This is a genomic window from Clostridioides sp. LIBA-6822 (assembly GCF_056688955.1).
This window is the reverse complement of record NZ_CP196995.1, coordinates 904,731-962,401: the sequence shown is the minus strand read 5'-3', so window position 1 is coordinate 962,401 and position 57,671 is coordinate 904,731. Positions and strand designations below refer to the sequence as shown.

Below are 57,671 nucleotides of genomic sequence, written 5' to 3'. Positions count from 1 at the left end.
ATTTTTTTATTTTTTATTCATTTTAATTTCATTTGCAATTTATTTTTTTGCCTTTTCATATCTTGTAATCTATTATATTACTTTAAATCATTTATTGCACTATATTTTTTCTTTTTTGTGAAAACTTCTTAAAAATGAAAGTTATTATGTTTTTCTTGCATTTTAATTTAATTTTTAAATAGATTTATTTTCAAAAAACCTTTAAAAATAAACCTCTAAAATTCCTCCTAAAATTTAATTTAATCTACATTTTATTTTAAGGTATCTTCATATATTTCTAAACTATATAAATAATAATCAAAAAAATTACTAAAAATACTTATAAATATGATATTATTAATTGATTAATAAAAAAAGAAAATTTTTCATGAAAGGTAAGATAATAATGGATTTTAAAAGCTTAGGGATTAGTGAAAATACAATAAATATTCTAGGAAAATCAGGAATAATAACACCTACACCTATACAAAACGAAAGTATCAAATTGATAAAAGAAGGAAAAGATGTAATAGCAGAAGCTCAAACTGGTACAGGAAAAACACTTGCTTTTTTGCTTCCGATATTTGAAAACATATCATTAGATATAAATGATATACAAGTGCTTATACTTTCTCCTACAAGAGAACTAGCTATTCAAATAACAGAAGAAGCAATAAAACTTAAAGAGTCTAAAGATGTAAATATCCTAGCTGCCTACGGAGGAAAGGATATTGGTTCTCAAATAAAGAAATTAAAAGGAAATATTCATATGATTATAGCTACACCAGGTAGACTTTTAGACCATCTAAATAGAAAAACGATTGACCTTAGTAAGTTAAAAACTTTTGTTTTAGATGAAGCAGACCAAATGTTACTTATGGGATTTAAAAATGAAGTTGAAGCTATTTTAAAAGAAACTTCAAACAAAAAGCAAACATTATGTTTTTCTGCAACTATGAATTCTCAAGTAAAAAAATTAGCTTATAGATATACAAAAAATCCAGTTATAGTTTCTATCCAAAAAGAAGAAATTACTCTTAATAATATAAAACAAGAAGTAGTGGAAACTACAGATAGAAAAAAATTGGATGCCCTGTGTAAAGTTTTAGATGAAGATAATCCTTTTATGGCTATAATATTTTGTAGAACTAAAAGAAGAGTTGACAATCTTGAAGAAGCTCTCGCTATAAGAGGATACAATTGTCAAAAACTGCATAGTGATATTGCTCAGTCAAAACGAGAAAGAATAATGAAATCATTTAGAAATTTAGATATACAATACTTGATAGCTACAGATGTGGCTTCTCGTGGTCTTGATATATCTGGAGTAAGTCATATATATAATTACGACTTACCAGAAACATCTGAAGACTATATTCATCGTATTGGTAGAACTGGTAGAGCTGGTGAGGAAGGCTATACATGTGCTTTTATTGACCCTAAAAATGAACGAATGTTAAGTGAAATAGAGACAGCTATTGAATCTAAAATTAGTAGAAGAATTATAGAATTGTAATTTATAAACTAATTAAAATTCCAATAGTATATAAACACTATAATCTACAGAAAGTAGGTATTACCTTTTCTTTATTATAATACTATTTTACATTGAATAAAAAAGCTGTAACCTTTATGATTACAGCTTTTCCTGTCTGTTCTTAGTTTTATATTACCTGTTTCAAAGTTGTTTAATATTAAGCTTTGCAAATAATCTCAATAAATATATTATGTTCATTATATCTGCCAAATTTTAATTTATCAATTTATTTTTTAACCCTATTTTATCATATCTAAATAGTAATATACTCTATTTTTATTTGACTATATTTTCTTCTTATTAATTAAATTATCTCTTTTATTTAAAGTACTACTCATTTTATAAATTTTCAATATTTTCGTTTAATTCGGCTGGCCATTTAGCCTCTGGATGTTCCTTTGCAAATTTCTTATTCTTATAATGCCCTAATGTAAGGAAAGGAATTACTATAGTAAATAGACCAAGATAACCACAATATCCATATCCATATTTAACGATATTACTTAATCCTGTAAGTGATATAAGCATTGACACTACCATTATTGCACACGCCGTAAATACCCTTCTTTTCATTTTTGAGGAAAGGAAAGAAAGAGCTTTATGGTCTTCAAATCTATTTACAAGACCAAATATAGTAGTTACTCCTGTAGACATCAAACAAAGGAATAATGCCACATTATAAATTATATATATAGTATGATTTCCAGATTGACCTGCTACATAAAGAGTAGGAAGTGTTGTTTGCCCAGCAGCAATAATTTCTTTATACCAACCCATTAACATAGTTACAGCAAGCCCTAATGCAACTGCATTCATAATAAATGAAATTACCATTGCCTTAGTAGCCTCTTTTGAATTCTTAAGAAGTGGTCTTGAACATCCTGCAAGTGTAGGTATAACAACTGATTGAAATCCTGCATAAATAAAAGTATTTAGTATTGGCTTAATATAGCCAGGTGTAAAGCTCGTTCTATTTGATAATATTCCAGTTATTTCTGGCACCTTAGCTTTTATACCTACTATAAAAATAGTAAGTGTGCATACTAATATAGCTATGGTCATTGCTGTAGCAGCTTTAGATACAAGCATAGCTCCAAATATAGTAAATACAAGAAGTACAATCCCAATAATAAATACAGCTATAAAGTAATTCACCCCTATACTTTGGAATACTGCTGCTGCACCCGCTATTACAGCACTTACAGCTATTAAAACCATAAGATAATAATATATTTCCCATATTATTTCAAGTTTTGGATATGGACTCCAAAGCTCACAAAATAAATCCTTATAATTCCTACAATCATTATTATTATACATTATAATAACTTCTCTCATGGTAGCAGTAAGTATAATCATTGCTAAAACTGCCATGAATGGTGCTGTCCATCCATACTGCACATAATACTGAGTTTCTTGGTTACCGGTTGCAAATCCCCCTCCTGCATGCGAACTAAAAAGAACGCTTGCAACTCCAAAAATAGCTAGCATAGAGCCAGTTACTTTTGCTTTCTTTACATTTTTTTGCATGAAACCATCCTCCCCTAAAAATGATAATGAAAGTTTATATTTTAACACTTTCTTGATAAAACAATAACATTTTTGTTTGTTAAATTCAACCAGCTATTTTTAATAAAATTATATTTTTAACTCCTTTTTCCTTATATATTAAATATTTTAAACATATTCATTTTATTTTTTAGCTTTTTTTAAATCTATTTTGTTTTTTACTTTTATGAAATTTCTTTCTTAATGTTAAATTTTATACAAAATATTGTTTATTATTAAATAATTATTATTAAATAATTATTTAATAATACTTATAATATATGAATTTTGCTATAGTATCATATTTATTGGAATTATTAAGCCTAATAATAATCAATGTAATTTTTTTAACAGTGCATGTATAAATAAATAAACTTGCTTTATTTATTCTATCATTATTAATACATGATAAAATTGTTTATTAATGAAAATATTTTCTCGTTAAAAATAATTTTTTTATAATATTTCATGTAATACTACATTAATTTTTTTTAAAATAAATATAATAAAAAGGAGTTATCTCAAAATTGATTTTTTTCTAATCAAATTTTAACTTAAACTCCTTTTAAATATCATCTCAAATCTTATACACTTATAGTCAGCCCTACTCCAACTTCATTTACACTTAGTATTTCATTCATCTTAGCTTTTACCTTAAAAGAAACACAATGACAAGGGTACAACATTCTTATTCTTTCTTTATCTAAATATTTGATTGTGCTATCTAGTCTATTATCCAATTCAAAAAGATGAAAACCACCTAATATACCAATAATTCTGTCATCTTCACATACCTTTTTAGCATACTCCACTATATTACAAATTCCACTATGAGAACATCCTGTAATAATAAAAAGCCCTTTATCCGTTTTACAAGCTATGGCAGAATCATCTAAAACATAATCATCTTCCCATAAGTCTCCTGCTTTATATTTGCCCATTTTAGCTCTTTTTTCAAAATTATGTATAGAAGGTATTTCACCTAAAAATATACAGTTCTCACTTATATTAAAAGGTTTCTCTTGAGGATTATACATGAAAATTTGTTTAATTTCATCAACAGAAAACGGAGCACCTATATTCTCCTCGCCTTCTTTTTTAGTTATAAAACAATTAGGATGTGCGACAAGTTCAACCTTAGACAAATCATATTTATTTTTCAGATACTTTACACCTTTTGTATGGTCATTATGTCCATGAGAAAAAGCAATATGAGTTAAATTGCTTAAATCTATATCTAGTTTTTCGGCATTTGATATAAATATATCTGAATATCCCGCATCAAATAAAATCCTATTTCCATCAATTTCAATATAATAGCTTACTGCTGGTTCTCCAACAAAGTACCTATCAATATATGTATTATTATCAGCGAGAACTTGTATCTTTAACCTTTCCATGATAATCACTCCTTAAATTATTATTTAGTTTAATAGTACGATATTATAAAATATTTTACAATTTAATATCTTTAATTTTCACAATAAAAGGAGAACTTTACAAAGTAAAATTCTCCTTTCATAAACTGTCTTCACTATTTATTTTTACAAATATTTATCAATAAATAGCCCCAAACTTAAAATCTATACATGTTGTATATTTGTATAATTTGATATTTCAGAGTTAACTGTATACAAATCATCAATACTTAAATCATGTATATCCTTATGACCAGAAACTCTAGCAAAAGTCTTAAGTTCTTCTAAACTCACATTTAAGAAGTTTGCCACTCTGTTAGCACTATTTTCTATATGTAATCTTTTTCTTAATCCCTCATCTTGAGTAGCTACCCCCACAGGGCACTTACCAGAACCACATATACGATACTGTTGACATGCCGCTGCCATAAGAGCAGAACTTGCAATGGCAATTGCATCAGCTCCCATAGCTATTGCCTTAGCAAAATCAGTAGATATACGAAGTCCACCTGTTATAACTAAGTCTATATCTAATTCATGTGTATCTATATATTTTCTAGCACGGTGAAGAGCAAATATTGTTGGGATTGAAGTTGCATCTTTAAGCAATTTTGGACTTGCTCCAGTAGCTCCACCACGACCATCAATAGTCACAAAATCAGGCTTAGCATAAGCTATAAATTCCATATCTTTTTCAATATGTCCTGCTGAAATTTTAACACCAATTGGGCGACCTTCTGAAACTTCTCTAAGCTCATCTACAAGTTTCTTTAAATCTTCTTTAGACTGTATTTCTTCAAAACAAGATGGACTTATTACATCTTGACCTACAGGCTTATTTCTCACCTTTGCTATTTCTTCAGTAACTTTTTCACCAGGAAGATGGCCTCCCATACCAGGTTTTGTACCTTGACCAATTTTTATCTCTATGGCATCAGAATTTCTAAGGTTTTCTTCAGTAACACTGTACTTGTTTGGTACATATTCAAAAATATACTTGTATGAAGCTTCTTTTTCTTCTGGCAGTATACCACCTTCTCCACTACACATAGCTGTCTTATTTTTAGCTGCACCCTTTGCTAAAGCTATTTTTAACTCTTTAGATAAAGCTCCAAATGACATGTGAGAAATATAAACTGGATTTTCTATAACCATAGGTTTTTTTGCTCTTTTTCCTATTATTGTTGTTGTATTTACTTCATCATGTTCATTTAAAGGTAATGGATTTAATTGAGCACCCATAATTAAAATATCATCCCAAGAAATTACTGGAAGTTTAGTTCTCATAGGTTCTATTATAGACTTTCCTGTAACAGCCATTTCGTGAATTATATCCATATGTTTCTCAACTTCATCATCTCTTCTTAAATATGTATTTAGGTAATTTAAATCACCTGCTTTTTCACTAGTTACTTTAGCTTCCTCATTGCTTTCATCTTCTGCTTCCTTTTCATCTTCCTCATAGTAAACAGTACTTATTTTTCCAAAATAACTGCGACCTTTTGTACATACAGGGCATTCCCAGTCTTCACTTAATTCATCCCATGTTTTATCATTTTTAGATTCATCGTAAATATATCCACAAACACTACATTTATAAATTGACATATTATTTTCTCCTTATGTTATATTGACATTAAATATAATTAAAACTTGAATTTATATAAATTTATAGGAGGCTATTTGTATAAAATACATTTATAGCCTCCTCTTTAATTCACTTTATTTAAATATTACAGTTCAGCCTTCCATAATCCATGTAAATTACAGTAAGCATATGCAGAAATTACTTTATCATCATCATTCAAAGCAAATTTAACTACAGGTTCTCCATCTACTGCTAGACATTTACGTTGACCACCTTGCTCAGTCATAAGATATACCCATGCTATATGATGCTCTTTAGTCATCGGATGAGCAACACTACTTATTTTAACAGTAACAATATTTCCTTCTACTTCAATAACAGGTACATGTTTTTCAACTGCTGCATCTGTTGTATTAGGAACAAGTTCCTTCATAGGCTTTCCACAACAGAAAACAGGTACACCACTATTTTGTATCATTCCTATAAGGTTTCCACAAGTCTCACATATAAAAAATTTTTGTTCACTACACATAAACTCACCTCATTAATTATTTTTTAGAATTTGAAAGCTTAGCCTACTTGACTACACTTTTCACAGTTATTACAAATCCCTTTAAAACTTATGTTATAAGATGTTATTTTTATGTCTGTTTCATCTGCTATTGATTCTTTTAAATTATTAAGAACTTCAGATTCTAAGTCGTACACCTCTCCACATACTTCACATATTATATGATAGTGATTATCCATTCTACCATCAAATCTATCTGGATTTCCTGGAATACTAACCTTTCTTATAAAGCCATGTTCTGTTAGCTGGGCTAAATTTCTATACACAGTTCCTAAGCTTAAATTTGGATTATCTTTTTTTAAATTTTCATATAGATAATCCGCAGTAGGGTGAACCGGATTATTTAATATTTCATTTAAAATCAGTTCTCTTTGTTTAGAAAATTTCATAGTTAACATTCCTTTTTAATTATAATAATTTTTAATAGTTTTCAGCTTTTATATTGAAGTATGCCTTTGGATGATCACATACTGGGCATTTTTCTGGTGCTTCAGTACCTACATACACATGACCACAGTTTTGACATTGCCAAACAACCTCTTCTTCTCTTTTAAAGATTTTTCCTTCATTTAAGTTTTCTAAAAGTTTTAAGTATCTTTCTTCATGCTCTTTTTCTATTTTTCCAACAGCTTCAAATAAATAAGCTATCTTATCAAATCCTTCTTCTTTAGCTTCTTTAGCAAATTTTGCATACATGTCAGTCCATTCATAGTTTTCACCTGCTGCTGCATCTTTTAAATTTTCCTCTGTTGAAGGCATTCCATCGTGTAAAAGTTTAAACCATAACTTAGCATGTTCTTTTTCATTGTTAGCAGTTTCCTCAAATATAGCAGCTATTTGATTATAGCCTTCTTTTTTAGCTTTTGAAGCATAGTATGTATATTTGTTTCTTGCTTCTGATTCTCCTGCAAATCCTGCCATTAAATTTTTTTCTGTTTTAGTTCCTTTTAAGTTCATAATTAATTCCTCCCTTTTCAATAATAGTAATGATTACTATTTCTATATTTATATAATATATCAATTTCCACTTTTTGTCAACTATATATAATATTCTTTTTTTTATTTAAATATTCTTATTTTCAGATATTTTATTTAAAGCATGTATTTTAGAATATACTTAATATAATATATAAACACACATGACAGTCTCCTCTCTTGCTACTATACCTATCGCAAGTATTAAAATAATCGTGATTTAATAAATACAAAAAGAAACGACAGATTGAAAAATCAAAACTGTCGCTTCTTGGACACATGGATATATATACTGTATGACAGATTTTTTCTTTGTCACCATCTGTCAGCTTAAGTAAAAGAAATACCATTTATGTTATTTGTGAGAATTCTTTTTATGTTTTGTCCCTTTTTTCTTAGATACGGTCATAACTTTATCGTAATTGGGCGTAAATGCAAGTAGAATAGCTGTCAGAATTAGAATTACTGCCAAAGTTATAACGCCAATAAGAGGCTGATAAATAGTACTAGTACCATTGTCATATCCAATGAGACCAAGACCTGCCGTAATCGGATAAAAGTCTGTGAGATTTCTTCCTGCAACAAACACACCACAGAATCCATACACAAATGCAATCCCTACGCCTGTCATAAAGGCATTTTGTTTACGGCTAAAATAAACAATAATCGGCAAAACAGCAATATAACAACACAGATTAACAACTAAAATCTGAGCTAAGGATTTTACGACAAGTGTAATGGATATATCTATATTGCAAAATATTAATCCAAAAATAACTGTGCATAAGAAGCTGAAAAGACTTAGCAATACAGTAAGACTTCCAGCCATAATTAATTTTCCCACTAATAATTTGCGTAATGAAACGGGGGCAGTCAAGATGTTCTTTAAGGTTTGGTCTGTATATTCGCGGTTAATAAGATAGCCTCCAATGAGCGTAATTCCAAATGGAAAAGTAAGGCTGAAATTGTTCCAGATGACCCCATTTGCAAAACTCTCATACGTTAGAGGGTCGCTTCCGTTGGAACTAACAATTTGAAAAACCGCCAGTAATACCGAAAACAGAACAGCAACAACACCAACCCATAGAATATTGTATCGCTTTATTTTTTGAAATTCCGTAGTAATTATATCAATCATAGATACCTCCTAATTCTCTTGCTTCTTATATATCACACAGATTAGCAGAGTTGCCATAATTGCTATTAAGCATAAAATGCCTACACATGCATGGGTTGATAGTAGATATGGCTGTCTAAGTGCTGTATATTCACCAGTTGGATCTCCCCAAGATGCCATCCACCAGCGCATAATAATGGGCGCAGGTAATATGCTTAATAGCGGGTTATTTGGTTCAAAATTAATAAGATTTAAGGATATACCAAAATTGAAAATAGTATATACAAAAGAAAGTATAATGGAAAAAATATAGCTACGATTGAAATATACAATGAGTACTACAACAGGAAGTGCAGTAATAAAAAACATAGCTCCAAAAGTAATGCTCATTCCTAATTTTATAGCAATCCCCTCTACTGTTCCAACAATGAAACCTCCAACGATAGTAGCACCTAACCCGACAACAGAGTAGCAAAGTGATATCATCATAAGCACAGCCAATTTTGCCAGAGCCAGTTTTCCTCTTGGCACTGGCACTGTTGCGAGATTTTTTAATACGTCGTTATCTCTTTCTGTGAAAAATAGTTGACTGGCAACAATACTCAATACAATTGGTAGTAACAAAAAATATCCAAAATTGATAACTAATTTGAACAATTGCTCAAATGGCAAGTTGTCCTTTGCAATCAAGACAGTTGCAGGAATTGGGAATAAGCAAGCACCTAAAATAGAAGTCAAGATAAATTTTAATCGCTTGATTTTTGAAAATTCACATAAAATTAGATCAAGCAATTCCTTCACCCCCTGTTACTTTTTTAAAGTAATCTTCAAGAGTATCCTCACACAAATGAGATTCAGATACATCAATGTTGTTTTGAATAAAAGCACGATTTATTGATGCAACCGAAACATCTGTATCATAAAGCATAATATTGTGATTATCTGCTACTTTGAAATTTTTCATGTTAAGTTGAATTTCCAAAAGCCTTGCTGCCTGTGCTGCATCAGATACAGCAAAATGTATGTATTTATTGTTTTTTTCTTCCAGTTGGGCAATACTTTCTTCCTCCAACAAAATGCCATGGTCAATAATGCCTATGTCATCTGCCAACAAGGAAATTTCAGAAAGAATGTGACTGGATATCAAAATGGTTTTACCTCGTTCTGTGCAGAGGTCACGAATAAACTTTCTTACTTCTGCAATACCAATAGGGTCAAGTCCATTGATAGGCTCATCCAAAATCAGCAGTTCTGGGTCATGCATAATGGCGAGAGCAATCGCCAGCCTCTGTTTCATACCAAGAGAATATTGAGAAAATAACTTTTTATCATTGTTAGGTAAACCGACTACTTCCAGTGCTGATTCCACTGCATTTTTTTTTGGTATCCCCCTAAGCCTTGCAAAGATTTTGAGATTTTCTGTCCCTGTAAGATTAGGATAAAAACCTGGTGATTCAATCAAACATCCAATTCGAGGAAGAAGTTTCTTTTCGTTCTTCTGAATATCTTGACCAAAGATTTTAATTTCGCCAGTGGTTGGTTTTGTTAGACCTAACAGCATTTTCATAGTGGTCGTTTTACCAGCACCGTTTCTTCCCAGCAAGCCGTAAATGCGACCTTTCTGAACGTGAATATTCAAATTAGAAACACTCTTTTGAGTGCCATACTGTTTAGTTAGATTTTTTGTTTCAACAATTAAATTATTCATAGATAATAAAAGCCTCCTTTGTTTATCAAAGTAATCATACCACTTCAATCTTGCATTAACCTTACAACAACCTTGTATTAACCTTGCAACTTTAGAACTTACAAAAAATCCCCATGTGGACACATGCCACATGGGGAAAAATAACGTTATATTAATGGTAGTCTCACTGTAAATACGGTGTACTTTCCAATTTCGCTTTCTACTGAAATCTTACCACTCATTCGCTCCACCATCTGACTGACGATAGATAAGCCAAGACCACTGCCTTTTTCTGAACGACCCTTGTCACACTTGTACAGTCTCTCAAAAATGTGATGTAAATTTTCTTTGGCAATCCCAACACCATTATCCTCAACACAGAATAATACCATTTTGGAATCCTCACTCATGGTAATCTTGATTTGACTAGCCTGACTGTGATCAAGAACATTCTGAACCAGATTATTCACCACACGTGAATATCCATCTGAATCAAGATTTACCATGAGTTGCTTTTCTGGGATATCAATTTCAAAATCCAGTTTCTTTTCATAGAATATGGGAATCCAGTCTTTCAGAATATTCCGTGACAGCTCTGCAATTTCCATAGATTCTATTGATAGTGTAAATTCATCAGAGTTCAACCGGAACCAGTCAAAAAGAACATCAATATAATCCTTGAGGTCGTAAGCTCTGCGCCGAGCAATTTCAATATATTCCTCACGTTCATTCCCGATGACGATGCCACTGTGTGCGGCATCCAGATAGCCAATCAAAGTTGTTAATGGTGTACGAACATCATGAGATAGGCTGGTCATGAGTTGCTTACTAGCTTTATCCGCCTTTTTCAGAGAAATCAGCTTATTTTCATAGTCGTATACAATCTCATTAAACTGATAAACCAATGGAGCCATAACATCACGTGGCTTAACTAGTACCTTGCGATTTTCATTTCCACTTTGTACATCAGCAAGTGTTTCTTCTATATCTTTTAGTCTACGCCTAATATTCCCAAGCTTGGAAAAAGCGAATATAGAAAGTAGAAGTAGACCAATTGACAACAAGAGCAATAGGAAAATTATCGTTTGCGAATCCATTTTCATACCTCCATGTTGAATTGATACCCAATACCTTTTACTGTTTGTAAATATACGGGTGATGACGGGTCTAGTTCAATTTTTTTTCGCAGACGACTTATAATAGCCATGATATTGCTGTCATCATAGACATATGGTTCACCCCACACTGCTTCATAAATCTGCTGTTTCGTCAAAATCTTCCCCTGATGCCTTGCACAGAAAAGAAGTACACCAAACTCCTTCGGTGGAAGCAACATAGGTTCTCCATTGGTAATTACTGTATGCTGGTCAAGATTAATCAACAAGCCTTTAAAAGAGAGTTGCTGTGGTTCTTCATTCTTTGGATTAAAACGGGTATAGCGTCGGATTAAAGACAGGACACGAGCAGTAAATTCGGCAATCTCAAATGGCTTGGTCAGATAGTCATCTGCACCAGCTCGCAAGCCATGCACTTTACTGTAATTATCGCTTTTTGATGTCAGCATTAAGATGGGAATACTGCTGTATTTTCGTATTTGTTCCATAGTTTCAAAACCATCCATACCTGGCATCATCACATCGAGAACCACTAACTGATAGTCTTGTTTTGAAAGTTCAGTAAGTCCATCTTTCCCAGAATGACAATAGTTAGCTTCAATCTGTTCAATGGAAATACTCTTTTTTAGCAAAATACAAAGATCTTTATCATCATCTATAATTAAAACTTTATTCATATAAATCCCCCTTTCTACATCTATTGGTAGGCTTTTTTATCTCTCTAGGGATTAGCCATACTGTAGCATCTTGATAGCACTTAGGATGCACCCCACAACATGGTATTAATCTATCCATATGAGGAGTTATACCTCATTTTTCACTCACTTATTTAAGTGTAATTCATATTTATACTTCTAACACCCATTAGTATATTTCATCATCTTGAAAAAATCAAGCGTATTATAAGTGTGTTTGAACAAAGCAAACACAATAATCCATCTACTATAAACATATAAAGCACAGACGTATAAATGTCGAAGATATAATGATATAAAAATTCAAAAAGGGAGTTGATCTTAAAATTTGATTAGAAAAAAATCAATCTTGAGACAACTCCCTTAAATAATTCTATTATTCAGATTTAAAGTTTAGTTAATCTTTAGTTTTTTATAAAATTACTAACATATTAAGATATTCTAACTATTTTCATCTAATTCTCCTAAAATCTTATGAATATGAATCATCAAATACAATTCTTCTTGTCTTGGTAATTCTCTAGAGTACTCCTTATATATATAAGCTCCTATTTTTTTTACACATTCATATTCTTCCTTACAATTTTTTTGAACTTGCTCATATATAAAATCTATTTTTTCTTTTGATGGTTCGTTAGCTAGAAATCTTTGTGAAAAAGCCTTTAGATGCATTACAAATCTCCTATAATAAAATGACTCTTTATTATATACAATAGAAAAGTGATAATGAACTATTTGTAAAATAGCATTTACAATTTTAGTACTTCTCTTATTTCTATCACTATAAGGATTATCTTGTTGTGCATTTATAAAATGACCTGCTATATTACCAATTTCCTCTTCTGGTAGCTCTAAGCCAAGAACCTCCTTAAAAGCAGTAATCGCATATCTTCCTATATCATATTCTTTTGGGTTAAACTCCTTAATTTCAAACAAATAGTGATTCTCAATCATTATACCTTCTTTAAAACGTCTCACTGCAAAGGCTATGTGGTCAGTTAAAGCCAAATATATATGGTTCATAAGTTTTAAGTTATATTTTTCTATTCCATATGTGATTATCATTTGAGCTATACCAAAATATTCTGCATCTATTTCTGATGCAAGTTGTATGATACTCTTTTTTATATTTTCATCATGAAGAACAAAAGTTTTTTCTATATCTTCTTTATTTAACTCAGACCCAACCTTATAATTGTGACCAATACCTTTCCCCATCAATATTATTTCTTCGTCATTATCATCCTTTGCAAGTAGCAATGAATTGTTCAATACCTTTGTAATATACATACTAAAACCCTCAATATATGTTTATGTTTATTTTGTTATTCCATTGTTCTCTATAACTTCTTTATACCAATAAAAACTATCTTTCTTTATTCTTTTTAAATCTAAAACTTCATGGTCTGTTCTGTTTATATAAACAAGTCCATAACGTTTATTGAAACCTTGTGAAGAACTTAAAAGGTCTGTAAATGACCATGGACAATATCCTATCATCTCTACACCATCTTCAATAGCTAATTTACATGCATTTATATGACTTCTTAGATAATCTATACGATAGTCATCATGAATTTGTCCTTCTTCTAGTATATCTTTTGCTCCAAGCCCATTTTCTGTTATTATAACAGGTAAGTGGTACCTTTGCCAATATTCGTTTAGAGCTCCTCTAAGACCTGATGGGTCTATTGCTGCTCCATATTCTGAAGCATTTAGATTAGGATTCATCGACATTTTAAATAATCCATACATACTAAAATCAACAGTTCCTTCTCTTAATCCAAATGGATGTTGTGAATCCTCATATAAAGCTTCTGCACAGTTTGTTCTATAGTAATTTACAGCTATAAAATCCATTTTAGATTTTTTAAGTATTTCTTTATCCCCCTCTTCCATATGAGGAATTATATTTCTTTTTTCAAGATAATTCATATAATACCCTGGATATTCTCCATAATGATGCATATCAAGCATATAGTACACTTTGAAGTTATCATTCATTCTAGCGGCATACACATCTTCTGGTTTAGATGTAAGAGGATATGTTACAGATGATGATACAGCTGCTCCAATTTTACTTTCTTCTATCATTTCATGGCATGCATTAACTGCTAAGGCATGTGCTAAACAAAGATTATAATCCATCTGAGCTCGCATCTTATCTATCTTCCATGAGTCTGTTTCATCATATATATTAATTCTCTCCTCCACTCTAACAATTAGATTCTGTTCATTATGTGGTTGCCAATACTTTACTCTATCTCCAAAATACTTAAAACATATTTTAGCAAATCTTTCAAAAGCATAGACAGTCTCTCTACTTTCCCACCCATTATATTTCTCTACTAGTACAAATGGAAGGTCAAAATGGTATAAAGTTACGAATGGCTCAATATCACATTCTATTAATTTATCTATTATCTTGTTATAAAAATCTATACCTTTTTGATTTATCTCTCCTTCACCATCTGGAATTATTCTTGCCCATGAAATTGAAAAACGATAGGTCTTCATCCCTAACTCTTTCATTAGTTCAATATCTTCTTCATAATTATGATAAAAATCCGATGCTATTTTAGTATCTGCTTGTAAATGAGATTTTTTAAAAGAATTGTAGTCAGCTACGGTTTTTCCTTTATTGTCTTCATTCCAAGCTCCTTCTACTTGAAATGCAGAAGATGATGCTCCCCATAAAAAGTTTTTTGGAAATCCTGTATTCATAAATATTTCTCCTTTTACATTAATTATTTTCTTCTTTAATTCATTGCAATAAGTTCACTTTTTGAATATACTTGCCTGATTATTTATTTTTTACTTATTTCTAGTTAAATTAACTTAGTTATTAGCTAATACCAATGAAATTATATTATCATTAGTTGAAACATAACTAGGTTTGCAAGAAATTACTTGTCCAAAATCAAACGTATTATTTACTATAACTGGTGTAGTTACATCATAACCAGCCTTTTTTATTTTATCTATATCGAAGGATATAAGTTTATCACCTTTCTTAACTAAATCTCCTTGATTAACGTGTTTTGTAAAATATTTACCATTTAATTCTACTGTATTAATTCCAACATGTATTAACATCTCTGCTCCATTATCCAGTTTTAATCCTATCGCATGTAATGTTGGAAATAAAGAGGCTACTTCACAGTCAGTAGGTGCTGTTATTACTCCTTTTTTAGGTAATACAGCTATCCCTTCTCCCATAGCTTTTGATGCAAATACATCATCCTTTACTTCTGACAACTCTATACATTCTCCCTCAACAGGTGAAGTTATATCAATAACGCCATCTTTTGTTTCTACTTTTATAACTGAATTTTCTTCTTTAGAAGATTCTTCTAAATCTTCAAACCCTACTAGATAAGTTGAAATAGCTGAACCAAAAAACGCTATAGCACAACCACCTAAATAACTTAAAAAACCTAATGCCCCTGCCTCAGCATATACAGGTATAGTTAAAACACCTTGGTTTGCAAATGCATTACCATAAGCTCCACCCATTCCCATTATGGCACCTCCAATTGCACCACATATTACAGCACATACCATAGGTTTTTTCAATCTAAGATTAGCACCATATATTGCAGGTTCAGTTATACCAAATAGAGCTGTTATAGTTGCAGACATAGAGATTGTTTTTAAACCTTGGTTTTTTGTTTTAAAAAATACCCCTAGAGCAGCTCCTGCTTGTGAAAAGTTAGCAGCTCCTGCAAATGCCAATAAATTTTGTCTTCCTGTCTGAGCTACATCACTTATACCTATTGGTAACAGTGCTCTATGTGCTCCAAATATAACTAAAACACACCATAATCCTCCTACAAATGCTCCACACAATGCAGGGCTTAGTTCATAAATATACTTGTAAGAAAAGTTTATGATATTTCCTATATAGATACCAATTGGTCCAAATAAAAATAATGTTGCAGGTAACATTATAACTAATGATAATGTAGGAACCATTATTATTTTTATTACTTCAGGAATATACTTTTCTAATACTTTTTCAACATATGAAAGAGCCCATATAGCAATAATTATTGGAATAACAGATGATGTATATGTAGCTTTGGTTACCACCAACCCTAAAAATCTAACAGTCTCTTCACCTGCCATCAAAGTCGTAAAAGCTGGATAGCAAAGTGTGGCTCCTAGTACCATTGATATTATTTTATTTGCATTGAACACTTTAGCCGCAGTATATCCTAGTATAATTGGCATAAAGTAGAATATAGAATCAGCCATAGCATTTAAAATGATATAACTTTGAGTTTCTTTTATATCTACCCCATGTTTATTCATATAATACATGGCAAGAACTGATAAAATACCTTTAATCATACCAACACCTGCTATAGCAGGTATTGTAGGTGTAAATATACCAGCTACTGCAGATAATATAGAATTTATTATACCTTGTTTTTCTTCATTTTCATTTTTTTTACTTACTTCATTTGATTGAGGCACCATTTTTATAACCTCATCATACACTTTTTTTACTTTATTACCAATTACAACTTGTATTTGACCCATACTCTCAACAACAGTTATTACTCCTTCAGTTTTGGATAACTTATCTTTATTCACTTTAGAAGAACTTTTAACCTTAAATCTGAGTCTTGTCATACAATGAGTCACTTCATTTATATTCTCTTTTCCTCCTACGTTTAGTAGAATTTCTTGAGCTATATTTTTATAATCCATAAAAAAATCCTCCATTTTCAATTATAGGCTTTTTGTTTTATGGCCATTTAAACAAAAAAAACGAACCAAATAAATAGATTATACCCATAGTACTCTATAGATAATCTATAAAAATTGATTCGATCTTGCCTGCATTACCAGTAACACGTCTACTGTTATAATATTCAAATTTGTTAATTTAATAGTAACACAAGCGTTTTCTTAATTCAACTATAAAATATAATTTTTTAGTAAATAATAATTATATATTTAATTTATTTTTTTCAATAGAAAGTACTTGATTAAAATTTTTAAATGGTATATTATTTGCATTATAAAAATACCATTCGGAGGATAATATGAAAAAAACATCTAATCAAGAACTACTTTTACTTACTATTGTTGCATTTTTCTGGTTTTCGCAATATGTATACATACCTTTCCAAAATCCATATTTAAGTGCCTGTAATGTATCTACAAATATGATTGGCATAATAATAGGTGCCTATGGAGTTTCACAATGTTTGCTAAGACTTCCTGTTGGAGTCTTTGCTGATAATATAAATAAACACAAAATATTTATATTATCAGGAATTTTTTTTGCTGGTTTAGCATCTCTTATAAGAATCTTTTCTCCTGGAGGCAATGGTTTTCTTATAGCTAATATTTTATCTGGAATATCATCATCAACTTGGATTTCTTACATGGTTCATTACACCAACTTTTTTTCTGTAGAACATCAACAAAAAGCTACGAGTATGATAATATTAGTAAACAATCTAGGAATGTTAATTGGATTTGTTATGAGTACTTTATTTTATGAAAGGTTAGGAATGACAACTTTATGTATCATGAGTGTCTTATCTTCAGTTATTGGCACAATTCTAGCTTTAAATATAAAAGAACATAATTTAAATAATATACACAAAAAAACATCAATTAAAAACCATTTATCTATATGTATGGATAAAAGACTTATATTTTTTTCTTTTATGGCATTGATTCAACAAGGTATTCAAATGTCCACAACAATGTCGTTTACTACTCAAATTCTTAAAAATTTAGGCTCTAGCTCTACCCTTATAGGCTTATCTTCCATATTTTACATGCTGTGTGCTGTTGCTTCTTCTGGCTTTGCTTCTACTAAATTTTGCACCAAATATGGACCAAAATTTTGGATTCCTTTAGTATTTCTTTTAATTTCAGCCTATTGCTTTTTAGTTCCAACAATAAAAAATATTACCATAGTATTTAGCTTACAATTGCTACCAGGTATATCTACAGGTATACTTCTTTCTTACCTTACTAGTGAGTCTATGAAAAACGTACCAAAACATCAGAAATCTACTGCAATGGGTTTTTTTCAAGCAATTTATGCTATAGGAATGTCTATATTTCCAATGCTAGTTGGTAAAATATCAGATTATATTTCAATTCAATATGGCTATTTTACCTTAGCTATTATAGCTATAATAGCTTCTATATTATCTTATACATATTATAAAAAAGTAGATTTAACTCTTAACTATGATATAATACAATCATAAAAAAATTATATGTTTAGGAGTTTTTATGAAAAACTTAAATGCCACTGAAAAAATTATTGATTATATTAAATTAAATATTCTAAATGGAACTTTTAAAATTAATAGTAAATTGCCCAGTGAGAGAAAGATTGCTGACCTGTTTAATATAAGCAGAATCCCTGTAAGAAATGCTATAGATATACTTTGTAAAGAAGGAATACTTAGGGCTGTACCTTACTCAAGTCCTGTAGTTGAAGGATTTAAAAAAATTGACCTGTTTGATGATAATGAAGTATATAAAAATCACAATATACAAGAATTTTACGTTGAATCTTTAAGAGCAAGACAACTTATAGAAAGTGAAGCTACAAGATTGGCAATTTTAAATGCTACTACTAAAGAACTTCAAAAAATAAGACATGCTTATTTGAAGTCAGTAGAAGAACTAGATAAGGTTTCTCAAGGTTTTATAGAAGAATGTTATGATGCTGACTTACAATTTCATAAGGAAATAATATTGGCTTCTCATAATCCAATTTTTATAAAATATTATGAGTTAATACCTAAAACAATTTCTTCTAACCAATACTTTGGGTTTAAATATAGAAATTCTCTACAGGATATGATTAGTCATCATAACGAGATAATGATGGCATTTGATAATAAAGACTCTGACTTAGGTTATACAGCAATGTACAATCATTTGGAAGATGTCATTCAGTTATTTCAACATGATTAAACTTCTACTTTATCTTAAATCTATTTATAATAAAAAAATCTCAAATTTAAATAAATTGGGATTTTTTTATTATAAAATACGTAAAAAGGCGTCGCCCTATTCTTAGCACGACACCCACGATTAATTTAAGTCTATTAAAATTTCACTTACTATAGATTTTGCATCTTCTATTATATACTTTGGGTCAACTTCATAAAATTCTCTATCTATAAATCTGTCAATCTTATCTATACTTTCTATAGAATCACTTGTAACAAATAATACAATAGATGCATCTTCTATATCATAAATTGAAAGTTCATTTTTTATATTATCATTCTCTTGAATTTCATAAACTAAATCAAATCCTAAATCATTTGCAGCTTCCTTAAGAGAATTTAAACTTCTTTCACTTTCACAAACTGCTACTATCTTTTTATTCATATTTCAAATACCTCACTAATTCTACTCCGGTACAATCATTACTATACATTTGGCTTGTTTAACCACACTTGCTGTTACTGAACCTATCATTCTTGTAAGACCTTTTTTAGTAGATTTTGTCATAACTATAATATCTACATTATCTTCTTTTGCTTTTCTAATTATCTCATCTCCTGGATATCCAAAAGTAAAGTGTACTTTAACATCATACTCACCCATTATCTCTGCTGCTTTATCCAGGATTCTTCTTCCTAAGTTCTCAGAATTCTTTATTTCTTCAGCCAGGGATATGCCATCAATAAATACTAGTTCTTTTACATTCATTATCTCTACTTCGACTTCATCTTTTTTGAATATTCCTTGTATAAATTCCAAAGAATGCATACTTCTCTCTGTCCCATCAATTGGTACTAATATTTTCTTTCTATTCATGTCACATCTTCCTTTCTTACTTTAGAATAATTAAGTAAAATATATATTCTAAGTTATAAAATATATAATAAATCTTTACTTTAGGAATTAATATTAATAATATGTATAATAATTTTAATATTTGTTATTGTGTTAATTTTATAATATATAACTAACAGTGTCAATGAACAAAATTGTAATTAAAAAAATAAAGGTTATTAGTCTACAAATACATTTCTTTTTAATAAATTTTTCAAAACGTCTTCTGGAACTGGTTTAGAAAAATAATAACCTTGTAAATATTCACACTCCATATCCGCTAATTCTTCAGCACATTCGGCAGTCTCAACACCTTCTGCTACAGCCTTCATATTCAATTTATTTATAAGAGCTATAATAGTTTCAACTGTAAGTTTGTGCCTACTATCTTCATTCATAGACCAAATCAAACTCTTATCCAACTTAATTATTGAAAATGGTAAAGAAAGCATATTAGTAACTCCAGAATAAGCAATTCCAAAGTCATCAAGTGAAAACTTAACCCCTAAATCAATTAATCTTTCCATTGTTTCTTTAATTATATTAAAAGAACCCAATGCCACAGTCTCTGTAATTTCAAGTTTAAACTTAGTTGGTGATACATTGTATTTATCCATAATGTAAAGTAAATCATCAGCCAAATTTTTTTGCATACATTGCACTACAGAAAGATTAACAGCTATATTATCTAATTTCAAATCCTCAAAATCATCACTAGCTATAAATTTACATACTTTCTCAAAAGCTACTAATCCAATTAAGTTAATCAACCCTGTTTGTTCTGCAATTGTTATAAATTCATCAGGAGGTATAAAACCTAAGTCTTTATGTTCCATCCTAAGTAATGCTTCAGCTGAGGTAAATCTACCTCTACTATTAGAAAATATTGGCTGATAATAAACTTCAAATCCATCATTTTCTAATGCCTCTTTTAAACAATTTTTAATCATATGTTTCTTCTTTATCTTTTCCCTTATAGATGCATCTGCATAAATAACATGTTTTGAGTCAGAACGCTTTGCTTCATGTATAGAGAAATCTATAGCAACTATAACATCTTCTGTTGTTTCAGCATTTTCTGGATAATAAACTACAGCAATACTAGTTGCTAAATTAAAGTTTATCTCTTCTACTAACCAAGGTTTTTTGAATCTTTCTTCTATTTTTTTAATAATCTCTTCTGGCTCTATACCTAGTTGACTATTTACAACAATAGAAAATATATCTCCTCCTATTCTGTATACATGATTTACATCATGTATATGAATCAAATATTTTCCAACTTCTTTTAATGCAATATCTCCATTTTTAGTCCCAAAAGTTTCATTCATAAATTTAAAGTCATCAAGTGCAATTGTGATGATAAATCCTGATTGTTCAGTATTGATATTCAAATCTAACTCTTGAATAAAAGATTGTCTATTGAGTACACCAGTAAGGTCATCAATAATAAGACCTCGATTCTGCATAGAAAGATATGTCAAAAGTAAACTACATGCACATGCAGCTCCTGTAAGAAGATATTGTAAAAAAACCGCCTGTAATATAATTGCTACAACTGAAACTATAAGAAAACCTCTAATAGCCCATATTTTTGATTCATGCATTGCTTTTCTATATTTAAAAGATAAAAATGCTGAATATATTGCATAAAAGAAAAAAGATGCAAAAGTTGCAACATACCCATAACCCCGTATATAACCTGTTTCTTTTGACAATCCAAATAGAATATTTGTAAAAGGATTTGTAATAGATAAGATTATACAAACTATGAGTGGTATAGATAAAAATAATAACCTTTTTTTCATATACCTTATATCTTGATAAATAATAGCCATCACATAAAACGATACAAGTGCTGCTGGTATTGGCAATAATAATAAATATATTTGATTCAATAAAATAGTAATAAAAATTGGAATTTCATCTACATTGTTTAGACAAAATGAGCCTAAAATATTTGAAATTATAAATAAAAATGAGAATACTAAAAGTGCACAATATATTTTGTTTTGTAATGTAGGTATAAATTTACTTCTAAAAAAGTATACCATTAAAAAGATAACTATAACTGCAGAAAAAATCTCATATTCTATATGCCATACCATAAACTTCCCTCACTATTAATGTTTAATTTTAATTATTTTAATAATATAATTATTTTATAATTCATCTTGAGTAATTTTATGGAAAAATTTTTATTTTATAACTTTTACATCAAATCCCCACTAAAAATCTAAATTTATTATAATTCTTAATACACATATAGAAATTAAGCGAATAGCTCTTTTGCTTTAGTAGCAATTCTTTCACCAAATATTATAGCCTTCTCATTTTGTACTTCTGGTCCTTCAACTGAATGTACATGTCCCAAATGTATAAATGGCTTTCCTAAAGAGCCTCCTCCAGAGTAAACAAGCATACCTTTGACCATCAAGTGACCTACTATAGTAAGTATTGCAACATCTGGACCTCCACAGACATAGTCGCATGTAGCAAAAACAGCGCCTAATTTTCCAGCTAAGTTGATTTTCTTTGAATCTTCATCAAACCATTTTTTTACTTCCCAAGTTGTATTTGCTAAATAAGTTGGTGTTCCAAATATTACTGCCTTACTTTCACTTAAATACTCTGAATCAATATTGTCAAATCTCATAAGTTTAACATCTATTCCATCCACTTTTTTAGCCCCATCTTCTATCAGCTTAGCTACCTTTTCTGTGTTTCCACTTCTTGTTTGATATAATATCGTAATCTTCAACTTAAATTCCCCCTTATTTAATAAAAATAATTTATTATATGTAAAATTATAGCATTAATTTTGATATACTACAAAGAACTAGTCGATTATTTTTTTATTAACTATTCACTTAAAAAAATCCCTAAATTTATTACTTTAAAAGACTCCTAAACTCACTTTTAATTTGCTTATTTCAATTTCAACTATATCTGATATTTCTTCAAAAGACATTCCTCTGTCATAAAGTTTTCCTGCAATTTTGATTTTTGCATTTTCTTCACCCTTTTTAATCAATGCTCTGTTTTCTTTTTCTATTACATTTCTAACATAGCGTTTTGCAAATGGCTCATTATTATCATATAAAACTTTATATTTTTCCTTATTTTCTTTTACAAAACTAAGAGCTCTTTTATCTTGTTTTATAGCTTCTGTACAAATTTCTTCTGTCTGCTCTTTTACAAATTTTAATGCCATTCCATATTGTCTTACTGCCTTTAAGCATATACCAATAGTTTGTTCCTTTACAAATTCTAGTGCCATTCCATTTTGTCTTACTGCTCTTAAACAAATTGTTTCTGTTTGATTTTTTACAAACTTCAAATCAAGCCCATTCTGTCTCACTGCTTCCATACAGATTTCTTCTGTTTGATTTTCTACCCATTTTAGATTATAACTACAATGCTTAACTGCTTCCATGCATATTTTTTCTGTTTGTTTTTTTACCCTTGCTAACCCAAACTCGCTGTTTCTCACTGCTTCTATACAGATTTCTTCTGTCTGCTCTTTTACATATTCCAATGCAGCACCATTTTTTTCAACAGCTCTTAGGCATAATTCCTCTGTTTGATTTTCTATGTATTTTAATGCTGTTCCATCTTGATTAATGGCCACCATGCAAATTTCTTCTGTTGGCTCTTCCACAAATTCTAACATTCTCCAGTCTTGTTTAACTGCCTCTAGGCATATTTTTTCTGTTTGATTCTGAACACATTTTATTGCATTACAATTTTGTCTAACAGCTTCTAGACATATATCTTCTGTTTGATTTTTTATGTATATTAAATTTAATCCGTTTTTTCTTACTATTTCTAAATATTCATCTTCTGTCTTATTATCAAAATCATCATTATCTATTGATTCAAATATATCATTTTTATTTTCTTGCATATCTTATACTCACCCCTTATAAATTTTACAAAATTCAATAAATTTACTCTCATTTTTATTCTATCAAAGAATATAAAATTTTTTGAGTCTTGTTTTTTTTTACATAATCATTTGTATGTTAAAAAATAAATTAATTGCTCTAATTCCAGTATACAATACCCAAAATATGTGGTATATTTTAACTATAATATATTTTTATATATTATTGTCAGAATATTTAAAGTTAAATTTATATAGAATATTTTTATTTATATATCACTTATGTTTGGATATATTTTTCTTTTTTCTTTTTTAGTTTTCGGGTTAGTAAGGGGTTAGTAATTTAGGTTTTCATGGGATATTATTTTTACAATTAGTTTTAATCAATCTAATTTATATATCTTGTAATTAATAAAACTAAATATGATTTAAATAATTCCTTGAGATAAATTTAATAAAACTTAGAATCCTTGTCTAAGCTTAAAATACTAAAATTATTGGGAGGATGTAAATGATGGACCAAATTAAACGCTTACATGAATTGCAACAAAAATCATACTTGACTAAAGAAGAATTTGAGGAATTAAAAAACAGCACATATATTGAAAAATTTGAATTAAGAGATGAATGTGATAACTCTTATATTTATACATTTTATGCTAATGACAAATGTAATGATATAAAATTTATAAAGTCTCAATTTATTGTTACACTTATAAAAAGCGGTTTCTTATGTGAATGTGGTGGTGTATTTAGACAAAAGAAAATAGTTGATGAATATGATTACGGATATAATGCTATATATAAATGTGATTCTTGTGGAAAAGAACTTGATAAAGAAGTAGAAAATTATGACTAAATAACAGAAGAACTATTAAAACATTTTTGGCAAATGATAAGTAAAAGTAATTCTGAATTTGAACTATACCCCTCTTAGCAGACAGTTAAAATATGTAAAACTGTCTAAAAGCTAGGAGGGTTTTGTTATTTCCAATTAAATTCAATTCACCTTAATTATTTAATTCAATTTCATACTTTTTTATTTTCTTATATAAAAGACTTTTGTGTATTCCCATAACCTCTGCTGCTTTGGAACATTTCCAATTGTATTTCTTCAAAACATCAATAATTAAACTCTTCTCATAATTCTCAACCATTTCATGAATTGAACAATTACTATCCACATTACATTGAGCTACTCTGCTGATATTATCCATCTTAGATGGAAGGTCACACATCATAATGACCATATCATCACTTACAGCATAGGCGCTTTTTATTACGTTTTCTAGTTCTCTTATATTTCCTGGCCAAATATAGTTAATAAAACAATTTTTAACATTATCACTTAGAACTTTCAATTTCTTATATTCAACATTTAATTTATTTAGTATATAATTTGCTAGCAATAAAATATCATCTTGTCTGTCCTTTAATTCCATCATATGAATATTTATTACATTTAACCTATAGTATAAGTCTTCTCTAAACAATCCCTCTTCAACCATTTTACTTAAATTCTTTCTTGTAGCAGAGATTACCCTTACATCTATCTTTATAGTCTTAAGACCTCCAACTGGTTCTATCTCACTTTCCTGAAGAACTCTTAAAAGTTTTGCTTGCATGGTCAAAGGCATGTCGCCTATTTCATCTAAGAAGATTGTACCATTATTCGCAACTAAAAACTTACCTTTTTTACCTCCCTTTTTTGCTCCTGTAAAAGCTCCTTCATCATACCCAAATAGCTCTGATTCTAGTAGTTCTTCTGGTATTGCAGCACAGTTTATACTAACCATAGGTTTGTCTGCTCTACTGCTATTATTGTGAATTGCTCTAGCAAAGACTTCTTTCCCTGTACCTGTCTCACCCGTTAAAAGTACTGAGAAGTTGGTTTTAGAAGCTTTCATACCTGTTTTCTTAAGTTCTATGAAATCTCTATTTTCACCTATGAGCTTGTCAAAGCTACATTTATCCTTGAACTGTTCTTTATAATATTGTAGCTCCATATATTCTGACATTAACTTTTTAGCTACATCAAAGGATTGCAGTCTAAATTTAACTTGAGCTACCCCTGCAACTACTTCTCCATTCTCATTTTCCACATAAGATCTACTTACTATTACACTTTTTTCTTTTGTTTTTCCACCTAAATAATGATGTATGGCTCCTTCTTCACAATATTTATCTCTCATAATATCTAACATTTTTGTATTTGGTATAATACTTTGTATATTATGTTCTATTATATCTTCTCTTTCTTTCCCTAAGAAATCACAATATTTATCATTAATATCTATGATTACTCCATCTTTATTTACAACAATAAAGCCATCATCAGTCATGGATAACACTCTTGCAAATATATCCTTATACCAGTGCTCTTTCATTGTCTCATCCCTCCACTATCACCTTCAGCAAAAATAATAAGTCTTACAATACAATATTATAAGACTTACCATTCTATGTATTCAATGTTTTCTAGAAGTTACCTATTTAATGACTCTATCATCTCAGGTAGAATTTCATATAAATCCCCTACAATTCCATAGTCACATATATCGAAAATAGGAGCTTTGGAATCTTTATTTATAGCAACTATATATTTAGAATCACTCATCCCTGCTAGATGCTGTATTGCTCCAGATATTCCACATGCAATGTATAACTCTGGTCTAACAGTAGTTCCTGTTTGTCCAACTTGATGAGAATGTTCTATCCACCCTGAATCTACTGCCGCTCTTGAAGCACCAATTTCTGCCCCCAATTTATCTGCCAATTCTTTTATTAGTTCAAATCCTTCTGCTCTCTTTAATCCTCTTCCTGCTGATACTATTATTCTAGCATCAGTTAGATTTATGGATTTCTTTTCTTGTGGAAGCATTTCTACTAGTCTAGTTCTAATCATTTTTTCAGTAAGTTTTGGAGTAACAACCTCTAAAACTCCACTCTCTGATTCAGTTCTTACAGCTTTTGACATAACACCTGGACGAACTGTTGACATCTGTGGTCTATTTTTTGGACAAACAATAGTAGCCATTAAATTTCCACCAAAGGCTGGTCTTGTTTGTAATAACTTATTATCTGTTGAATCTATTTCAAGTTTTGTACAATCAGCAGTTAGACCTGTCCCAACTTTTCCTGCAATTCTAGGTGCGATATCTCTTCCTATAGAAGTAGCTCCAACTAGTACAACCTCTGGCTTTTTTTCTTCAATTAAACCTGCAATTGAAATTGCATATCCATCAGTTGTGAAATCTTTAAGAAGAGGGTCGTTGATATAATATGCTTTATCAACACTATAGTGAAGTAAATCCTCTACTTCTTTCTCTACTTCATATCCAGCTATTACAACTGCAAGTTCTTTCCCTAGTTGGTCAGCAAGCTTTCTTCCCTCACCAATAAGTTCTATAGTAACAGGATTAATTTTGCCTTCCCTTTGCTCTCCTATTACCCAAACTCCATTATAATCATTTAAATTTATACCTTGATTAACTTTTGCTCTCATCATCTTAACACTCCTATACTAGTTTCAAATCGAATAGTATTTCTATTAATTTATCAGCTTTTTCCTTTTTATTTATACCTTCGATTATTTCATTATGCTTGTCTTTAACTGGTACAAAAGACTTGTAAACATTTGTAGGTGAACCTTTTAATCCAATTTGAGTTGTATCAATATCTAAATCTGCAAGTGTTAACACAGTAATCTTTTCATCCCCATTATTGTAAGCTTCTAAGATTCCTTTGACACTTGGATATCTTGGACTATTCAACTCTTTTATAGCCGTTAGTAATACTGGCATCTTTGCTTCTATTAAATAATCTCCTGTCTCTGTATAACGAGTTACTAGTAATTTATCACCTTGAACCTTTACTTCTTTTGCATAGGTAACTTGTGCCACTCCCAAGAATTCTGCAACCTCTGGTCCAACCTGAGCTGTATCTCCGTCTATAGCTTGTCTTCCACAGAATATTACATCATACTTTCCAACCTTCTCTATAGCAGCAGCAATAATTGTTGATGTAGCCCAAGTATCTGAACCACCAAAAGCTCTATCTGAAATTAAATATGCTTCGTCAGCTCCCATTGCCAAAGCTTCTTTTAAAGCACTTTTAGCTTGAGGAGGTCCCATGCTTACAACCTTAATCACTGCTCCTAGTTCATCTTTTATTTTTAACGCTTCTTCTAAAGCATTTCTATCATCTGGATTAATTATACTTGGTACACCATCTCTTATTAGAGTACCTGTCTCTTTATTTATTTTAACTTCATTAGTATCTGGAACTTGCTTTAAGCAAACAACTATATTCATTCTCTTCCTCCTATCCTAGTACTGCTCTTGAAATAACAACCTTGTGTATTTCTGAAGTACCTTCGTAAATTTCTGTTATCTTGGCATCTCTGTACATTCTCTCTAATGGATAATCTTTCATATATCCATATCCTCCATGGATTTGAAGAGCTAGATTTGTAACTTCTCTTGCAGTGCGTGAGGCATTGTATTTTGCCATGGCAGCTTCTTTAGTGTGTTTTTCTCCTCTAGCTTTTAAGTCTGCCGCATAGTATACTAACAACTTTGCTGATTCTACCATAGTAGCCATATCTGCTATATACCATTGAATACCTTGCAAAGCTGAAATTGGCTTGCCAAACTGAACTCTTTCTTTAGAATATTTTATACTTTCTTCTAAGGCACCTTCAGCAATTCCTACAGCTTGAGCTCCAACTCCAATTCTTGCTCCATCTAGACAAGTCATAGCTATGTTAAAGCCTTTTCCTTCTTTTCCTAATAGATTAGATTTTGGAACTCTACAGTTATCAAAGATTAACTCTGCAGTTTCTGAACCATGGATACCCATTTTTTCTTCAATTTTTCCTATTGAAAAACCTGGAGTACCTTTGTCAACGATGATAGCAGACATTCCCTTTATCCCCTTTGATGGGTCTGTCAATGCAAATATTATTAACGATTCTGCTTGACCTCCACCAGAAATAAAGCACTTAGTCCCATTTAAAACATATTCATCAGTTGCTTCATCAATGATTGCAGTTGTTGCAGCTCTTGCTGCATCTGAACCAGCATTAGGTTCAGTTAATGCAAAAGCACCTACACACCCACCTTCAGCCATCATAGGAAGGTATTTTTTCTTCTGTTCCTCAGTACCAAATTTCAAAATAGCTTGAGCATATATTGTGTGTATTGATAGTATTGCTGCAGATGCTGCACATTTTTTTGCAACCTCAGTAACAACAATTACCTTTTCTATATCCGCTCCACCAGAGCCACCATACTCTACAGGCGTCCCAATACCATTAAATCCTATTTTAGCCATTTTGCTAAAAAGCTCTCTTGGGAAAATACCCGTTTTATCTGTTTCAGCAGCTATTGGTGCTATTTCATTCTCTGCAAATTCTTTTGCTACTCTTTGAAGCATTAATTGTGCTTCTGTTAATCTAAAATCCATAAAATTTCCTCCTATTTATTGACATACTTCACATGTTTCTTTATTCATTGCTACAATTCCAGACTCAATTAGAGCTTCTATATCAGAATCACTGTATCCAAGTTCTCTTAATATCTCATCTGAATGTTCTCCTATAAGTGGTGCATCACAGGTCATGTTAACTTCAATATTTCCAAACTTAACTGGAGTGGATGCAAGCATCGTCTTATTTCCATTTTTGCTTGTATGTTCATATATATAGTTATTAGCAATAGCCTGTTCATCAGTTACTACATCGTTAACATGTTGAATTCTTTCATGGGCTATATCCGCAGTAGTAAGCTTTTCGACCATCTCATTTTGAGTGAATTTTGCAAATTCACCATCCAAAATATTAATAAGTTCTGTAGCATTTTTCTTACTTTCTACTGAAGATGCAAATTTCTCTTCTTTTATTAAATCTTCTCTTCCAAATAATCTACAAAGTGCCTCAAAATATCTCTCATGCTCTAGGATACTTAAGAATATCCATTTTCCATCTTTACAACGATAAGAGTTTATTACTGGAGAAATAGCATTCTTTCTAGTTTTTGGGTACTCGTCGCTAAACTGTGTAGATGCTAATAAAGATGATGCATTCCATATTGCTTGTCCGAATAAAGAGGCCATTACTTTTTGCCCTTTTCCAGTCTTAGCTTGTTGGTATAAAGCTGCACATATACCTCCAGATAAACTACAAGAAGTTGTGGCATCTCCAAAAGCTATAGGTGGATTTATTGGACTTGTATCCTTCTCTGCGATATCAAGCATAGCTCCACTTCTTGCCCAAAATGCAACTGTATCAAAACCTGCATTATCTTTAGCAGGTCCAAAATCACCAAAACCATTTATTTGTCCCCAGATAAGATGTGGATGCTTTTCACTTAATGATTCATAGTCAAGACCTAGCCTTTTTAATGCTCCTGTTCTATAGCTTGAAACAAATACGTTGGCTTCACTTAAAAGCTTATCCATAATTTCAATTCCTGCTTCGCTCTTAAGATTTATAGACAAACCTCTTTTATTTGAATTATATGTACTGTAAAAAGGATTATTATCATCATCTATTGGCATTGTCATTGTTGCCCCTGTCTTTCTTCCTGGGTCTCCAAAACTCGGCTCTACCTTAATAACATCAGCACCCCAGTCAGCTAATATTTTAGAAGTACCTGGACCTGCTACAAAATATGTTAAGTCAATTACCTTAACTCCTTCTAATGGTTTATTTAACACTTTCAATTCCTCCTTATACTGTCAACTTGGTATTTTAAATATGGTATTCATGTTACTAAAACATAAAATTTATTATATATATTTTGAAAATTGATTTTACATATCAAAATATAATTTATACTTTTTTATCTTTTCTGTTATGGTAATCCTGGGAACATTGTAAAGAGAAGAACTGCTACTACAGTTCCAATAATTGGGGTTAAAACAGTTACCCAAAATATTGGCATATAGGCATCCTTATGTGATTCTTTACATAGACCATTTGTTACAGTAACTATATATCCGTTGTGTGGAAGTGAATCTAATGCTGCTGATGAAATTGCCATAGTTCTAGTTAACGCTGCAGCAGAAACACCTTTAGCTAAAAATACTGGTCCAAGAAGTGGAGCGGCAATTCCAAGTCCACCTGAAGCTGACCCACAGATACCTGCAATAACTGTAGTCCCAACCGCAGCCCCTGCAATAGGAGGTCCAGGAATATTAGTCATAGCATTAACTATAAAGTCAAAACCAACTGCTGATTTTACAACTGAACCAAACGCAACTACAGCACAAGTATTACATATTGCTACTACTGTAGTTTTACATGCATCACCAACATGTCCAACTATTTTGCTATTATCTTGATATTTATTTAACAATAAATACACTAATAAAGCTCCTATAAACACTCCCACCTCAATTGGTACTATTGCTTGTCCATTAATTTTTACATTGATTATTAGGATTGATACTATTAATGGAATTAATGCAATTAGACCATTAGGACCATTTTCTCTCTTAGAATTAGTTGTTGCTACTTCATCAAATATATCTGATTCATGTGCTATAAAATGTCCACCATTAGCCTTTTCCTTTGAAACCATTTTGTATAAAATGATACTTCCAACTACAAACATTACTGCACATGATATAAATCCATTTACTGCTCCAGCCATAATATCTGTCCCTAAGGTTGAAGCTGGAACAATATTATGAATCTGTGGTGCTCCTGGTGCAACCATAGCAAAAGTTGAACATCCAAAAGTCAAAGCTGCTGGTATGAATCTTCGTGGTAAATCAGCTTCTTTAAAAATTTCTAAAGCTATCGGAAACACTGCAAAACTTACAACGAAAACACTCACTCCCCCATAGGCCAATATTCCACATGCTATTGGAATAGAAAGCAATGCTTTATCCTTACCAATCCATCTTACAATCATCTTAGCAATAGATTTTGCCCCGCCAGTAATCTCCATTATTTTTCCCATTAAAGTACCCGTTAGGAAAATAAAGAAATTTGCCTGAAGAAATCCAACAAATCCTGTCATATAATCCACCTTAAGTGCATTATATACATTTAAATTTCCTGTTATAGCAACTAGTAGTGAACATACAATTGCTATTATAAAAATATTTACTCCCTTCATAACCATTACAACTAGAAGGGATAGGGCTATGATAATTCCTACTAAACTTATAATTACTCCCGTATTCATAAATTAACTCCTTTTAAAATTAAACTATATGTATTTTTTCACGAAATTTAGATTTTTAATATGTTCTACATTTCTTCCAATTTAATTATAATAGCTACTTATTTTCAAAAATCGGTTTTCTCTTTTCTATAAATGCATCCATTCCTTCTTGTTTATCTCTTGTAGCAAAAGTTAAACCTGCAATATCTTTCTCTAGTTCAAGAGCATTTTTTAAATCCATATCTATTCCTTTATTAATAACTACTTTTGCATATCTTATTGCTATTGGTGCTTTTTCAACTATTTGATTCATCATCTTCATTGCCTCTTCTAAAAGCACATCACTTGGAACTACTTTATTAATAAGACCAATAGATTTAGCTTCTTCTGCATTTACTTGCCTTCCTGTAAAAATTAATTCTTTAGCTATCCCAGTTCCAACAAGTCTTGATAATCTTTGAGTTCCGCCAAAACATGGAATGACTCCTAAATTAACTTCAGGCTGTCCAAATATAGCCTTTTCTGATGCAATTCTAATGTCACAACTCATAGCAAGTTCACATCCACCACCTAATGCATATCCATTAACTGCTGCTATTACTGTTTTCTCAAGAGCTTCAATTTTATCAAAAATCCCTTGGGCATAACCTGCATATTTTCTTCCTTCTTCACTTTTATAGTTTTGCATCTGACGTATGTCAGCTCCAGCTACAAAAACTTTACCTTCTCCAGTAATAATAACTCCTAATATTTCCTCCCTTTCTGATACTACATCAACAACTTGAGATAATTCTCTAAGGGTGTCATTGTCAAGAGCATTTAAAGCTTTAGGTCTATTTATAGTAATAACACAGACTTTATCCTTAACTTCCACCTTAAGATTTTTTAAATTTTCCATTACAAATCCCATCATATTCCCCCCATTATTCATTGTTATTTTTTCTACACTTTCTTGTTAATATATATTAGCAAGTTCTAAGCCAACTTATATTTAATTTCTTTATTTTCATTAAAAAATTGTTTTTTTTTGATAAAATAAACAAAATATACATAAATTTCACTTAATTTCTAATAATTTTTAACTTTAGAATTGATTAAATTGTAATTCACTAAAGAATTTTTATCCAATAAAACCCATAAAACAATATTTTTGTCTCATTTTAGAGAAAATACTTAAAAAACACAGTCTCATTTTTGAGAATGCGGTCTCATTTTTGATATTTTCATTAAAATAATTTAAGTAACATGCCCATAAGCCTCTTTACAGTCTAATAAAGAATCTTTAGAACATATAGGTAACTTATTTTCTATCAATTTAAATTGTTAATACTTTAGTTTAGTATATCTATATATCTGTTCCAATAGTATAAATTTTTAACGAAAATAGGAAAATCCACAAAGACTTAATGTCTAAATAGACTTTCCTATCTTAAATGCTTATGATAATTTTAGATTTGATTTACAATTCTTAGGAGAGAATAAATATTATATTTATACTTTTTCTCTAAAATCAAATAACTCCATTTTCTTTTAAATCATTTATTTTATCACTATCAAAACCAAGCCAACTACTATAAATCTCCTCATTATTTTCTCCTAAAGATGGTGCTGGTACATTAATTTGGGCTTTTGTTGCCATCAACTTAACTGGATTTCCATTGACTCTCATATCTCCTATAATAGGATGTCTCATATCTACAATCATTTCCCTTGCTTTTGCAATGTGTTCATCTGTTGTAACACTACCAAGATTATAAATAGGTGCAGCAGGAACGCCAGCTTCTGATATTAAATCAACTGCTTCTTTTATTGTATGCTTAACAGACCATTTTTCTATTTCTGGTTTAAGAGCCTTATGATGTTCACAACGCTTAAGATTTGTTTTAAATCTTTCATCTTCTAAAAGTTCCTCTCTAAAAAGTACTTTTTTACACAATTTTTCAAACAATTTATCATTACCACAACCTATTACAAAATTACCATCACTTGCCTTAAAAGAGTCATAAGGGTAAGCAGAAGCGTATCTATTCCCCATAAGTTCAGGCTGACCAGAATCAAAATATCTTTGTATGCCAGTTTCAAGAGATGATACAACTGAATCAACGAGGGAAATATCTACTCTTTGTCCTTTTCCAAATATCTTTCTAGCATTAAGTGCCATAAGTATGCCAATAGTTAAATTCATACCTCCCAATACATCTCCCATAGCATTTCCTACTCTTGTTGGTTCTCCTCCTTCAGTTCCTGTTATACTCATAAGTCCACCCATTGCTTGTGCAATAATATCATATCCTGGACGCTCTGAATATGGTCCATAACAGCCAAAACCTGACACAGCTCCATAAATTATTTGATTATTAACTTTAGATAATTCATCATAACCAAGCCCTAACTTTTCCATTACACCTGGTCTATAATTTTCTACAACAACATCAGCCTCTTTTACCATTTCTAAGAATATGTTTTTACCTTCTTCTGATTTAAGATTTAAAGTTATACCTTTCTTATTTCTATTTATATTTGCATAGTATAAACTTTCTCCATTTACAAAAGGTCCAAATTTTCTTGTATCATCACCTTTTTCTGGCACTTCTATTTTTATAACCTGTGCCCCAAAATCAGCCAACATCATTGTGCAATATGGACCTGCAAGAACTCTAGTAAGGTCAAGTACTTTTATATCGCTTAATGCTCCTTTTTTCATATCTATACCTCCAATTTATATTATATTACTCAATATTAAAAGTTGAGTTTAATGACAAATTCCTCAATTATCGAAATTAATGCATTATATGTGCTATTCCATTAAAGAATAAAACTGATACTACTGCAATAACTAATAATCCAACTGCACTCATAACGAAAAGTTGAATAAATACATTATTTTGTTCTTCTTTATTAAAGTCTTTCTTACTTGACCCCATAGCTGCCAAAATCAATGCACCACCAGTAGAAAGTGGACTTACACCAGCAAGAGAACCTCCTACACCAACTGCTGCAATAAGTGCTAGTGGGTCTACTCCTCCAACTGACTTAGCTATATCAACACACATAGGCATCATAGTTGGATACACTACTGCTAATGCCGAACTTACCATAGACATAAGTCCTGCTGAAATACTCATAATTGGAGTAGCAGTTTTACTATTCATTAGTGATGATAATGCATTACTCATCAAGTCAATCCCTCCTGCTGCATCCACAATTGTCATCATTGCTCCCACCCCAAGGACCATTACTATTGTACTCCATGGGATTGCCTTGATACATTCTCCATCTTCAGCGATATTGAAAAGAAGAAGTATAGCCGAAACTGAAAAGGCAGCAAGTCCAACATTCATATCGAAAAATATAATAAAAGCAATCATGACTAATATACTTATAAGAGAAATTATTTGCTTTACATTAAACTTTTCTATATTCTTACTATCTATAATATTTATAGGTTTTTTAAGTTTATATCCTTTAAAAATTATGAACAATACTATTGAAAATACAATCGTTGATAAGGTTTGACATGCTAAAATAGCAGGCATAACATTTTCAATCCCAACACTCTCTGCAACAGTTGTTATAATTTGACCTTCTGGAGTAATAGGTGTCATACGACCTGCCATTAATCCACATTCGCCTATAAGTGCAAGCATTACAGGATTATAACCAACAGTTATTGCTACGGGAACAGCCATTGCTGGAATTATCGCAAGTGCTGGAATTGCACCTGGACCAACACCTGCAACAATAAATCCTGCAATAAAAACTGCTATTGGAATAAGCCAAACTCGCTTACCAGAAACAGCTACTATTTTTTCTGCAACTAACTTTAATGCTCCAGTTGAATTTACTATTGCAAAAAGTAATGTTATTCCAACAAGTGTTGTAAACATTGAGTTACTTATAGCTCCATAAAGCTCTTTTTCATCCATGCCAAATATTCTAACTGCTATGACACCAACAGCTAAAGCTAAAATCCCTGCATTATTCTTACGTACAAAAGCTAGAACAATAACACCTAAAAATAAAATTAAAGCTATAATATCCATATTGACCTCCCCAAATCATTTATTTTTTTAATCAAGACAATTGACAACTAGAAATTTCAGATTTTATATTTACATGATGACCACTATATACACCCTCTATCAAACTCTTTTGGTATTTAGATAATTCGAGAAGTTTATTAAAATCTACTCCTGTATCATATCCCATACGTTCAAGCATATACACCAAATCCTCAGTCGCAGTATTACCAGATGCACCAGGTGCAAAAGGACACCCTCCTAAACCTCCAAGTGTAGATTGAACAGTAGTAATACCAGACTCAATAGCTACAAGAGTATTAACCATCCCCATATTTCTAGTATCATGTATATGTACCTGCCATCTACATTCTGGTAATGCTTCAACTAATGCACTAATAGTCTCTCTAACTTGTTTAGGGTCAGCAATACCTATTGTATCTGCTAAGTTAATCTCTCTGATACCGTTTTCCCAAAGGCATTTACTAAATGCTACCGCATCCTCTATCTTTGGTATCCCTTCAAAAGGACAGCCAAACACTGTGGCTATTCCAACACATATATTCATTTCAGGATAAGAATCTATTATTTTTTTTAGTTCAGTAATGGATTCTTCATGAGTTCTATTTATATTTTTCTTATTGTGAGTTTCACTTAAGGAAATAACATAAGATATATCTCTTATTCCACAATCCCATGCAAGCTTAGCACCGTATAAATTTGGAACTAATGCATAAAGCTTTACATCAGGATAATTTTTTACACAGTAGGTTGCTATTTCCTTTGCATCTTTCATCTGAGGAATGGCTTTTGGACTTACAAATGAACCAATTTCTAATTCTTTAATACCAGAATCAATAAGACCATCAATAATTTTTAGTTTTTTATCTGTATCTACGAATTCTTTTAGATTTTGAAATCCATCTCTTGGACCAACTTCAAGTATATTTATCTTACTCATCTCTTTGCCCCCTTTATTTACAGTGACATAACAAGCTAGCATTGTTATATTACTGCTTAATATTGCTTAATATTAACTTATTAATAAGCTTATTTAAGCACATTATAGTATTATCTGTTAAGTTTTGTCAACACAATAAATATATTTTAAGATTTATTTATTTTCACTCATTAGGATTTGCAGATTGTAGAATATTGTTCTTTGATTGGATATATGTTAAGATAATAAATGTAAGCAAGTTTAAGCAACTATTCAAGGAGGATTTTTATCATGGCAACAATCAAAGATATTGCAAAAGATTGTGGTCTTTCTTCAGCAACAGTCTCCTATGTTTTAAGTGGTAAGGGAAATGAACGAAGAATTCCACTACATACACAAGATATAGTTTTAAATTCAGCAGATAAGCTTGGATATAAACGCTCTACTCCTAGAGTACATAATCATATTCAAATAGCATTTTATTGGCAAGATTCTGGTTTTGAATTGGCATCAACCAACATATTTCAAGCAATAAACCATGTCATTTCTTTAGAGCATTTAGATATAAATATTATCATACGACCTTATACTGTTGGCCATTTATGCGATGATGAATATCTTTTTTCAAACAATTATTATGATGGTGTTGTTTTGACAGGTATTAATGCTGATGATATAGAGTACCTATTAAAAAATAAACCTAAAATTCCTGTAGTTGTTGTAAATCGTGAAATAGAAGGTTTTTCGAGTGTATCTATTGATAATGAAGAAACTGGTCGTATAGCAGCATTACATGCTATTCAAAATGGTAAAAATGACATAGCTGTTGTATTTAACCCGTCTTCATTTACATGTATGACTTTACGGGGCAAATCTTTTTTAAAGACATGTGAGGAACATGGAATATATTTACCAGATTCTATATATTATTGTTCTAACAAAATAGATAGTGGGTATGATATTGCTAAAAAAATGATTGCAAAGAACTCAATAAAAAAAGTAATCTTTTGTAACCATGATGTAGTAGCTCTTGGTATAATGAATGCATTTAATGAGTCAGGGATTTCAATTGGAAATGATGTTCAGATATTTGCAGCAAGTAATGGACCTTCAAGGCTAATGGCAAGAAGTACACCACCATTAACAGTTATAGACTTGAAAATGGAGGAAACAGCAGAACGTAGCCTTCGAATGATTATCGATATTGTTACTGGAAGAATGAGTGGTATTCAACGTCAAGTAATATACCCATCCATCATCTATAGACAATCGAGTCCTGTTCAAAACCTTTTATAATATTATTAGTTTTACAGGATATGTTTTTAGTATTTATAAAACAATTTTTACAAATATAAAAACACCTCTGAATCATATTTACATATTATTATGTAAACATGGTTTAGAGGTGTATACATTTCTAAGATATTAAAATATTTACTCTTCCATTTCCCAGTTATGATATATATCTTGAACATCATCATCTTCTTCAAGCATATCAACTAATTTATTCATCATTTTTAAATGAGCTTCTTCAGTTAGTACAGTTGTAGTTTGAGGTATCATCTTTACATCAGCAGATATAAACTCATACCCTTTAGCTTTCAACTCATCACGAACACTAGAAAAATCTTCTGGTGTAGTTATTATTTCATAACCATCTTCTTCTGTTATAAAATCTTCAGCTCCTGCTTCTAATGCAACATCCATCAATTCTTCTTCTGAAATTCCATCTCCTGAACCAACTAATATCTGTCCTTTTTTATCAAACATAAAAGAAACACATCCACTAGTTCCTAAGTTTCCTCCATTTTTATCGAAGTAGTATCTTACATTACCAGCAGTTCTGTTTTTGTTGTCAGTTAAAGTTTCTACTATAACTGCAACTCCGCCAGGTCCATAACCTTCATAAACTATAGTTTCATAGTCATCACCAGCACCTGCTCCAGCACCTTTAGCGATAGCTCTATCTATATTATCATTTGGCATATTATCTGCCTTAGCTTTTTCTATAGCTGTCTTTAAAGCTGCATTATATTCTGGGTCTGCTCCACCTTCTTTGGCAGCAACTGCTATTGCTCTAGCATGTTTAGTAAATATTTTTGCTCTTTGAGCATCTTGTTTACCTTTTCTATTAATTATATTACCTATACGTCCCATATTTCCACTCCTTAATACGTACAATTAGTTATTCTAATTTTTATCACTTGTAAATTTTATCACAAATCTTTAAAATAGTAAATTAGAACTTAGGAGGTTGCGCAGGCGTTTTTCTCTTATGCTCGCTTATTCTATGAAGTCTTTCAATTATCTCTTGGTCTCTTTGAGGAACTTCATCTAATCTACCTTGTAACACAGCATCTATCATATCGTAAGTAGTTCCCATTTCATTTTCATCTGTTTGACCTTCCCAAAGACCTGCAGAAGGAGCTTTGTTTATTAAATCTTCATGAACACCAAGTTCTTTTGCCCATTCATACACCTCTCCTTTAGTCAAATTTGCAATTGGTAAAATATCAACTCCACCATCACCAAATTTAGTAAAGTATCCTGTGTGTATTTCTGCAGCATTATCTGTACCAACAACTAGATATCCTAGATTGTTAGCAATTGTATAAATAGTACTCATTCTTACTCTTGCTCTTAAATTTGCATCTGTCATCTTTAAATATTCTGCTCTATATAAATGTTTCTCTTTTAAATTTCCTACTACCATGTCTAATATAGCACTTTGTGGCTCTATAAGGTCTAAATCAAGATATTCTATATCACATCCTTCTATAACCTTAAGTGCATCTTCTCTATCTTGAGGATTACTTTTTATGCTCATTATAACTCCCATAGAGTTTTCTGGAAATGCCTTTTTAATTAAATTAGCAACTACTGCTGAATCAATTCCCCCAGATACACCGACAATCAATCCTTTTGCATTTGCTTCATTAACCTTATTTATAAGCCATTCTACAGTTTTGTCTATTTGTATTTTTATATTTGACATTGTTATCTCCTCTCAAATTTGCTACTTTGTTTTAATATATTATACCATATATTAATATATTGTTTTAATATGTTTTTTTTTATGCAAAATTAAGTAAACATGAAAGATTATATTTAATCTTATTTTATATAAATATAATTTGCCTATTTTGGTAAAACTATTTCAGAAGGTGATTTTTATGAAAAAAACTGATGATTTGAAGAAAAAATATTTTGATTTTAATTTAAAAAATACGATAATTGGAGTTTTTACAGGATTTATAAATGGAGTTTTTGGGTCTGGAGGAGGTACTCTTTTAGTTCCGATATTAAATGACATCGTTAAGGTAGAAGAACATAAATCTCATGCAACTGCTCTTTCTATAATAATTTTCTTAACGACAGCAAGCTCTGTCTTATATGTATCTAAAGGTACTTACGACATTAATTTGACAATAAAAGTTGCAGTTGGAAGTATTCTTGGCGGTATCATAGGGGCTAAGCTACTAAATAAGGTTACTGGAAAGTTTCTTAGGATTTCTTTTGGAATAATCATGATAATTGCAGCATTAAGGATGGTGTTCTAATGTTATTTGCTTTAATTGGATTTTTTGCAGGGATTATCGGAGGAATGGGAATGGGTGGAGGAACCATCCTTATACCTGCACTCGTTTTACTTGCTGGTATCGACACTAAAATAGCTCAAAGTGTAAATTTACTTTCATCTATTCCTATGACACTTATAGCATTGGCTATACATATAAAAAATAAAAATGTAGTTTTTAAATTGGTTATACCCATAGCTGTATTTGGGGTTTTAGGTGCCATATTTGGTTCACTGTTAGCTAATTATCTATCTTCAGATATATTAAAAAAAATATTTGGGATATTTCTACTTTTAGTTGGTTTATTTGAAGTAAAAAAAGGATTCTGTGCAAAGTCTAATAAAAAGCCATTAAATTGATTTAGATTAAAACAATTTAATGGCTTTTCATTTTAAGATAAAATTTGACTGTTTAATATAATTAACTCTTTTAATCTTTTTAGATTACAATAATATTTCTCCGTTTTGTTCAGATAAATAGAATTCTTCTCCTAAAACTATTTTTCCTGTTCCATTTGTTATATCAATCATTTTTTCTGATACTTTTTCTACATCCTCTAACTTTGAATACACTATTATCTCGACATTATCTTCATATATGGTATCTTTTATGAAATACCCTAAATTCATTAATTCATTTTGTACTTTTCCAAGTTGAGTATAATCTATTTTAATCTTAACTTCTTGATACATTACCTTATAAATTATCTTACCTGCTTCCAATCCCAACTTAGCACCTTTTGTATAAGCTCTAACTAAACCACCTGCACCTAATTTTGTGCCTCCAAAATACCTAGTAACAACAACTGCTACATCTCTCAAATCTTCTTTTTTTATAACCTCTAATGTAGGTATACCTGCTGTTCCTTGTGGCTCTCCATCATCACTATATCTTTGTATATTCATATTTTGTCCAACTGTATAAGCCCATACATTATGAGTTGCATCTTTGTGCTTTTTCTTTATTTCATTTATAAATTCTAATGCTTCCTCTTCGCTCTTTATAGGTTTAGCATATCCAATAAAAACAGACTTTTCAATTGTTATTTCATCAGTTCCAAATTCATGTAATGTCCTGTAATTGCTCATTATATTTCCTCCTATTTTAATTATTTTTTAAGGTATACATCAAACATGTATTTATATATAAAATTATTCTACTAAAAAATAAATAGATTTTTATCATTTCTTTAATAACTGTTATAAAACAATTATATAATAAAATTGTATACTTTTTAATTTTTATTTCAAATATAAGTTACTAATTTTAGATATAAATCACTAAAAATTTAGATTTTTAAATCACAATCTAAATAAACTATATAATTTATGTTTAAAATATTTTCAATTAAAAAAGGAAGGGGCTACCCTTCCTCAGAATTCTCTAGATTCACTATTAATTTGCTGGAACATCATCGCCCTCTGAAACTAATTTCTTTAATTCTTTAAACTTTTTATAAGATACTTCTACTAAAGCTTGCTCTTTGTGATGTGACAACATTTCTAAAGCATCCTTAACTTTATAAAATCCACCTTCTTGGAATTCAGGAGCAAGTACACAATCAGTGTTACAAGCTTCCATAACATACCACATTATTGCATTACAAACTTCTTGTTGTCTACTTCTTGAGAAAAATTCATACATAGTGTCGCCAGCTACATCTATCATTTTAGCATCTATGCCAGTTTCTACTTTTACTCTTTGAACAGCACTCTCATATGGAAGTCCCCCTCCAAGTATCTTACCTTTTGGAAGTGTCCATTCACCTCTATCATTTTTTACAATAAGTACTTTATTAGCATAAAAAACTACTCCACCTGCACAACGTCTTACTATCATTTGAAACCCCTCCCATTAATTTATTTATTACCTTGTTAAACTCTAGAAATACATCATTAAGTAAACAAATTGCTTTAATAAAAAATTACTTTTTCAAATTTTTCGCATCTTCCAATGCTTTAATGGCTTCGTCATAAGCTCTAAGCACATACTCTTTTTCAAAATTCTTATTCTTGTCTTTCAACTGATGTAAAATCTTTAAACTGTTTTCATCTCCTAATTTTGAAAGAGCTTTTGCACAATACTGCCTAGTTTGTGCATTTTTATCGTAGAGACCTTTTTGTAATACTTCTCTACTAATTGGTGATTCAATCTTTCTTATTGCTGAATAAGTTATCCTTCTAATATCTGAGTGTCTGTGGTTTGTGAGCTGATGAAGTAATTTCAAGAATCTATCATCTTTTAGCTCACCTGTCGCCCAAATTAAAACAATTAAATCTTCAGCATTTTTTTCCACAAGGATTCTTTTGAAAACCTTTCTCTTAAAGTATACCATTTTTTCGTCATCTAAGCTATCCATAAAATCAAGTCTCTTGATTTTATCTAATTCTAAAAATTTATCCAAAATATCCTTAGATGCCTCAAAATCCTCTTTTTGCATTTCTTTTATTTTCAATTTTGCTTGTATAAGTTGCTCGCTTGCCTCAGTATTTGAAATATTTCTAATCTTACTAATTTGAGATACTGTTTTAGATTCTTTATAAAGAAGATAGGTTATAAAATAATCTTCAAGATTATCTATATTTTCCCAATTAATATCCATATTCAACCTATTTTTCTAATATGTACTCTCTATAGATATTAAAATCTTCTTCATCCAAGTTTACATCTAATGCTATACCATTTTCCCCATACTCAAAATTCTCCACATTATATTTATCTTTTATTCTACTAAATATATCACCTCTCTCATAAGGTAACATCAAGCTTACCGAATAGGTATTTTCCATTAAAGCACTTTCTATCATATTTAATAGCTTATCCATATTTATGCCTTGTTTAGCAGAAATATACACAATATCTTCTTGACTTTTAGGATATATATCCAATTCTAGCTTATCGACCTTATTATATACAAGTATATGTTTTTTATCATTTACACCAAGTTCTTTTAACACACCTTCAGTTGTACTTTTTTGCAATTCATAACTAGTATTTGTTGCATCAATTACATGCAAAATTAAGTCTGCATATTGTACTTCTTCCAATGTTGCTTTAAATGCCTCTACTAAATCATGGGGAAGTTTGCTTACAAATCCAACAGTATCTACTACTAAAAATTCTTTTTTATTTGGCAAAAGTGCCTTTCTTAAAGTTACATCTAGAGTTGCAAAAAGCATATCTTTTACAAAAACTTCTTTTTCTTGTTCATAATCCTTGTGTGTCTTTATTAATTCGTTTAGTAGGGTAGATTTTCCTGCATTTGTATACCCAACAAGTGCTACAATCGGTATATTTGATTTTAAACGCTTAACTCTCTGTGTCTCTCTATTCTTTTTTACTTCTCTAAGTTCACGTCTTATGTCTGCTGCTTTATTAAGTATATGTCTTTTATCTATTTCTAGTTTTTGTTCTCCAGGACCTCTAGTTCCAATTCCTGCACCTGTTCTACTCATCTCACCACCCATTCCATAAAGTCGTGGTAATCTATATTTTAATTGTGCTAATTCAACCTGCAATTTTCCTTCTTTACTAAGTGCCCTTTGAGCAAATATATCTAGAATCAAGGTCGTTCTATCTATTACCTTTCTTCCAACAACATTTTCTATATTTCTGATTTGAGCACCAGATAATTCGTCATTGAAAATTACTAAAGTAGCATCCAATGAGTCACTATACGCTCTTATTTCTTCCACCTTGCCTTTTCCTATATAATAAGCTGCATCTATGGAGTGCTTATTTTGAATTAAGCTAGCCACAACCTCTGCACCAGCAGCTTTTGTTAATTCTTTTAATTCTTCCATGGATTCACTAGTGTCTATATCATCACTTTTTTTCACTATTGTTGTCAAATTCAGACCTACAAGAAGTGCTCTTTCTTGAATTTCTTTCACTTAATCACCTCATTTTTTGTTATAAAACATATTCTAATTACAAAATACATTTACATTATTTTTCTGTTGACTAATTATACCATTAATACTATGATTAATAGTACTATATTATCAACTATTAATAAAAATATTTAGTATAATTATATTATCACCAAAATCTTATATAGTTATAAAAGATTTAAATTTTATTTAATTTAGGAGGAAAATATGGGCGAAAATTATAAGTTTTTTAATCACAAAGATTGTGAATTTTTCCCTTGTCATAAAACTAATAAACCAGAGGAATTTAACTGTTTATTTTGCTATTGTCCTTTGTATGCTTTAGGAGAAAATTGTGGTGGAAACTTCAAGTATACAGATAAAGGTATCAAGGATTGCAGTAGTTGCATGCTACCTCATAAAAAAGATAATTATAATTATATTATGGGAAAATTTCAAGATTTAGTTAAAATTACTAGTAAAAAATAATTTTTCATTAGAAATAGCTATGCATAAATATTTATTAACTACTTTTAGTCTAAATATTATTACATAGCTATTTTTATTGTATACTTTTAATCTATCTTGTTTTTATTTTAGACGATTTGCATAACTTATATATTACAAGAAGCAATATGCTTACTAATAAAATCAACATTAAAATCATCACACCAGCATGAAAAAAGAACTCTTCTGGCAACATATTTATAACTGGGTCTAAATCTGGACTAAATATCCAATAATCGTTTCTAAATAATAATTTATGAAAAATAATAAATGATTTTTCAAAGTTCAATAAAACTGGAATGGCCAATAATAATGGCATAATTATAAGCGTTATTGATGTAGTTTTTAAAATTTTTATATTTTTATTTTTTGCATTCAATATAATTCCTACTAAAGATACTATCATTAGTACTTTAGCTAGTTTATTGATATTTTGAAATATATTTCTCACCTCTTCAAAATGTATCTTTCCTTCTGGAGAAGATTTTAATGTAGGCAACTTAAACTCAGACACATTCTTATTTAAATTATAATCAATCAGATAATCGTAGTTTAATTTTATATCATCTTTAGACAAACCAGACAAATCCGATATATTTAAATAATCAATGTCAAAATAATATAGTTGTTTAAACGCAACAGTAAAATTGATAACTCCTACGATTATAACCACACTTATACATGTTGAAAAAAGTATATTTAGAAACTTTTTCATGAAATCCCCCCAGTAATAAATTAAATCACTACACTATTTTAGTTGTAAAATCTTCTATATTCCATACATCATCAACAATGTCTGAATAGAATTCTGGTTCATGACATACCAAAAGAACTGTTCCCTTAAATTCTTTTATGGCTTTCTTCAATTCGTCTTTTGCTTCAACATCTAAGTGATTTGTAGGCTCATCTAGTACTAAGAAATTTATATTTTTTAGCATTACTTTACAAAGTCTAACCTTTGCAGCTTCTCCACCACTTAGCACTCTCATTTGACTAGTTATGTGTTCATTTGTAAGTCCACATTTTGCAAGAGCTTGTCTAACTTCAAAGTTTGTAAGTCCTGGGAATTCACTCCAAATTTCATCCATAGGTGTGTTGCTATTTTCTCTTGAACTCTCTTGTTCAAAATATCCAACTTCCAGATAGTCACCTAACTTAACACTTCCTTCAAATGGTTTTATTATTCCAAGTAAAGTCTTTAATAAAGTAGATTTTCCAATACCATTCATTCCTTTTAAAGCTATCTTCTTCCCTCTTTCTAGATGGAAATTAAGCGGCTTTGTCAATGCTTCATCATATCCTAAAATTAAACTTTCTGTTTCAAAAATTATCTTACTTGCTGCTCTAGCCTCTTTGAAAGAAAAAGTAGGCTTTATCTTTTCTTTTGGTCTTTCTAATATTTCCATCTTATCAAGTTGCTTTTGTCTACTGTTAGCCATTCCTCTAGTTGCTACTCTAGCCTTATTTCTAGCTACAAAGTCCTCTAGTCTCTTTCTTTCTTCAACTTGTTTGTCATAAGCTTGTTCTTCTTGACGTTTCTTTATATCGTTAAGTCTTACAAACTCATCATAGTTTCCTTTATATCTATTTAGTTCTCCATTTTCCATATGGTATATTACGTTACAAGTGTTATTTATAAATTCAATATCATGAGAAACTAGGACAAAGCTATTTTCATACTCTTGAAGATATCTAGTAAGCCATGTTATATGTTCTTCATCTAAATAGTTTGTAGGCTCATCCAATATAAGAATAGTTGGATTTTCAAGTAGAAGTTTAGTAAGAAGTACTTTCGTTCTCTGTCCCCCACTTAAGTCAGTTACATCTTTATCTAGACCAATCTCTCCAAGACCAAGACCATTTGCAACCTCTTGTATCTTCGCATCTATCATATAAAAACCACTATTTTCAAGTATAGTTTGTATTTCAGCTGTTTCTTCAAGAAGCTTACTCATCTCATCATCATTAGCTTCTCCCATCTTGTCGTACATAACAATCATTTCTTGCTCTAAATCAAACATATGCTTAAAAGCTTCTCTAAGTACTTCTCTTATACTTTTACCTTTACTTAGTACTGTATGTTGGTCTAAGTAACCTACTGTAGCTCTTGAAGACCACTTTATATTTCCAGCATCTGGCATAAGCTTTTTTGTTATTATATTTAAAAAACTCGATTTTCCTTCTCCATTAGCGCCAACTAGTGCAATATGTTCACCTTTTCTAAGTCTAAAAGATACATTTTCTAATATTGTTCTTGCACCAAATCCGTGACTTACGTTTTCTACTACTAGCATTTTAACACCTCTCAAAAAAATTTTACACATTCTATACTATAATATATTCTTTTTAAACTTAAATCAAGTATTACCAATATTTTTAGTTATATTTACAGCAATTTAACTTAATGTAAATTTTATCATTATATTATTTATAATAAAAAATAGTAGAAAAATCTATTCTAGTCAATCATGATTTTGAACAAGACACTTATTTATGAGGCATCTCTTTTCGTCTTTCGATGTAAGTTCTGAAAAAGTTGCCTTGCATAGTTGATAACGCTTTTTTCTCCCTGCTTTATTGTTAAATACAGAACAGCATATCAACTCTATTTTCATAATACTTTATTTTTATTTTGATAAAAATGTTAAAACTCTATTATTAAAATCTTTTGCTTCCTCATATGCTGCATGCCCAAGACCTTTATATATAAACAATTCGTTGTCCTTAATTTTATCAACTAATTCAAACAAAGATGTCTCTCCAATAATTTTGTCCCTATTGCCCCCAATTACCAAAGTAGGACATATAATATTCTCCAACTCTACATATGCATCATGCTGAATACAAGAAACTGCTTGTATGAGAAATCGGCTAAAATCTTTAGGCTTACCTATTCTCCCAAGTAGATGGTAAAGTAAACGATATTTTCTTAAGTAGTTCTCTGAATAGGATTTTTCTGCTATATCAATCATTAGACCTTTGTAATTTTCTTGCTCTGCTAACTTAATCCAATTTTCAACCACTTCTTGAATATTTTCATTCTGCTTCGATAATGTAACAGCCAATACAAGTTTCTCAACTAAATCAGGGTAATCAATCGCAAGATATTGTGCTATCATTCCACCTTGAGAAATTCCTAAAACTTTAGCCTTAGATATACCAAGTATTTTCATAGCTTTAGCTTGGTCTTTAGCCATATCTCTTGTAGAGTAGCCCTCTTTCAAATGATTTTTCCTGCTGAAAACATATACTTTGTAGTCTTTTGCATACATCCTGTATGTTATAGCCATAGTTATAGCCATTCTCTTAACTGTCTTTAATCCGTCTCCTAGACCGGGAAGCATGATTAAAATGTCACTTCCATTTCCAAAAGAGATATAGTCCATATCTGTATCATCAATACTGACACTTCCTTCTTTTGCTCTCCAAAACATAGCTGCCTCCTCCTTTTATCTCAAAAGCCCAATTTTTAATATTTCCATGTAATCTGTTAGTCTCTTTATATACTCATTTTGTATATGTTCAAATGAATAATTATCAATTTCAACACTTCCTAAAAATTCTTCATTAAAACCTTTTAGAAACCACTTTAAAAGATTGATTGTTTTCTGCTTATCCCAACGTAGATTACTCAAATCAATATCTTTAAGTAGCTTGTAATACACATTTATCTCTTTGATTTTATATCGTTCCATAGTCTTTCGATAAATCACAGTATCATTTTTTTTGAAAGCTCCTATTACCAATTTTGCTTTTTCGAGATTATGAATATACCAAGTAAATTCTAAAATGGAATACTCGATTACTCTTTGAAATAACTCAGGTGGAAGGCTAGATGTCATTTTTTCTAGATTTTCAATAAGTTCTGCTGTAACAATATCAAGAATGAAGAAATACAATTCTTCTTTATTAGAAAAATATTTAAAAAGACTACCTTTACTGATGCCAGAGTTTTTAACCATTCTATTCGTGGAACTATTTGTGTAACCATATGTTGCAAATTCAGATGTTACCACATTAATGATTTTCATTTGTTTATCTTCATTAAGCTCAAAAAATAATTTTGTAGGCATAACCTGTTCTCCTCGCATAGTGACCACTCGGTCATTTTATTTGTTGAATAATAGTGACCATGTGGTCACTATTATTAGTATATCTATTAGCTTTATACTTGTCAATGGGATTCACAGAAAAGATACAAACAGCAACGCAAAATAATATTAGCTATTTTCATCAATACTATAATGTATGTACTTCACTTTGCGAGATACCTACAAAGACCTATAAGACTTTTTAGAGGCTTTTAATAAATAAAAAATAGAGATAAAAATCAGGAACATAATACCATCCCAACTTTTTCTCTATTTATACTTTATTTAAAATACTCATCTAATCCATCTGCTACACATTGCATCATTTTTCTTTGATACTCTGGATTTGACATCATTTGGTCTTCATTGTAGTTACTCATAAATCCCATTTCTACTAACACAGCTGGTACTTTTGACCAGTTAAATCCAGTCAAATCGCCTCTTTGAACGATTCCATTAATTTGTATTCCAGCTTGTTCCATATTCTGTTTAATAAATTCAGCACATTTATTACTATCTTCATATATAGGAGCTGTATATTTTCCATCCTTTTCAGGAATTAATATGGATGCACCAGTCTTTGAAGAATTATTTAAACTATCTGCATGTATTCTTACAACCATATCTGCATTTTTATCATTAGCAAGTATCGCTCTTTCTGAATTACTTATATTTATATCATGAGTCTCTCTAGTCATTATTACATTATAACCTTTAGATTCTAATATATGTTTTAAAACAAGAGATGCTTCTAAATTTAAAACATATTCTGGTTTTTTTGTGGCAATACCCTCTGTTCCTGAAGATACTCTCGCTTTTTGAGAGGAAGAACCTGGAGCTACTGGTTCTAGATTGCTATCTCCTTTTCCTTGATGTCCTGGGTCTATACAAATTAAAAACTTTTTATTTTTTTGAGTTTCGTTTTTATTATCTGATGATTTATTTTCTGATGACTTTTCTTTATTGCTTTTTGAATTTGATTTATCTTCATCTTTATCTTTTGTATTTTTATTTGAGTTTTTATCTTTATCTGCTTTTTCATTTGTAGTGTTTCCTGAACTAATCAAATTTGTAGTCTTGTAAAAATTGCTAACAGGATTTGATGTTCCTATAATTATAATTCCCATGGCAATTATACAAGTAACTAACAATCTATATTTTTTCATGTTTTGCTCCTTTCTAATGATATACAGTTATTATTTATTTTAACTTATATGAATATGTATCTATTTTATCATATACGCTCTTTATTTTATTTATTTTTATGAAAACTAAGGAGTTATTGCGTCAGTTTTCCAAGCATCAAAAACTAATTCTTGCACAACATAATACAGAAGCAGCGAGAAAACTTCAATTCTATTATTAAAATAATTTAATAAGAAAGAGGTGTTTTATGCAATTTAAAAATTTTTATTTTAAAGATAAAGCTTTAAATAAAAGAACCAACTTAGCTAAGTCTAAATTTACAATTGTTTTAACTTTTTTATTTTTATTATATTTTTTCTCAAATAATTTAATTTATGCACAAAATTTACAAAAAAGTGAACCTGAATATTTAATACCAATTGGAAACGTACTTCAAATCGACGCAGAACTAAAAAACATCATTGTTAGAAATCCTGGAGAAGCATCTCCACTTAGGTTAGGTGATGCAATAGTAAAGATAAATAATGCTGAAGTTGATGGATATAGCGACTTTGCAAACACATTAAATGCTTTACCAGAAGAAAAACCAGTATCTATTTTATTAAATAGAGGTGGTCAACTGATAACAATGAAAACTACTAAACACATATTAGAAAAAATTAGTTTTAATAACTTACTTTCTGGATTTGCTACTTTAACATATATTAATCCAGAAACATCAGAGTTTGGTGCTGTAGGTCACCCAATAAGTGTTGGTAATGCTAGAAAGATACCTATTAAATCAGGTTCAATTTCTACAACTAAACATCTTAATATAGAAAAATCTTATAAAGGTAGTGTTGGATGTATAAATGCAAAAAGAGAAAATATTATTGGTAGTTTTACAGACAATACTGATTTTGGAATAAGAGGTCAAATTAACAACTTTGATATTTCTAATTTAAAAAAATATAAAGTAGCTTCTTTAGATGAAGTTAAATTAGGAAAGGCTCAAATAATTCTACAAGATAATTGTAATGAATGTAAAAAATATAATATTGAAATTATAGATATAGAAAATCAAAAACATCCAGAAAGCAAAAGTTTTAAAATTAAAATTACAGATAAAAAACTTTTAGCTCAAACTGGTGGTATTGTACAAGGTATGAGTGGTACTCCAATAGTTCAGAATGATAAAATAATTGGAGCAGTATCTCATGCTATCGAAAATGACCCAGCTGTAGGCTATGCTGTATTTATTAAATGGATGTTGTAAATAATATAGTTTTAAATAATACAAATAAACAATAATTTAAATATTAAACAGATAATTAATAATATATTTGGTCTAAAGGTATCTCTACTTACCTTAAGAGACCAAATATATTAGATATTTTACATAGTATAAAATATAATTTTTATTGAAATTATATTAATATTATTTACAAAATTTTTATTTATAAACTACTTTTTCAAATTTATTTAAAAATATATAACTTTATATTACTTATTAGCATTTTTTCCAGTGTTAGGTAAAACATTTCCTAGATTTTTTTCTGGTATATTTACATAACTTTCTGGAACATCTCCTACTATTATAGTCTCACAAATAGGTATCTGTGCTTTAATTTGTTTTGTTGAAGTTATAAGTGGTATTACTACTTTAACTTGCGTTTGAGCTTCTAGATATATTCTGTGTCTTGTTTGATTTATACCAGACGACTCAAATTCCGTTTTAAAGTTTACTGATACTGTTCCTATAGGTTCAATAGAAACTTCAAGTCTAGGACCGTATTTGGCTAATATAGGACTTCCTAATGCTGTTCCTATAGGTATGTAAGAACTAGCTGTCTTAGCTTTTTTTAATTCATCTTGTATTTCTAAAGCTATTGCAGAGGCAATCTCATTCATCATTATAGTATTTGCTTGTATCATTGTTATTTTGCCATTATTATCAAGCTGTATATCCATTAAATCTTCATAGTTTATTTTTCCTTCTACCATTTCAGCAACAGCTTTATTTATTGACCTATTTGCTAATTCAAGAGCTTTAGTTTCTGCCAATACTGTTATTGTTGGTCTTAAAGTTTTATCTATATATATAAAACTGCCTATAAATACAGACAAGAAAAGAATTAACAAAAAAATAGCTACAATTTTTCTAAATTCAGTTTTCTTTTTTCTATCTACTATTCTATTCAAAATTATCCCCTCCTATTTATTTATATGTAGCTTTAGCATAATTTTTATAATATTTGTCAAAAATAAATAAAATAAAAATATGGACTTTTTAATACATTATGTTTATACATATTTACAATGTACAGAATATTATAGCAAATTCATTTTTTCTATTAATTACAAAATTACTCCTATTTGTGTTATAATATTGCATTAAGTAAGGAGGTTAAAATCTTATGAATAACGATAATGATAAAAATGGAAATAAAATTAGAAGAAAAAAAGTTAGTTCCTCTAGTAATACAAACAAACCAATTAATAGAGGTTCATCTAACAAAACTCGTTCAACAAAAAACAAGAAAAAATCTAAAAAAAGCGATAAATTTAGAAAACTAAGAGTATTTGGGATAGTATTTTTAGTTTTACTAGTTGTTGGTACTGCTGGTACTGCTGGTTTAGTATTTGCATCACTAAGAGATGTTACTCCAGTTACAGAAGCTGTCTTGGATAAGCAAACAAACCAAACAACTACAATTAAATACGCTAATGGAAAAACATTATCTACAGCTCCAAGTGTAAATAAAAAGACACCTGTTCCATTAGATAAGATTTCAACACATCTTCAACATGCTGTAATTGCAATAGAAGATGAACGTTTTTATGAACATAAGGGTGTCGACATTAAAGGTTTATTTAGGTCAGTATTAAAAACCCTTACAGGTACTAAACAAGGTGGTAGTACTATTCCTATGCAGGTATCCAAAATGTTGTTAACAACTGAACAACAGACTCTGCCTCGTAAAATAAAGGATATTTACTATGCATATGAGATGAGTAAAACAGTAAGTAAAGATAAAATACTAGAAACTTATTTAAATAACTTTTTCGTTGGTAGAGGTCTAGCAGGTGCTGAGGCTGGTGCACGTGGTTATTTTGATAAGTCTGCCGCTGACCTTACTATAGCTGAGTCAGCACTTCTTGCTGGTTCAACTAAAAATCCATCAAAGTTTTCAGCCTATAAAACTTCTAAATTAGATGGAAGCGAAACTAAAGGCGATTTAGAAAATAAGTTATTATTTTTTGTTAACACAACTGATGATGATTTAGATGACCCTACAAAGGTAGACTTTGATATGATTGAAAAAATAAAGTCTTGGGAACTTATATCTAATGATACTTATAGACAATTAAAGGCAGGTACATTAGTTGTCAGAAAAGCTGTAAGCAACCCAGAAGCTAAAAAAAGACAAGAAGTTGTTCTAAAGAAAATGTTAGAATTAGGATATATTAAGCAAAACGAATATGACGAAGCAATCAAAGCTAAAATAGAAATAAAATTACCTAAATCATCAGACAAAGTTTCTTCATCTGTAGAAGACCTTATTGAAAGTGAAGTTATAAATGCTTTAATGGAACAAGGACATACAAATGATGAAGCACAAAACTTATTCTACAATGGAGGTCTAATTGTAAATACAACTATAGACCCTAAAATGCAGGATGCTTTAGAAGAAGAATATGATAGAAATAGCAATTTCCCAGGACATATGGTTGGTCCTGATGGAGTTAGTCAACCGCAATCTGCAATGGTAATCTTAGATTATAAAAATGGTGAAATAAGGGCACTAGCTGGAGGAAGAAATATAAGTGGTAGAAAAACTTTAAACCGTGCTACTAACCCTCATCAGCCTGGTTCTGCTATAAAACCTCTAGCAATTTATACACCAGCTATTGATACTTTAAAACTTACACAAGCAACTTCTCTAAGTGATACCAGAGGAGGATATAAGTTTGAAGAGAATACTAAGTGGAATCCAAGAACTACTACTGCTGGGCATGGTTCTATGAGTTTACGTAGAGCACTTGCTAAATCTTCAAATACAATAGCTGTCAAAACTGCTGAGATGCTTGGAGATTCTTATGATGAATGTATAGATATAATGATGGACTACTTAAAGAACTTTGGTATAACGACTGTAAAAAATAGTCAGTCAGGAGCAACTGATAGACAATTCCCATCATTAACACTAGGTGGTATGGCAAATGGTATTACTCCGCTTCAAATGGCTGCTGCTTATGGTACATTGGCAAATCAAGGAGTTTATATAGAACCATCAATTTTCACTACTATAACTACTTTTGATGGTCAATTATTAGTTAAAAACGCTCCTGAGGAACATAAAGTTGTAGAACCTGAAGTAGCTTATGTTGTTACAGATATGTTGGAAAGTGTAATTACTGAAGGTACTGGTAGCATAGCATCACTTTCAAATGGAATGCCTGTTGCAGGTAAAACAGGTACTACAAATAGTGCATATGATGCTTGGTTTGTTGGTTACACACCTTATTATGTTGGAGCAACTTATATTGGAGATGATGCTGGTAGAAAAGATGATTCTGGCAATACCATAAAGCGTAGAGAAGTTCCACATGGAAGTACTAGTACTGCAAAACTATGGGAAAAAGTTATGACAAAAATACATGCTAACTTAACAGTAACTGAATTTGAAGTTCCTAAAAACGTGTATTTCACAAAAATTAATTTAGATGATGGAGGGAAGCAATCTTCTGGCTCTAAAGCAGCATTTATTGAAGGGACTGCTCCTACTAGAGTAAGTTCTCAACCATCCTCTGAAGATACAAAGAAACCAGATAATAATCAACAAGATGAAAATGACAACAATAACAACAATTCAGGTGATAATGGTGGTGGCTCTACTCCTCCTAATAATGGTGGAAACAATAATGGTGGTGGCTCTACTACTCCTCCTGATAATGGTGGAAACAACAATGGTGGTGGCTCCACTCCTCCTGATAATGGTGGAAACAATAATGGTGGTGGCTCTACTACTCCTCCTGATAATGGTGGAAACAGCGATGGTGGTGGCTCTACTACTACTCCTGATGGTGGTGGCACTCCTGCAACTTAAGCTAACAAAAATCAAAATATAAATATAAAGAGTGTCTCATAGATGATTTTTTAAATTATCTATGAGACACTCTTTTTCTATAATTACATCATATTATTTATTCCTAGTTGTTTAGATATTTCAGACAGTTATATCACAAATTATATAAACCCAATATTATTTTAATTACTGTATACCAAATGTCTGAAATCTATTTAATTTACCATATCTTTCAATAAGCATTTCCCATTCTTCTTTATCATAAAACTCACACTTATTTCTACCAAATAACTTAGCCACTTCAATTGCAAATCTACCTGCTGAATCTAAATCAGCAAAATTAGTTGCACCTGTGGCACATCCAGCAACAGGCATCTCTGTAGTAATAGCTACTCCTACTACTGGTGCATCTATAGCAACTGCTGGCTGTAAAATACTATTTAAGTGATATAGATTATTTCCATATGGTGTTATATCTTGAATTGATAAAGGGAATACAAATGGAGCCTTTCCAGTAACAGTCTGCATAATATCCAAAAGATTATCACTAGTTTTTAATATGTAACCTTCCTTAACAGTTGGTGATATTGCAAATCCTCTATTGTTGATTACTCTATTACCTTTGGTAGTATCTATTGAAAGTATTGCATCACAACTATTATCAACTTCATTTTCATTCATAGTCATCATATCTATTGGTGAATCCATAAAAGGTGTAGGATAATGCTCTCTAGTTGGTGCATCTGGACAAATATGAGTTGAGATTACAATATCACCATCTAATATATCTCCTTTTCGTTGCATATCCAACAGTCTTGCTGCAACTGCAATTGCTACTAATGCTCCATCACCATCCGATACAAAACCTGTTACTTCTGGTCTTGCTCCAATACCTCCTAATCTACCTAAAATTCCAAGAGTAGGAGCATCTCCACCATTTAGCTTTCCATTCTTACCAGGTATTGTAAGTTTGACTAAATCAGTTGAACCTTTACTTGAAGATAATTCCTTGACTGTTACATCTACTTCACCATAACTTTGTAAATAAGACTTTACTTCTTCTCCATTAGCATTTGCTTTATCTAAAATGTCATAAACCTCTATTACTTGTTTTAATATCATGTCTAATCTAATTTCCTTTCTTATATATTATTTACTATATAAAACATCTACTCCACACATTGCTAGCACCTTAATTGCTTTCATAAGTGCTATTCTACCTTCTTTACCACCAGCTGCAACAGCAAATTCATCAGTATGAGTTGCAGTGTCTTCTTTTAATTTAATATATGCTTGTATTGCAGGTATTTCATGAGTTAGATTTCCAGTATCAGTTGACCCAATACCTTGACTTAAATCTCTTTCAATATAGTCCTCACCTAACACTTCAAAATTACTTCTAACTATATTCACTAATTCTGAATCATTTTTAATTTCTTTGTATACTTCATCTAATTGAACTATTTCTACGCTAGTTCCAGTAGAAATTGAAGCTCCTTTAGCACAGTTTTTAAGCATATCACAAATCTCATTTAAGTATTCTATACTTAAAGCTCTCACATTAAATATTGCTGTAGATTTTTCAGGAATTATATTATGTATGCTACCTCCATCAGTTATAATTCCATGTACTCTTGCATAATCTTTAAGATGCAATCTCATACTATTTACACTGTTAAACAATGCTATTACCCCACTTAAGGCACTTTTTCCTTCCCAAGGATAGGCAGCTGCATGTGATGCCTTACCACTAAAGTCAAATTTTAAATTAACTTGAGCAAATGATATATCATCAGGCATTGAAGCATCACTTGGATGTAAAATTAATGCAGCATCTACATCTTTAAATACTCCCTCTTTAATCATAGTTATTTTTCCGCCTACTCTTTCCTCTGCAGGTGTTCCAAAAACTTTTACAGTTCCTTCTATATTATGTTTTTCCATTATTTCTTTTAATATGATACCAGCGCCAACAGAGCTTGTTCCTATAATATTATGCCCACATGCATGTCCCATACCTGGAAGTGCATCATATTCAGCTAAAAAAGCCACTGTTTTTCCAGTCCCATTTGAATAAATAGCCTCAAAAGATGTCTCCAACCCTCCTACACCTTTAGTTACATTAAATCCATTTTCTTCTAACAAATCACACAATGCTTTTTGTGACTTATACTCTTCAAATGCCAATTCTGGATTTGCAAATAAGTAATCAGATACATTTTCAAATGATGTCTTTTTTTCTTCAGATAATACCTTTATTTCCTCTTTGATTTTTACTTTTAATCCATTCATATTTACCTACCTCCTTAAAGCATTCCATTTAATC

General features: G+C 30.5%; 55 protein-coding genes (1 of these 55 only partly in view). 10 read left to right on the top strand and 45 right to left on the bottom strand.

Annotation, left to right across the window (positions count from 1 at the left end; all coding sequences use genetic code 11):
* The first annotated feature begins 367 nt into the window (after positions 1-367).
* A complete protein-coding gene (locus ACTG48_RS04770; RefSeq protein WP_234781095.1) occupies positions 368-1,495 on the top strand; it encodes a DEAD/DEAH box helicase in 1,128 nt (375 codons plus the stop codon).
* Between the two features lie 360 nt (positions 1,496-1,855).
* Here ACTG48_RS04770 and ACTG48_RS04765 read toward each other — a convergent pair whose 3' ends face one another.
* From ACTG48_RS04765 to ACTG48_RS04695, 15 genes are all read right to left on the bottom strand, one after another.
* Entirely contained in the window at positions 1,856-3,046 is a 1,191-nt protein-coding gene (locus tag ACTG48_RS04765; RefSeq protein WP_021383591.1) for a YkvI family membrane protein, read from the bottom strand.
* A gap of 602 nt (positions 3,047-3,648) precedes the next feature.
* Positions 3,649-4,464 carry an MBL fold metallo-hydrolase gene (locus tag ACTG48_RS04760; RefSeq protein ID WP_021383566.1) on the bottom strand — a complete coding sequence of 272 codons (816 nt, stop codon included), beginning with the start codon at positions 4,462-4,464 and terminating at the stop codon, positions 3,649-3,651.
* Between the two features lie 183 nt (positions 4,465-4,647).
* Entirely contained in the window at positions 4,648-6,090 is a 1,443-nt protein-coding gene (locus ACTG48_RS04755; RefSeq protein ID WP_021383583.1) for a glutamate synthase-related protein, read from the bottom strand.
* A 125-nt stretch (positions 6,091-6,215) separates the two neighbouring features.
* Positions 6,216-6,602: a desulfoferrodoxin family protein gene (locus ACTG48_RS04750; RefSeq protein WP_021383667.1), complete on the bottom strand. Its 387-nt coding sequence runs from the start codon at positions 6,600-6,602 to the stop codon at positions 6,216-6,218.
* 38 nt (positions 6,603-6,640) lie between these two features.
* Entirely contained in the window at positions 6,641-7,030 is a 390-nt protein-coding gene (locus ACTG48_RS04745) for a Fur family transcriptional regulator (protein ID WP_021383669.1), read from the bottom strand.
* A gap of 31 nt (positions 7,031-7,061) precedes the next feature.
* Positions 7,062-7,598: a rubrerythrin gene (gene rbr, locus ACTG48_RS04740; protein WP_021383568.1), complete on the bottom strand. Its 537-nt coding sequence runs from the start codon at positions 7,596-7,598 to the stop codon at positions 7,062-7,064.
* Between the two features lie 373 nt (positions 7,599-7,971).
* Positions 7,972-8,754: an ABC transporter permease gene (locus tag ACTG48_RS04735; protein WP_479918261.1), complete on the bottom strand. Its 783-nt coding sequence runs from the start codon at positions 8,752-8,754 to the stop codon at positions 7,972-7,974.
* 9 nt (positions 8,755-8,763) lie between these two features.
* Positions 8,764-9,534, bottom strand: coding sequence for an ABC transporter permease (locus ACTG48_RS04730; protein ID WP_202594854.1), 771 nt, complete (start codon positions 9,532-9,534; stop codon positions 8,764-8,766).
* Entirely contained in the window at positions 9,518-10,441 is a 924-nt protein-coding gene (locus ACTG48_RS04725) for an ABC transporter ATP-binding protein (protein ID WP_021383673.1), read from the bottom strand. The genes ACTG48_RS04730 and ACTG48_RS04725 overlap by 17 nt, the downstream gene beginning before the upstream one ends.
* 146 nt (positions 10,442-10,587) lie before the next feature.
* Positions 10,588-11,517 (bottom strand): sensor histidine kinase, encoded by a 930-nt coding sequence (locus ACTG48_RS04720; protein ID WP_479918260.1) that lies wholly within the window; start codon positions 11,515-11,517, stop codon positions 10,588-10,590.
* Positions 11,518-11,519: 2 nt separating this feature from the next.
* Entirely contained in the window at positions 11,520-12,212 is a 693-nt protein-coding gene (locus ACTG48_RS04715; RefSeq protein WP_021383665.1) for a response regulator transcription factor, read from the bottom strand.
* On the bottom strand, positions 12,205-12,330 hold the full coding sequence (locus ACTG48_RS04710; protein ID WP_021383660.1) for a hypothetical protein: 126 nt from the start codon (positions 12,328-12,330) through the stop codon (positions 12,205-12,207). The genes ACTG48_RS04715 and ACTG48_RS04710 overlap by 8 nt, the downstream gene beginning before the upstream one ends.
* Before the next feature lie 341 nt (positions 12,331-12,671).
* The gene (locus tag ACTG48_RS04705; protein WP_021383556.1) at positions 12,672-13,520 is read right to left on the bottom strand and encodes a PRD domain-containing protein; all 849 of its coding nucleotides are present in this window, start codon (positions 13,518-13,520) and stop codon (positions 12,672-12,674) included.
* Positions 13,521-13,547: 27 nt separating this feature from the next.
* The gene (locus tag ACTG48_RS04700; RefSeq protein ID WP_479918259.1) at positions 13,548-14,954 is read right to left on the bottom strand and encodes a glycoside hydrolase family 1 protein; all 1,407 of its coding nucleotides are present in this window, start codon (positions 14,952-14,954) and stop codon (positions 13,548-13,550) included.
* A 114-nt stretch (positions 14,955-15,068) separates the two neighbouring features.
* Positions 15,069-16,946: a beta-glucoside-specific PTS transporter subunit IIABC gene (locus ACTG48_RS04695; RefSeq protein ID WP_479918258.1), complete on the bottom strand. Its 1,878-nt coding sequence runs from the start codon at positions 16,944-16,946 to the stop codon at positions 15,069-15,071.
* A 338-nt stretch (positions 16,947-17,284) separates the two neighbouring features.
* On the opposite strand from ACTG48_RS04695, the gene ACTG48_RS04690 reads away from it, so the two are divergent.
* Both ACTG48_RS04690 and ACTG48_RS04685 read left to right on the top strand, forming a co-directional pair.
* Positions 17,285-18,472 carry an MFS transporter gene (locus ACTG48_RS04690; RefSeq protein WP_479918257.1) on the top strand — a complete coding sequence of 396 codons (1,188 nt, stop codon included), beginning with the start codon at positions 17,285-17,287 and terminating at the stop codon, positions 18,470-18,472.
* Between the two features lie 25 nt (positions 18,473-18,497).
* Positions 18,498-19,190, top strand: a complete 693-nt coding sequence (locus tag ACTG48_RS04685; RefSeq protein ID WP_479918256.1) for a FadR/GntR family transcriptional regulator — start codon at positions 18,498-18,500, stop codon at positions 19,188-19,190.
* A 120-nt stretch (positions 19,191-19,310) separates the two neighbouring features.
* Here ACTG48_RS04685 and ACTG48_RS04680 read toward each other — a convergent pair whose 3' ends face one another.
* From ACTG48_RS04680 to ACTG48_RS04660, 5 genes are all read right to left on the bottom strand, one after another.
* Positions 19,311-19,613 carry a PTS Lactose/Cellobiose specific IIB subunit gene (locus ACTG48_RS04680; protein WP_021383628.1) on the bottom strand — a complete coding sequence of 101 codons (303 nt, stop codon included), beginning with the start codon at positions 19,611-19,613 and terminating at the stop codon, positions 19,311-19,313.
* A 21-nt stretch (positions 19,614-19,634) separates the two neighbouring features.
* Positions 19,635-20,045: a universal stress protein gene (locus ACTG48_RS04675; RefSeq protein ID WP_021383594.1), complete on the bottom strand. Its 411-nt coding sequence runs from the start codon at positions 20,043-20,045 to the stop codon at positions 19,635-19,637.
* Between the two features lie 197 nt (positions 20,046-20,242).
* On the bottom strand, positions 20,243-22,171 hold the full coding sequence (locus ACTG48_RS04670) for an EAL domain-containing protein (protein ID WP_479918255.1): 1,929 nt from the start codon (positions 22,169-22,171) through the stop codon (positions 20,243-20,245).
* 164 nt (positions 22,172-22,335) lie between these two features.
* Positions 22,336-22,824, bottom strand: coding sequence for a flavodoxin family protein (locus ACTG48_RS04665; protein WP_021383614.1), 489 nt, complete (start codon positions 22,822-22,824; stop codon positions 22,336-22,338).
* A gap of 135 nt (positions 22,825-22,959) precedes the next feature.
* The gene (locus tag ACTG48_RS04660; RefSeq protein ID WP_021383621.1) at positions 22,960-23,970 is read right to left on the bottom strand and encodes a DUF4116 domain-containing protein; all 1,011 of its coding nucleotides are present in this window, start codon (positions 23,968-23,970) and stop codon (positions 22,960-22,962) included.
* Positions 23,971-24,460: 490 nt separating this feature from the next.
* On the opposite strand from ACTG48_RS04660, the gene ACTG48_RS04655 reads away from it, so the two are divergent.
* A complete protein-coding gene (locus tag ACTG48_RS04655) occupies positions 24,461-24,808 on the top strand; it encodes a hypothetical protein (RefSeq protein WP_234781094.1) in 348 nt (115 codons plus the stop codon).
* Between the two features lie 151 nt (positions 24,809-24,959).
* Here the strand turns inward: ACTG48_RS04655 and ACTG48_RS04650 are convergent, their stop codons facing one another.
* The 10 genes from ACTG48_RS04650 to ACTG48_RS04605 all read right to left on the bottom strand — a co-directional run bounded on the left by ACTG48_RS04650 (position 24,960) and on the right by ACTG48_RS04605 (position 37,103).
* On the bottom strand, positions 24,960-26,336 hold the full coding sequence (locus ACTG48_RS04650) for a sigma-54 interaction domain-containing protein (protein WP_021383613.1): 1,377 nt from the start codon (positions 26,334-26,336) through the stop codon (positions 24,960-24,962).
* A gap of 98 nt (positions 26,337-26,434) precedes the next feature.
* Positions 26,435-27,454 (bottom strand): electron transfer flavoprotein subunit alpha/FixB family protein, encoded by a 1,020-nt coding sequence (locus tag ACTG48_RS04645; RefSeq protein WP_479918774.1) that lies wholly within the window; start codon positions 27,452-27,454, stop codon positions 26,435-26,437.
* Between the two features lie 13 nt (positions 27,455-27,467).
* Positions 27,468-28,262, bottom strand: a complete 795-nt coding sequence (locus ACTG48_RS04640) for an electron transfer flavoprotein subunit beta/FixA family protein (RefSeq protein WP_021383678.1) — start codon at positions 28,260-28,262, stop codon at positions 27,468-27,470.
* A 10-nt stretch (positions 28,263-28,272) separates the two neighbouring features.
* Complete coding sequence (gene acrC, locus ACTG48_RS04635) at positions 28,273-29,415, bottom strand: acryloyl-CoA reductase (RefSeq protein ID WP_479918254.1); 1,143 nt, start codon at positions 29,413-29,415, stop codon at positions 28,273-28,275.
* A gap of 15 nt (positions 29,416-29,430) precedes the next feature.
* A complete protein-coding gene (locus tag ACTG48_RS04630; RefSeq protein ID WP_021383553.1) occupies positions 29,431-30,666 on the bottom strand; it encodes a CaiB/BaiF CoA transferase family protein in 1,236 nt (411 codons plus the stop codon).
* A gap of 137 nt (positions 30,667-30,803) precedes the next feature.
* A complete protein-coding gene (locus ACTG48_RS04625) occupies positions 30,804-32,144 on the bottom strand; it encodes a GntP family permease (RefSeq protein WP_021383672.1) in 1,341 nt (446 codons plus the stop codon).
* A 94-nt stretch (positions 32,145-32,238) separates the two neighbouring features.
* On the bottom strand, positions 32,239-33,033 hold the full coding sequence (locus ACTG48_RS04620) for an enoyl-CoA hydratase-related protein (protein WP_479918253.1): 795 nt from the start codon (positions 33,031-33,033) through the stop codon (positions 32,239-32,241).
* 600 nt (positions 33,034-33,633) lie between these two features.
* The gene (locus ACTG48_RS04615; RefSeq protein ID WP_479918252.1) at positions 33,634-34,827 is read right to left on the bottom strand and encodes a CaiB/BaiF CoA transferase family protein; all 1,194 of its coding nucleotides are present in this window, start codon (positions 34,825-34,827) and stop codon (positions 33,634-33,636) included.
* A 76-nt stretch (positions 34,828-34,903) separates the two neighbouring features.
* Positions 34,904-36,166: an SLC13 family permease gene (locus ACTG48_RS04610; protein WP_479918251.1), complete on the bottom strand. Its 1,263-nt coding sequence runs from the start codon at positions 36,164-36,166 to the stop codon at positions 34,904-34,906.
* A 31-nt stretch (positions 36,167-36,197) separates the two neighbouring features.
* Positions 36,198-37,103 carry a hydroxymethylglutaryl-CoA lyase gene (locus tag ACTG48_RS04605; protein WP_021383600.1) on the bottom strand — a complete coding sequence of 302 codons (906 nt, stop codon included), beginning with the start codon at positions 37,101-37,103 and terminating at the stop codon, positions 36,198-36,200.
* Positions 37,104-37,373: 270 nt separating this feature from the next.
* Between ACTG48_RS04605 and ACTG48_RS04600 the strand changes: the two genes are divergently transcribed.
* Positions 37,374-38,378, top strand: coding sequence for a substrate-binding domain-containing protein (locus tag ACTG48_RS04600; RefSeq protein WP_479918250.1), 1,005 nt, complete (start codon positions 37,374-37,376; stop codon positions 38,376-38,378).
* A gap of 138 nt (positions 38,379-38,516) precedes the next feature.
* Here the strand turns inward: ACTG48_RS04600 and ACTG48_RS04595 are convergent, their stop codons facing one another.
* Both ACTG48_RS04595 and nadE read right to left on the bottom strand, forming a co-directional pair.
* Positions 38,517-39,239, bottom strand: a complete 723-nt coding sequence (locus tag ACTG48_RS04595) for a YebC/PmpR family DNA-binding transcriptional regulator (RefSeq protein ID WP_021383652.1) — start codon at positions 39,237-39,239, stop codon at positions 38,517-38,519.
* An 82-nt stretch (positions 39,240-39,321) separates the two neighbouring features.
* The gene (gene nadE / locus ACTG48_RS04590) at positions 39,322-40,077 is read right to left on the bottom strand and encodes an NAD(+) synthase (protein WP_021383617.1); all 756 of its coding nucleotides are present in this window, start codon (positions 40,075-40,077) and stop codon (positions 39,322-39,324) included.
* A 178-nt stretch (positions 40,078-40,255) separates the two neighbouring features.
* Between nadE and ACTG48_RS04585 the strand changes: the two genes are divergently transcribed.
* Together ACTG48_RS04585 and ACTG48_RS04580 are read left to right on the top strand one after the other, a co-directional pair.
* Entirely contained in the window at positions 40,256-40,642 is a 387-nt protein-coding gene (locus ACTG48_RS04585; RefSeq protein ID WP_227821561.1) for a sulfite exporter TauE/SafE family protein, read from the top strand.
* Entirely contained in the window at positions 40,642-41,019 is a 378-nt protein-coding gene (locus tag ACTG48_RS04580) for a sulfite exporter TauE/SafE family protein (RefSeq protein WP_021383663.1), read from the top strand. Before ACTG48_RS04585 ends, ACTG48_RS04580 begins: the two co-directional genes overlap by 1 nt.
* An 84-nt stretch (positions 41,020-41,103) precedes the next feature.
* Here ACTG48_RS04580 and ACTG48_RS04575 read toward each other — a convergent pair whose 3' ends face one another.
* The 4 genes from ACTG48_RS04575 to hflX form a co-directional block, all read right to left on the bottom strand.
* A complete protein-coding gene (locus ACTG48_RS04575; RefSeq protein ID WP_479918249.1) occupies positions 41,104-41,748 on the bottom strand; it encodes a YigZ family protein in 645 nt (214 codons plus the stop codon).
* A 307-nt stretch (positions 41,749-42,055) separates the two neighbouring features.
* Positions 42,056-42,499: an NUDIX domain-containing protein gene (locus ACTG48_RS04570; protein ID WP_003437525.1), complete on the bottom strand. Its 444-nt coding sequence runs from the start codon at positions 42,497-42,499 to the stop codon at positions 42,056-42,058.
* Between the two features lie 85 nt (positions 42,500-42,584).
* The gene (locus tag ACTG48_RS04565) at positions 42,585-43,262 is read right to left on the bottom strand and encodes a HEAT repeat domain-containing protein (RefSeq protein ID WP_479918248.1); all 678 of its coding nucleotides are present in this window, start codon (positions 43,260-43,262) and stop codon (positions 42,585-42,587) included.
* Between the two features lie 7 nt (positions 43,263-43,269).
* Positions 43,270-44,553 (bottom strand): GTPase HflX, encoded by a 1,284-nt coding sequence (gene hflX / locus ACTG48_RS04560; RefSeq protein WP_479918247.1) that lies wholly within the window; start codon positions 44,551-44,553, stop codon positions 43,270-43,272.
* A gap of 207 nt (positions 44,554-44,760) precedes the next feature.
* On the opposite strand from hflX, the gene ACTG48_RS04555 reads away from it, so the two are divergent.
* Positions 44,761-45,021 (top strand): cysteine-rich small domain-containing protein, encoded by a 261-nt coding sequence (locus ACTG48_RS04555; RefSeq protein WP_003418451.1) that lies wholly within the window; start codon positions 44,761-44,763, stop codon positions 45,019-45,021.
* 91 nt (positions 45,022-45,112) lie between these two features.
* Here ACTG48_RS04555 and ACTG48_RS04550 read toward each other — a convergent pair whose 3' ends face one another.
* The 5 genes from ACTG48_RS04550 to ACTG48_RS04530 form a co-directional block, all read right to left on the bottom strand.
* Complete coding sequence (locus ACTG48_RS04550) at positions 45,113-45,754, bottom strand: TIGR01906 family membrane protein (RefSeq protein ID WP_479918246.1); 642 nt, start codon at positions 45,752-45,754, stop codon at positions 45,113-45,115.
* Positions 45,755-45,782: 28 nt separating this feature from the next.
* Complete coding sequence (locus ACTG48_RS04545) at positions 45,783-47,333, bottom strand: ABC-F family ATP-binding cassette domain-containing protein (RefSeq protein ID WP_479918245.1); 1,551 nt, start codon at positions 47,331-47,333, stop codon at positions 45,783-45,785.
* Between the two features lie 333 nt (positions 47,334-47,666).
* Positions 47,667-48,473 (bottom strand): alpha/beta fold hydrolase, encoded by an 807-nt coding sequence (locus ACTG48_RS04540; protein ID WP_479918244.1) that lies wholly within the window; start codon positions 48,471-48,473, stop codon positions 47,667-47,669.
* 15 nt (positions 48,474-48,488) lie between these two features.
* Complete coding sequence (locus tag ACTG48_RS04535) at positions 48,489-49,112, bottom strand: TetR/AcrR family transcriptional regulator (RefSeq protein WP_479918243.1); 624 nt, start codon at positions 49,110-49,112, stop codon at positions 48,489-48,491.
* A gap of 299 nt (positions 49,113-49,411) precedes the next feature.
* Complete coding sequence (locus ACTG48_RS04530) at positions 49,412-50,296, bottom strand: N-acetylmuramoyl-L-alanine amidase (protein WP_021383605.1); 885 nt, start codon at positions 50,294-50,296, stop codon at positions 49,412-49,414.
* Positions 50,297-50,523: 227 nt separating this feature from the next.
* Here ACTG48_RS04530 and ACTG48_RS04525 point away from each other — a divergent pair, with 227 nt between their 5' ends.
* On the top strand, positions 50,524-51,531 hold the full coding sequence (locus ACTG48_RS04525) for a SpoIVB peptidase S55 domain-containing protein (protein ID WP_479918242.1): 1,008 nt from the start codon (positions 50,524-50,526) through the stop codon (positions 51,529-51,531).
* A gap of 227 nt (positions 51,532-51,758) precedes the next feature.
* On the opposite strand, the gene yunB is transcribed toward ACTG48_RS04525, so the two are convergent.
* Complete coding sequence (yunB, locus tag ACTG48_RS04520) at positions 51,759-52,457, bottom strand: sporulation protein YunB (protein ID WP_021383616.1); 699 nt, start codon at positions 52,455-52,457, stop codon at positions 51,759-51,761.
* A 215-nt stretch (positions 52,458-52,672) separates the two neighbouring features.
* On the opposite strand from yunB, the gene ACTG48_RS04515 reads away from it, so the two are divergent.
* The gene (locus tag ACTG48_RS04515) at positions 52,673-55,366 is read left to right on the top strand and encodes a transglycosylase domain-containing protein (protein ID WP_479918241.1); all 2,694 of its coding nucleotides are present in this window, start codon (positions 52,673-52,675) and stop codon (positions 55,364-55,366) included.
* Between the two features lie 165 nt (positions 55,367-55,531).
* On the opposite strand, the gene ACTG48_RS04510 is transcribed toward ACTG48_RS04515, so the two are convergent.
* The 3 genes in view from ACTG48_RS04510 to ACTG48_RS04500 are tightly spaced (at most 27 nt apart) and all read right to left on the bottom strand, a layout consistent with a single transcriptional unit that may run on beyond the window.
* Positions 55,532-56,467, bottom strand: a complete 936-nt coding sequence (locus tag ACTG48_RS04510) for a DUF1177 domain-containing protein (protein ID WP_479918240.1) — start codon at positions 56,465-56,467, stop codon at positions 55,532-55,534.
* Between the two features lie 27 nt (positions 56,468-56,494).
* Positions 56,495-57,637, bottom strand: a complete 1,143-nt coding sequence (locus ACTG48_RS04505) for a M20 family metallopeptidase (RefSeq protein WP_479918239.1) — start codon at positions 57,635-57,637, stop codon at positions 56,495-56,497.
* A 14-nt stretch (positions 57,638-57,651) separates the two neighbouring features.
* Positions 57,652-57,671, bottom strand: the 3' portion of a protein-coding gene (locus tag ACTG48_RS04500) for a hypothetical protein (protein WP_479918238.1). 445 nt of this gene lie beyond the right edge of the window; only the last 20 of its 465 coding nucleotides appear in the window; its start codon lies off the right edge, out of view — the gene reads right to left on this strand; the stop codon is at positions 57,652-57,654.

Bases quoted from the DNA above. Each gene is read 5' to 3' on its own strand.
- ACTG48_RS04510 (WP_479918240.1), bottom strand. From the start codon at position 56,467: ATGATATTAAAACAAGTAATAGAGGTTTATGACATTTTAGATAAAGCA.
- ACTG48_RS04540 (WP_479918244.1), bottom strand. From the start codon at position 48,473: ATGTTTTGGAGAGCAAAAGAAGGAAGTGTCAGTATTGATGATACAGAT.
- ACTG48_RS04650 (WP_021383613.1), bottom strand. From the start codon at position 26,336: ATGAAAGAGCACTGGTATAAGGATATATTTGCAAGAGTGTTATCCATG.
- ACTG48_RS04545 (WP_479918245.1), bottom strand. From the start codon at position 47,333: ATGCTAGTAGTAGAAAACGTAAGTCACGGATTTGGTGCAAGAACAATA.
- ACTG48_RS04720 (WP_479918260.1), bottom strand. From the start codon at position 11,517: ATGGATTCGCAAACGATAATTTTCCTATTGCTCTTGTTGTCAATTGGT.
- acrC (WP_479918254.1), bottom strand. From the start codon at position 29,415: ATGGATTTTAGATTAACAGAAGCACAATTAATGCTTCAAAGAGTAGCA.
- ACTG48_RS04725 (WP_021383673.1), bottom strand. From the start codon at position 10,441: ATGAATAATTTAATTGTTGAAACAAAAAATCTAACTAAACAGTATGGC.
- ACTG48_RS04760 (WP_021383566.1), bottom strand. From the start codon at position 4,464: ATGGAAAGGTTAAAGATACAAGTTCTCGCTGATAATAATACATATATT.
- ACTG48_RS04655 (WP_234781094.1), top strand. From the start codon at position 24,461: ATGATGGACCAAATTAAACGCTTACATGAATTGCAACAAAAATCATAC.
- ACTG48_RS04645 (WP_479918774.1), bottom strand. From the start codon at position 27,454: ATGAGAGCAAAAGTTAATCAAGGTATAAATTTAAATGATTATAATGGA.
- ACTG48_RS04570 (WP_003437525.1), bottom strand. From the start codon at position 42,499: ATGATAGTAAGACGTTGTGCAGGTGGAGTAGTTTTTTATGCTAATAAA.
- ACTG48_RS04535 (WP_479918243.1), bottom strand. From the start codon at position 49,112: ATGCCTACAAAATTATTTTTTGAGCTTAATGAAGATAAACAAATGAAA.
- ACTG48_RS04670 (WP_479918255.1), bottom strand. From the start codon at position 22,171: ATGGTATGGCATATAGAATATGAGATTTTTTCTGCAGTTATAGTTATC.
- ACTG48_RS04575 (WP_479918249.1), bottom strand. From the start codon at position 41,748: ATGAGCAATTACAGGACATTACATGAATTTGGAACTGATGAAATAACA.
- ACTG48_RS04640 (WP_021383678.1), bottom strand. From the start codon at position 28,262: ATGAATATAGTTGTTTGCTTAAAGCAAGTTCCAGATACTAATGAAGTT.
- ACTG48_RS04735 (WP_479918261.1), bottom strand. From the start codon at position 8,754: ATGATTGATATAATTACTACGGAATTTCAAAAAATAAAGCGATACAAT.
- ACTG48_RS04770 (WP_234781095.1), top strand. From the start codon at position 368: ATGAAAGGTAAGATAATAATGGATTTTAAAAGCTTAGGGATTAGTGAA.
- ACTG48_RS04680 (WP_021383628.1), bottom strand. From the start codon at position 19,613: ATGAATAAAAAGATAGTAGCAGTTTGTGAAAGTGAAAGAAGTTTAAAT.
- ACTG48_RS04690 (WP_479918257.1), top strand. From the start codon at position 17,285: ATGAAAAAAACATCTAATCAAGAACTACTTTTACTTACTATTGTTGCA.
- ACTG48_RS04580 (WP_021383663.1), top strand. From the start codon at position 40,642: ATGTTATTTGCTTTAATTGGATTTTTTGCAGGGATTATCGGAGGAATG.
- ACTG48_RS04550 (WP_479918246.1), bottom strand. From the start codon at position 45,754: ATGAAAAAGTTTCTAAATATACTTTTTTCAACATGTATAAGTGTGGTT.
- ACTG48_RS04620 (WP_479918253.1), bottom strand. From the start codon at position 33,033: ATGGGATTTGTAATGGAAAATTTAAAAAATCTTAAGGTGGAAGTTAAG.
- ACTG48_RS04525 (WP_479918242.1), top strand. From the start codon at position 50,524: ATGCAATTTAAAAATTTTTATTTTAAAGATAAAGCTTTAAATAAAAGA.
- ACTG48_RS04505 (WP_479918239.1), bottom strand. From the start codon at position 57,637: ATGAATGGATTAAAAGTAAAAATCAAAGAGGAAATAAAGGTATTATCT.
- ACTG48_RS04710 (WP_021383660.1), bottom strand. From the start codon at position 12,330: ATGGATAGATTAATACCATGTTGTGGGGTGCATCCTAAGTGCTATCAA.
- ACTG48_RS04755 (WP_021383583.1), bottom strand. From the start codon at position 6,090: ATGTCAATTTATAAATGTAGTGTTTGTGGATATATTTACGATGAATCT.
- ACTG48_RS04750 (WP_021383667.1), bottom strand. From the start codon at position 6,602: ATGTGTAGTGAACAAAAATTTTTTATATGTGAGACTTGTGGAAACCTT.
- ACTG48_RS04700 (WP_479918259.1), bottom strand. From the start codon at position 14,954: ATGAATACAGGATTTCCAAAAAACTTTTTATGGGGAGCATCATCTTCT.
- ACTG48_RS04765 (WP_021383591.1), bottom strand. From the start codon at position 3,046: ATGCAAAAAAATGTAAAGAAAGCAAAAGTAACTGGCTCTATGCTAGCT.
- ACTG48_RS04515 (WP_479918241.1), top strand. From the start codon at position 52,673: ATGAATAACGATAATGATAAAAATGGAAATAAAATTAGAAGAAAAAAA.
- ACTG48_RS04675 (WP_021383594.1), bottom strand. From the start codon at position 20,045: ATGAATAGAAAGAAAATATTAGTACCAATTGATGGGACAGAGAGAAGT.
- ACTG48_RS04715 (WP_021383665.1), bottom strand. From the start codon at position 12,212: ATGAATAAAGTTTTAATTATAGATGATGATAAAGATCTTTGTATTTTG.
- ACTG48_RS04685 (WP_479918256.1), top strand. From the start codon at position 18,498: ATGAAAAACTTAAATGCCACTGAAAAAATTATTGATTATATTAAATTA.
- ACTG48_RS04600 (WP_479918250.1), top strand. From the start codon at position 37,374: ATGGCAACAATCAAAGATATTGCAAAAGATTGTGGTCTTTCTTCAGCA.
- ACTG48_RS04625 (WP_021383672.1), bottom strand. From the start codon at position 32,144: ATGAATACGGGAGTAATTATAAGTTTAGTAGGAATTATCATAGCCCTA.
- ACTG48_RS04605 (WP_021383600.1), bottom strand. From the start codon at position 37,103: ATGAGTAAGATAAATATACTTGAAGTTGGTCCAAGAGATGGATTTCAA.
- rbr (WP_021383568.1), bottom strand. From the start codon at position 7,598: ATGAACTTAAAAGGAACTAAAACAGAAAAAAATTTAATGGCAGGATTT.
- ACTG48_RS04555 (WP_003418451.1), top strand. From the start codon at position 44,761: ATGGGCGAAAATTATAAGTTTTTTAATCACAAAGATTGTGAATTTTTC.
- ACTG48_RS04705 (WP_021383556.1), bottom strand. From the start codon at position 13,520: ATGTATATTACAAAGGTATTGAACAATTCATTGCTACTTGCAAAGGAT.
- ACTG48_RS04595 (WP_021383652.1), bottom strand. From the start codon at position 39,239: ATGGGACGTATAGGTAATATAATTAATAGAAAAGGTAAACAAGATGCT.
- ACTG48_RS04610 (WP_479918251.1), bottom strand. From the start codon at position 36,166: ATGGATATTATAGCTTTAATTTTATTTTTAGGTGTTATTGTTCTAGCT.
- ACTG48_RS04530 (WP_021383605.1), bottom strand. From the start codon at position 50,296: ATGAAAAAATATAGATTGTTAGTTACTTGTATAATTGCCATGGGAATT.
- ACTG48_RS04695 (WP_479918258.1), bottom strand. From the start codon at position 16,946: ATGGATTATAAAAATATAGCTCAAGAAATTCTACTAAACGTAGGAGGA.
- nadE (WP_021383617.1), bottom strand. From the start codon at position 40,077: ATGTCAAATATAAAAATACAAATAGACAAAACTGTAGAATGGCTTATA.
- ACTG48_RS04565 (WP_479918248.1), bottom strand. From the start codon at position 43,262: ATGGATATTAATTGGGAAAATATAGATAATCTTGAAGATTATTTTATA.
- ACTG48_RS04745 (WP_021383669.1), bottom strand. From the start codon at position 7,030: ATGAAATTTTCTAAACAAAGAGAACTGATTTTAAATGAAATATTAAAT.
- ACTG48_RS04615 (WP_479918252.1), bottom strand. From the start codon at position 34,827: ATGAAAAAAGGAGCATTAAGCGATATAAAAGTACTTGACCTTACTAGA.
- ACTG48_RS04660 (WP_021383621.1), bottom strand. From the start codon at position 23,970: ATGCAAGAAAATAAAAATGATATATTTGAATCAATAGATAATGATGAT.
- ACTG48_RS04585 (WP_227821561.1), top strand. From the start codon at position 40,256: ATGAAAAAAACTGATGATTTGAAGAAAAAATATTTTGATTTTAATTTA.